The sequence below is a fragment of the Burkholderia sp. IDO3 genome (assembly GCF_003366075.1).
Lineage (GTDB): Bacteria > Pseudomonadota > Gammaproteobacteria > Burkholderiales > Burkholderiaceae > Burkholderia > Burkholderia anthina.
Window position 1 is genome coordinate 1,135,994 of sequence record NZ_CP028963.1, and the last position, 55,040, is coordinate 1,191,033.

The window sequence follows — 55,040 nt, forward strand, 5'->3', positions numbered from 1 at the left end:
CAGTAGCCGACCCGCACGTTGGCGGCCTGGCCGATCGCGAGCGGCACCATGAACGCCACCGACGCGACGTTCAGCGCGATCTGGTGCGCGGCAAGCGAGGTCGCGCCGAGCACGCCGATGGTCAGGCCCGTCGCGAGAAAGAGCGTCGATTCGACCCCGTACGTGATCGCCACCGGCCAGCCGATGCCGATCAGCTCGCCCATCACCGGCAGCTTCGGGCGCGCGGCGGTCACGAAATGGCGGAACCGCTGGCGGCCGTGCAGCAGCCAGATCAGCGCGAGCGCCGTGAGCCAGATCGTGATCGTCGTCGCGACCGCCGAACCGAGGAAGCCCAGCCGCGGCAACCCGAAGGCGCCGTGGATCAGTCCGTAGTTCAGCACGCCGTTGATGCCGACGCCGCCGATCGACACCCACAGCAGCCGCCGCGCGGCGCCGATCGCGGGCAGGAACGCGCGCATCAGCCCGACGCCGATGAGGCTGCCGAGCGCCGCGAAACGCAGGATGCCGGTGTACTCGCCGACGTGATGCGCGAGCAGCGGCGGCTCGTGGAACATCAGCAGGATCGGTTCGGACAGCGACAGCGCGACGATCGCCGGAATCGCGAGCAGCACGGACAGTACGAAGCCGGTCCAGTAGATGTGCGGCACCCGGTGTTCGGCCTGCGCGCCGCGCGCATGCGCGACGCTCACGCTCACCGACGACAGCACGCCCTGCAGCACGGTCACGATGACAAAGAAGAAGTTTGCGCCGAGGCCGCCGGCCGCGAGCGAATCGGGGCCGAGCGAGCCGAGCAGCACCGTGTCGGTGACGCTCATCGCCATCTGCGAGAGTTGCGCGATCGCAAGCGGGGCGGCGAGGCGCGCGGTATCGGCGGCATGACTGGACAGGGACGGCGGCGCGGCGGCCGTCCGCGTAAGACCGGAATGCGACATGGAATGGGCGCTCGCGCAGGTGCGGGCCCGCGCTGCCTGTATTTATTTTGAGAGACGGCTAGCTTACGGCTTTATTGAAACCGTGTCGAACGCGCGCCGATGGCCATGTCGAGGTCAGGGGGAACCGCTATGCGTCGTGGACCGCGATCCGCGTGTCGCCGAACAGCACGACCTGACCCGCGCGGATCTTGCAGGTCTTGCGCAGCTCGACCGCGCCGTCGACTTTCACCGCGCCGGACGCGACGAACATCTTCGCGGTGCCGCCGCTGTCCGCGAGGCCGGTGATCTTGAGGAGGTTGTGCAGCTCGACGTATTCGCCGGTCAGCGTGAAATCCAGGTTGGGCATGACGAAAGGGGTGCGCAATGCGCGGGAGGAGTCGCCTCGCATCATACGGCACCGGGGGCCGGCACGCGAGCGCGGACGGCCGCGGCCCGCAGTTGTTAAGGACTGTGAGCCATTCGTCAGCAAATGAAACGGTGGGTAACAGTCTGAGAGATTCGAGAACCGGCCGTGCGGCCCGCGGGTCTTTCGTCGTACCTGCTGCATGTTGCGGCAGGGGACGCGACGGATCGCATCGATGCGATCCGCGCCAACAACTTCTTGAGGAGGATTGTCATGTCCAAGATTCGTACGATGCTGATCGGTGCCGCGCTGACGGCGTTCGCCACTTCGGCCGCATTCGCGCAGACGGGCGTCGCGACCCAGGGCAGCGCGGGAGCCGGCGTGCAGGCACAGGCGCCGGCCGCGGGTGTCGGGGCAGGCGTGCAAGGCGGTGCCGGCGCGAACGCATCGGGCAATGCGTCGGGCGGCGCGACCGACGCGCTCGGCACGGCAGCCGACGGCGCGAAGGATACGGCTGCGTCGTCGGTTCACTCGGCCAAGAAGCACGCGAAGCATGCGGCGAAGTCGGCCAAGCACCATGCCGGTACGGCCAAGTCGAAGGTGGGTGACGCAGCGGCCGAAGGCGGTGCGGCGGCAGACGTGCAGGGCGGTGCATCGGCCCAGGGCGCCACGCAGTAAGCGGTGCCCCGTCGCCGCGCGATGCTCGCCCCGGACGGCGCATCGCGACGGCGGTGATCCGGCGGCCCGGTTCGCATTGCGCGGCCCGGGCCGTTTTTCATGCGCCGGCGCGGGCCGTTATGGCCGGCGCTGGTCCGGCCCCGGGCCGGGCGCACGCCGCGCGGCGGCGGCCGGCGCAAACACGCTGCGCAACCATCCGGCAAGCCGCGCGAAGACGTCATATGGCTCGTCGACGAAGATCTCGGGCTTCAGGAGCCGCATGTACTCCATGATCTGCTGCGCTTCCTGTTTCTGGAACGAGCCGTGCGAGAGGCCGAGCCGCAGCAGCCCGCGCAGTTCGCCGAGCTTGTCGCGCGCCGCGCTGCCGACGCTCATCTCGCACGCGAGCTTCGCCTCGTAGATGCGCTGCCGCAGCGACTCCGCGAGCCGCCACGCGGGCGTCTGCATCATCTCCTCGAGTGTCTGGATGTCGTGCACCGCGCTCTTGATCTGTGCGGCGAGCGGGTCGACGAGCGATGCGTCGCTCTGCGCCTCGGCGACGATCGCCTTGGCCCAGTCGCGGCAGGCCTTCGCGAGCTCGTCCGGCGTCCATTCGGAGCGCGACGCGAAACCGAAGCCGAATTCGCCGGCCTGCCGCATCAGGATCGCGACGACGTCCGGGAACTCCTTGTCGAGGGTGCGCTTTGCCCACGCGTACTGGCCGCCCTCGAGCATCCGCTGTACCGCGTGCTCGGTCAGCGGCACCATGTTGTCGAGCAGCTTGGCGCGCAGGAAATCCTCGAACGACGGCGTCGCGAACTGCGGGTCGAGCTTCAGCGATACGCGCACGAACGCATCGTAGTCCTTGCGCAGTGACGCAAGGGTGTCGTCCTTGATGGAAAGGGTGATCTGGCCCATGAATCGTCTCGATGGCGGCCCGCGCGGGCAGGTCGCCGGCATCACGCACCAGGACGGGCGCAGCGTCGACGGACCGGTTCGCGCCGAGGCCGATGGCGGGTCTTCATTCCCTATATCGGCGCGCCGCACGCAAACTTGAGCGCGACCGGCGAAGCGCGCTTACGCCGGCAGCCAGTGCGGCATCACGATCCCTTGCCAGAAGAAGAACACCGCGAGCCCGACCGCGATCGTCAGGAGCGGCCGGCGCGTCGTTGCCGATACGAGCACGGCGGCGAGCGCGCCGACGAGCTGCGGATTGCGCCAGGTCAGTTCGGCCGTGCCGCCGTGCGGCGAGACGACCATCGGCACGATGATCGCGGTCAGCACGGTGACGGGCACGAAGCCGAGCGCGGTCCGCACGAGCGGCGGAAAGGTCAGCCGCTCGCCGAACAGGAACAGCGTCGTCCGGATCGCATAGGTGATGACGGCCATCCCGAGGATCAGCAACGCGTAGCTCACGATGCGGCCTCCGTGCGCGAACCGGTGCGCGAGCGTGCGTGCAGCAGCGTGAGCGCGACGCCGACCGCGACGCCGGCGGCCACGGCGCCGAGCAGCCCGAGCTTGTACGGCCAGCCCTGCCAGAAGTACGCGAGCGTGCCGGCCGTCGCGGCGGCCGCGAAATAGCGCAGCGTGCCGAGTTGCGGGACGACGATCGCGATGAAGGTCGCCGCCATCGCGAAATCGAGCCCGAGCGACTGGAGGCCCGGGAACGCGGCGCCGAAGCCGATGCCCGCGAGCGTCCAGACCTGCCAGTTCAGGTACATCGCGAGGCCCGAGCCGAAGAAGTAGTACGGGCCGATCGCACCGGGCGGGAAGTGCCGGTAGTGCGCATAGGCGACCGCGAACACCTCGTCGGTCATCAGCGCGCCGAGCGTTGCGCGCCAGCGCAGCGGCAGGTGCGCGACGTACGGCGCGAGCGTCGCGCTGTACAGCAGGTGACGCAGGTTCACGATCAGCGTCGTCGCGAGCACGACGACGAAGCTCGCGCTGCCGGCGATCAGGCCGAGCGCGATGAATTGCGCGGAGCCGGCGAACACGACGAGCGACATCAGCGCGCCGTGCCAGGCGGCGAGCGGGCCGCCGCCGACGAGCGTGCCGAAGATCACGCCGAACGGTGCCGCGCCGACCATCATCGGGATCGTGTCGCGTGCGCCGTCGAGCCATTCGTTCAGCGGACGGCGGGGTGGGGGCGAGGGTACGGGGTTCAAGGGGCGCTTCTCCATGAGTCGGAGGATAGCGGGCCGGCGCCGTGACGGCTTGTATGTTCTTGCGCCCGCCGATGTCGGCGGTGCGATGTGCTGGCACGGTTTCCCGTGCCGGCGAAGCGCGAAAGCGTGCGTCAGCGGGCCTGCCAGCGCCCGGGCGGCACGCCGAACATCCGTTTGAAGTGTCGCGTGAAGTGGCTCTGGTCGACGAAGCCGCTTGCCGCTGCGACATCGGTGACGGGCACGCCCGCGCGCAACGGCGCAAGCGCGCGCTGCAGCCGCAACTGGTTGCGCCACGCATGCGGCGGCATCCCGGTCGTACGGGTGAACAGACGCGCTGCGTGGAACGACGACAGGCCGGCTGCCTGCGCGACATCGTCGAGCGTCACCGTGCACGTGAGATCGGCCGCGAGCCGTTCGCGCATCGCGTCGACGCGCGGCTCGTCTGCCGCGAGCACCGCCGGTTGCAGCCGCGCGTCGGCGTGGCGCGCGATCAGGGTCGACAGCGCGTCGAGCATCGCGGTTTCGGCGGCGAGCGGGTCGTACGCGCGCGGCGCGCCGGGAGCGGGACCGGCGGCGGCCGCCGGCCCGTGCGCGCCGGATGGCGGCATGGGTTCGCTGCCGGCTTCCATCATCCGGTGCGCGAGCGCGAGGCGCGCCGCGAGATCGGGGTCGCGGATCACGCCGGACGGGAACCACGGCGCATCTTGCGGGCGACCCGCGATCGCGCTCGCGAGTGCGCGGATATAGTCGACCGGCACGTAGCTGACGCGATAGCACCAGCCCTCGTCGGTCGCGCGCGAGCCCGTGTGCACTTCGCCGGGATTGATCACCGGCACGGTGCCCGTTTCGGCGACATGGCCGCTGCCGCGACAGGTGTAGCGCTCCGCGCCCTCGAGGATCACAGGAATCGTGTACGCGTCGTGCCAGTGCGGCGCGAACGTATGATCGCGATAGGTGGCCGTGAGCAGATCCGCATCCGGCAGCAGCGGCGTGCGCCAGTAGCGTGCGGAATCCGGAAGGCGGGTGGCGGACATGGTCGGGCGCGGGAACGGTCGAATCGACAGTGTATCGCTCGCGCGACCGGCAGGCGCGGGCTTACTTGACCGGGATCGTTGTGCCGGCCGGCATCGGCACCGCGGTGACGGCATTCTTCGGGCTGCCGCTGACGATGCGGTCGCTGTAGGTCAGGTAGACGAGCGTGTTGCGCTTCTTGTCGACCACGCGTACGACGTGCAGCGTCTTGAAGATGAACGACATGCGCTCGCTGAACACGTCGGTCTGCTGCTTGAGCGGCTCCTTGAAGCTGAGCGGGCCGACCTGCCGGCAGGCGATCGACGCTTCGCTCGGATCTTCCGCGACGCCGAGCGTGCCCTTGATGCCGCCGGTGCGCGCGCGCGACACGTAGCAGGTCACGCCGCTCACGAGCGGATCGTCGTACGCTTCGACGACCACGCGATCGGAGCCCGTCACGCGGAAATGAGTGTTGACGCTGCCGACTTCCTCCGCGTGCGCGAGCGGGGCGGCGGCAAGGGCGAAAAAGAGAAGGGCGAACGGCGTGGCGGAAAGGAGGCGGTGCTTCATCGACGGAACCGGATGCGAATGCGGGACAGAGACTCTAGCATGCGCGGCGGTGGCCGACGGGCGCCGAAAAGACAAAAGGCCCGTCGAATGACGGGCCTTTCATTGTCTGGCTCCCCGACCTGGGCTCGAACCAGGGACCTACGGATTAACAGTCCGGCGCTCTACCGACTGAGCTATCGGGGAATAAATCGGTATATCTGCGTGTTGGGTTCCCAACAAAGGGTTTCCAACAAAAAACCCGTCCACTTTCAACGGGCTTTGTGTTTTTGGCTCCCCGACCTGGGCTCGAACCAGGGACCTACGGATTAACAGTCCGGCGCTCTACCGACTGAGCTATCGGGGAACAAACAACAACAGCAGAGAAACGAGATTGTATGGAGTGTTCGCTAACCTGTCAATACTTTTGGGCCGCGGCGCACAAAAAAATTCGACGCCGCTGCGCGATCAGCGCTCGAGCAGGTGCAGCTTCTCTTGCACGTCCTTCCACTCGTCCGCGTCGGCCGGCGCCGGCTTGGTCTTCGTGATCGACGGCCAGCCCTTCGCCAGCTCGGCGTTCAGCTCGGTGAACTGCTGCTGGTCGCCCGGAACGTCTTCTTCGGCATAGATCGCATTGGTCGGGCACTCGGCGACGCACACGGCGCAGTCGATGCACTCGTCCGGATCGATGGCGAGAAAGTTGGGACCTTCACGGAAGCAATCCACCGGGCACACATCCACGCAATCCGTGTATTTGCACTTGATGCAGCCTTCGGTCACAACGTGAGTCATTAAAACGCTCCTGCTTGGCGGTATATATGGGGTGGCGTTTGCGCCAAAAGCGGCATTGTAACTGAAGCGCAAAACCCGCATGACGTGGTCGGCTTTCCGGCTTATATCGTTTCGTGATTAGTTTATGGCGTCGGGCGGCGGCAGAAGGCGCCCGACCGACGGCGGCGGGCGGGGAGGGGTTTCACGATGGTCCGGCACGCATTCGGGTAACATGGCCGACAGACCGGGCGGCGCGCGGTGCGCCGGGGCCCGGTCACGATATCGGCGGTACCGCAATCATGATCATCACTTCGCTGCTCGACACGGATCTCTACAAGTTCACGATGATGCAGGTCGTCCTGCATCACTTTCCTGCCGCAAACGTCGAATACCGGTTTCGGTGCCGCACGCCCGGCGTCGATCTCGTGCCGTATATCGACGAGATCCGCGACGAGGTGCGCGGCCTCTGTTCGCTGCGCTTCACCGACGACGAGCTCGACTACCTGCGGCGCATGCGCTTCATCAAGAGCGACTTCGTCGACTTCCTGGCGCTGTTCCACCTGAACGAGAAGTACATCTCGATCACGCCTTCGCCGAAGGGCAACGGCGAGATCGACATCGAGATCGTGGGGCCGTGGCTGCACACGATCCTGTTCGAGATCCCGGTGCTGGCGATCGTCAACGAAGTCTATTTCCGCAACACGCAGCGCGAGCCCGACTATCGCGAAGGCCGCGAGCGGCTGCGCGAGAAGGTCAAGCTGCTCGGCGCGAAGCCGGAGTTCGCCGACTGCAAGATCGCCGACTACGGCACGCGCCGGCGCTTCTCGAAGGTGTGGCACGAGGAGGTCGCGCTGACGCTGCGCGACGGGCTCGGGCCGCAATTCGCGGGCACGAGCAACGTGTTCTACGCGATGAAGCACGACCTGACGCCGCTCGGCACGATGGCGCACGAATACCTGCAGGCATGCCAGGCGCTCGGCCCGCGGCTGCGCGATTCGCAGACCTACGGTTTCGAGATGTGGGCGAAGGAATATCGCGGCGACCTCGGGATCGCCCTGTCGGACGTCTACGGGATGGACGCGTTCCTGAACGACTTCGACATGTACTTCTGCAAGCTGTTCGACGGCGCGCGTCACGATTCGGGCGATCCGTTCGACTGGGGCGAGCGCATGCTGCGTCACTACGAAGCGAACCGCTGCGACCCGCGCACCAAGGTGCTCGTGTTCTCGGACGCGCTCGACATCCCGAAGGTCATGCAGCTGTACGAACGGTTCCGCAGCCGCTGCAAGCTCGCGTTCGGCGTCGGCACCAACCTCACGAACGATCTCGGCTACGTGCCGCTGCAGATCGTGATCAAGATGGTTCGCTGCAACGGGCAGCCGGTCGCCAAGCTGTCGGATTCGCCGGGCAAGAGCATGTGCGACGACAAGGCGTATCTCGCCTACCTGCGCCAGGTGTTCGGTATCGCGCAACCGGCCGACGACGACGCGTCGAAGTAGGCGTCGGCCGAACGGGCAGGTGCGTCGCGGCGAGGGCCGCCGGTATAATCCGACGGTATCGCACGCCAACGTCACGAGGACCGTTCATGGACACTTCCGCTGCCCGTCGCCAGATCCTCGCGCGCATTCGCGCGGCGCAGGGACGCACGGGCGAACCCGATGCAACGGAGCGCGAAGGCGTCGCCGACTATCTCGCCCGTCATCCCGAGGGGCCGCGTCCGCCGATGCCGGCCGACCTCGTTGCCGCGTTCGTCGACGAAGCGGCGCGTTTGTCGACGACAGTCGACGAAGTCGCGACGCTCGCCGACGCGCCCGCCGCCGCCGCCCGCTATCTTTCCGCTCACGGCCTGCCGATGCAGGCCGTCGCATGGCGCACGCTGTCCGATCTCGACTGGGCCGGCGCCGGCCTGTCGGTCGAGTGCCGCAAGCCGCGCGACGGCGATCTCGTCGGCCTGACGGGCTGCTTCTGCGCGACCGCCGAAACGGGGTCGCTGGTGCTGCTTTCCGGCCCCGACACCTACGCATCGGCCGGTCTCCTGCCGGAAACGCACATCGCGATCGTGCCGGCGTCGCGGATCGTCGCCGGTCATGAAGACGCATTCGCGCTGATTCGCGCGGAGCGGGGCGAATTGCCGCGCGCGGTCAATTTCGTATCGGGCCCGTCGCGCACCGGCGACATCGAGCAGACCATCGTGCTGGGCGCACACGGCCCGTACCGCGTTCACGCGATCGTCGTGCGGGGCGCATGACGCGTCCGCTGCATCCACTGCCATTCATACAAGGAAGTTCTGCATGAAACGACATGCCGCCTGGGCGGGCATGGCGTCGGGAGCCGCGCTTGGCGCCGTTCCCGCGCTCGCATCGGCCGCCACGCTCGACGGTGCCGCGCTGTCCGCGCTCTGGGGCATCCCGTTCGCCGGGATCCTGCTGTCCATCGCGGTGTTCCCGCTCGTCGCTCCGGTGTTCTGGCATCACCACTTCGGCAAGATCGCCGCCGCGTGGGCCGTCGCGTTCCTGGCGCCGTTTGCGTTCGCGTTCGGCGCGGGCACCGCGTTCGGTACGTTGGTGCATGCGCTGCTCGAGGAGTACATCCCGTTCATCGTGCTGCTGACCGCGCTTTACACGGTGGCCGGCGGCATCTGCGTGAACGGCAACCTGCACGGCACGCCGAAGCTGAACACGGCGATCCTCGCGCTCGGCACGCTGCTCGCGAGCGTGATGGGCACGACGGGCGCCGCCATGCTGCTGATCCGGCCGCTGCTGCGCGCGAACGACAACCGCAAGCACGTCGTGCATGTCGTGATCTTCTTCATCTTCCTCGTCGCGAACGCGGGCGGCTCGCTGTCGCCGCTCGGTGATCCGCCGCTGTTCCTCGGTTTCCTGAACGGCGTGAGCTTCTTCTGGACGACCACGCATCTTGCGCTGCCGATGCTGTTCATCTGTGCGGTGCTGCTGACGCTGTTCTTCGTGCTCGACACGTATTTCTACCGCAAGGGCGGCGAGGAGCGGCCGGCCGCGCTCGATCCGACGCCCGACGGCGCCGCGCTGTCGATCGACGGCAAGATCAACTTCGCGCTGCTCGCGGCCGTGATCGGCCTCGTGCTGATGAGCGGTATCTGGAAGCCGGGCGTCACGTTCGACGTGTGGGGCACGCACGTCGCGCTGCAGAATCTCGTGCGCGACGTCGCGCTCGTCGTCGTGGCGCTCGCGTCGCTCGCGCTGACGCCGCGTTCGGCGCGCGAGGGCAACGCGTTCAACTGGGCGCCGATCGAAGAGGTCGCGAAGCTGTTCGCGGGGATCTTCGTGACGATCGCGCCCGTGATCGTGATCCTGCGCGCGGGTGCGGACGGCGCGTTCGCGCAGATCGTCCATCTCGTCACGGGCCCCGACGGCAAGCCGATCGACGCGATGTACTTCTGGGCGACCGGCCTGCTGTCGTCGTTCCTCGACAACGCACCGACCTACCTCGTGTTCTTCAACCTCGCGGGCGGCGACGCGCAGTCGCTGATGACGACCGGCGCGACGACGCTCGCCGCGATTTCCGCGGGGGCCGTATTCATGGGCGCGAACAGCTACATCGGCAATGCGCCGAACTTCATGGTGAAGGCGATCGCGGAATCGCGCGGCGTGAAGATGCCGAGCTTCTTTGCGTATCTCGGCTGGTCGCTGGTCGTCCTGGTGCCGGTGTTCCTGCTGACGTCGTGGATCTTTTTCACGGCGTAGGCTGACGATTTTCAACCAAGCGCGGGCGGTCCCGGCGGCACACGGCGTGCCGCGTTCCGGCTGCGGCATGTGGAGATGACGATGCAGAAGATCCTGGTCGCACGTCCGATTTTTCCGGACGTGATCGAGCGGCTCAAGCAGTATTTCGAAGTCGACTGGAACAACGGCGACGCGCTCGCCCCCGATGCGCTCGCCGCGCGTCTTGCCGACAAGGACGGCGCGCTGACGGCCGGCGACCCGGTCGGCGCGGCCGTGCTCGCGGCGGCGCCGCGCTTGCGCGTCGTGTCGAACATGGCAGTCGGCTACAACAACTTCGACATGGCCGCGTTCAACGCGGCGAATGTGCTCGGCACCAACACGCCCGACGTGCTGAACGAGTCGACCGCGGATTTCGGCTGGGCGCTGATGATGGCCGCTGCACGGCGAATCGCCGAATCCGAGCACTGGCTGCGGGCCGGGCACTGGCAGAAGTGGGCGTACGACGGCTTCCTCGGCAGCGACATTTACGGGTCGACGCTGGGTGTCATCGGGATGGGGCGTATCGGCCAGGCGCTCGCGCGCCGTGCGCGCGGTTTCGGGATGCAGGTGATCTATCACAACCGCTCGCGGGTCGCGCCCGAAATCGAGACCGAACTGAATGCCGAATACGTGTCGAAGGATGCGTTGCTGTCGCGTGCCGATCACGTCGTGCTGGTGCTGCCGTATACGAAGGAGAACCATCACACGATCGGCGCGGCCGAACTCGCGAAGATGAAGCCCACCGCGACGCTGACCAACATCGCGCGCGGCGGCATCGTCGACGACGCGGCGCTGGCCGTTGCGCTGCGCAACGGGACGATCGCCGCAGCAGGCCTGGACGTGTATGAAGGCGAGCCGAGCGTGCATCCGGCGCTGCTCGAGGTGCCGAACGTCGTGCTGACGCCGCACATCGCGAGCGCGACGGAAAAAACGCGCCGCGCGATGGCGAACCTCGCCGCCGACAACCTGATTGCCGCACTGGGCGAAGGGCCGCGAGCGGGTCAGCCGCCGAATCCGATCAACCCGGATGTGATGGGGAAGCCGCGCGCATGACGACGACGTTGTTGCTGGCGGCGGTCGTCGTGCTGGCCGTCGCGCTGACGGTGGCGGTCGTCGTGATCGTGCGCGGCGGTGGAAGTCACGACGATGCAGCCGTGCTCGGCGACCAGATCGAGGACGCCGCGCACGCGCAGGCGCGCGCGGTCGAGCGGCTCGAACGCGAGTTGCGCGGCGAGATCGTCGAGAGCGCGCGCGGCTCGCGTACCGAGCTGGCTGGCAATTTTTCGCAGCTTCAGCAGACGCTCGCGACGCAGCTGACGAGCATCGCGACCGTGCAGAACAACCAGATCGAGGGGTTCGCGCAGCAGCTCGGCAAGCTCGTCGCCGGCAACGCGCAGCAGTTCGACGCGATGCGTGAAAGCGTGCAGCGCCAGGCGCAGCAGGCGCGCGAAGAGCAGACGGTCGCGCTGCGGCTGTTCGGCGACACGCTGAACCGGCAGCTCACGCAGCTGACCGAAGCAAACGACCGCCGGATCGGCGAAGTGCGCGCGACGCTCGAACAGCGGCTGAAGGAAATCGAGACGAACAACGCGGCGAAGCTCGAGGAGATGCGCCGCACCGTCGACGAGAAGCTGCATGCGACGCTCGAACAGCGGCTCGGCGAATCGTTCAAGCTCGTGTCGGACCGGCTCGAGCAGGTGCACCGCGGGCTCGGCGAGATGCAGACGCTGGCGGCCGGTGTCGGCGACCTGAAGAAAGTGCTGACCAACGTGAAGACGCGCGGCACGTGGGGCGAGGTGCAGCTCGAGGCGCTGCTCGAACAGATGCTCACGCCGGATCAGTACGCGAAGAACGTCGCGACGGTGCCCAAGAGCAGCGAGCGCGTCGAGTTCGCGATCCGGCTGCCGGGGCGCGAGGGCGGCACGCGCGACGCGCCGCCGGTGTGGCTGCCGATCGATGCGAAATTCCCGCGTGAGGATTACGAGCGGCTGATCGATGCGCAGGAGCGTGCCGATTCGGCGGCGGTCGAGGAAGCGGCCCGCGCGCTCGAAGCGCGCGTGCGGATGGAGGCGCGCACGATCGCCGAAAAGTACGTCGCGCCGCCGCATACGACCGATTTCGCGTTGCTGTTCCTGCCGACCGAGGGGCTCTATGCGGAGATCCTGCGTCGCCCGGGGCTGACGGACCTGCTGCAGCGCGACTATCGCGTGACGGTGGCCGGGCCGACGACGCTGACCGCGCTGCTGAACAGCCTGCAGATGGGGTTCCGCACGCTCGCGATCGAGCAGCGCTCGAGCGAAGTGTGGCAGGTGCTCGGCGCGGTGAAGACCGAGTTCGGCAAGTTCGGCGACGTGCTCGCGCGCACGAAGGCGCAGCTCGAAACGGTCACGCGCTCGATCGAGGCGGCCGAGCAGCGTACCCGCGTGATGAACCGCAAGCTGAAGCAGGTCGAGGCGTTGCCGGGCGACACGGCGGCCGGGCTGCTCGGGGCGGAAGGCGCGGACGGCGCCGATGCGGACGATGCATGACGTGTCTGGCCGCAGCCGGCTGGAACGAAAACGGGCGCTGAGGCGCCCGTTTCTTTTTGCAGCGGCGCCCGGCATGGCCGGGCCGCGCTCAGCTACCGGCGAGCGTGTCCAGCGCGTCGCCCGTCACGCGCACGATGCGCCATTCCGGCAGCACGGTCGCGCCCATTTTCTCGTAGAAGTCGATCGCCGGCTGGTTCCAGTCGAGCACCGACCACTCGAAGCGACCGCAGCGACGCTCGACGGCCAGCGCCGCGAGGTGCCGCAGCATCGCGGTGCCGAGACCCGTGCCGCGCTGCGACGGCTGCACGTACAGATCCTCGAGATAGAGGCCGCGACGGCCGAGGAACGTCGAATAGTTGTGGAAGAACAGCGCATACGCGACGATCGCGCCGTCGCGCTCCGCCACCAGCGCTTCGGCAGCGGGCCGTTCGCCGAACAGCGCGTCGGCGAGATCGGCGTCGGTCGCGACGAACAGGTGCGCGAGTTTCTCGAAGTCGGCCAGCTCGCGCATCAGCGCGAGGATCGCGCCAACGTCACGGGCGTCGGCCGCCCGGATCAGCGGCGCGCCGCTCATGCTTCCTCCGGCGGATCGGACAGCACGATCTCGATGCCGCCGAAGCGCGATGCGACCCAGTTGTACGCGTGGCATGCGATCCACAGCAGCACGAAGCCGAGGATCGCGTTCAGCAGCAGTGCGCTCAGGATCGTGCTCAGCTCGACCATCCCGTAGCGGATGTACGCGACCAGAATGCCCAGCAGCACGATCGGCACGCTGAACGTCAGATAGACGAGGATCAGCGCCTTTGCGGTCTGCCCCGCGGCGATCGACGAGATTTGTTTTTTCATGTGCGGATTGCCCCCGTAGAGATATACCGATTGGAATTCAGATCAGGCCGTCGAGCGGCAGGATGTCGACCGGGGCGCCCGCGTCGACTGCCGCGGTATCGTGGCCCAGGACGATGAAACAGTTGGCGGCCGCGAGGCCGCTCAGCGACGCGGAGCTCTGCGAACCGGCCGGCGCGACGTGCCACTGGCCGTTGGCGCTGCGCGTCGCGATGGCCCGCAGGTACTCGGTGCGGCCAGGGCGCTTTTTCAGTGCCTGCGTGCTGAGTGCCGTGTACATCGCCGGTGCCGCCGCGTGCGCACCGGCCAGCGTCAGCAGCGCGGGGCGCACGATGGCGTAGAACGTCACGGCGGATGCGACCGGATTGCCGGGCAGCCCGAAGAACAGCACGTGGCCGGCGCCGTCGGCCGCGCGCGAGAGCGTGCCGCACGCGAGCGGCCGGCCGGGCCGCAGTGCGAGGCTCGCGAACGTGACGTCGCCGAGGCGCGCCATCACGTCGCGCGTGAAGTCGGCTTCGCCGACCGACATGCCGCCCGACGTGATTACCGCGTCGGCCTGTGCGGCGACCGCGTCGCTTAACGCGCGTTCGAGCGCGGCTGGATCGTCGCGGACGATCCCGAGATCGACGGCATCGATGTGCAGCCGTTCGAGCATCGCGACCAGCATCCCGCGATTGCTGTCGTACAGCGTGCCGCGGCCGAGCGGCTCGCCGGGTTCGCGCAGTTCGTCGCCGGTCGAGAACACGGCGACGCGCACGCGGCGGCGCACCGTGACTTCGGTCAGACCGAACGATGCCAGCAGGCCGAGATCGGACGGACGCAGGATGCGGCCGGCGGCGAGCGCGCACGCGCCGCGCGCGAGGTCCTCACCGGCCTTGCGGCAGTTTGCGCCGCGCGCGGCGTCGTGCGCGGCGAAGCGGACGACGTCACCGTCGACCCGAACGCGTTCCTGCGGAATGACCGTGTCGCATCCGGCCGGCATCGGCGCGCCGGTCATGATGCGGATGCACGCCCCGGCCGCCACGGCGCCGTCGAACGGATGGCCGGCGAACGCGGTGCCGGCGATCGTCAGCGTGACGTCGCCGGGCGACGCGGACGCGCTTGCGCTGCCGGCGAACGCATAGCCGTCCATCGCCGAGTTGTCGTATGCGGGAATGTCGAACGGCGCATTCACGTCGGCCGCGAGCACGCGGTCGAGCGCATCGTGCAGCGATACCGTGTCGCAAGCATCGACCGGCACCGCGAAACGGCACGCGAGCGCCTGCGCGTCGGCGAGCGACAGCGGGGCATCGGAATCGGGTGCGGTTCGGGAAACGGGCGGGGGTTGCTTGATCATCAGTCGGACTGCGCCGCAAGGCGTATCGGGTTCGTGGCCGGTGGCGCGAAGAGGGCGCCTGAGCGCGCAGGCGCATGCGGCGGGCGGGAACGATGCCGGCGCCGTCAGCGGCGGGCGAGCGCGGCGAGTTCCTGCCAGGAGTTGGCATTGTAAAACGCACGCTCGTCGCGAAACTCGACTTCGACCGTCTTGTGGCGTGCGTACCACGCACGCACCTTGCGCTCGCCGGCGGCGAGCCCGGCAGCGAGATCGTCGGCGAGCGACGTGCGCAGCAGCGCGAAGGTCGGTTGCGGCGAGCGCGTTTGCTGCGCGTCGACGGTTACCGCCATCGCGATGTCGGCGCGTTGCGCGTCGAGCGCCGCACGCAATTGCGCGACGAGGTCGGTCGGCAAATACGGCGTGTCGCAGGGCGAGCACGCGACGAGCGGCGTGCGTGCCGCCCGCATGCCGGCAAGCAGGCCCGCGAGCGGGCCGGGGAAATCGGGTGTTGCGTCCGGCACGATGCGCGCGTCGAACGGTGCGCCGAGCTCGGCGTAGCGATCGGCATTGCGATTGGCGCTGATCAGCGTCTCGTCGACCTGCGGCGACAGCCGGCGCAGCACGTGCAGCGCGAGCGGCGTACCGTCGAGCAACTGCAGGCCCTTGTCGGCGCCGCCCATGCGCGTCGCGCGCCCGCCTGCGAGCAGCAGGCCGGTGATGGCGGGCGAGTCGGAAGCGGGCATCGTCGGGAAAATCGGGGACGGGCGGCGCGGTCAGCCGCCGATGTAGGACATTTCGACACGCTTGCCGTCGCCGTAGGGGGCGACGTCGCCGGCCGCGCTGCCGCGCAACTGCGAATAGCGGTCGGTGCGGGCCTGCCAGATCCGGGCAATCGCGGTCGCGATCTCGGCGTCGCTGGCGCCGCCGCGCACCAGCGCGCGCAGATCGTGGCCTCCCGACGCGAACAGGCACAGGTACAGCTTGCCTTCGGTCGACAGCCGCGCGCGCGTGCAGTCGCCGCAGAATGCCTGCGTGACGCTCGAGATCACGCCGATTTCGCCGCCGCCGTCCGCATAGCCCCAGCGCTGTGCGGTTTCGGCCGCCGTGTGCGGCTCGAGCGGCACCAGCGGGAACCGTTCGGCGATCCGCGCGATGACGTCCGCGGACGGCAGCACTTCGGTCATGTTCCAGCCGTTCGATGTGCCGACATCCATGTATTCGATGAAGCGCAGGATCACGCCCGTGCCGCGGAAGCGCTCGGCCATCGGCAGGATCTCGCCGTCGTTGGTGCCGCGCTTCACGACCATGTTGACCTTTACCGGCGCGAGGCCCGCGGCCTGCGCGGCGAAGATGCCGTCGAGGACGTCGGCGCTCGCGAAGTCGGCGTCGTTCATGCGTTTGAACAGCGTGTCGTCGAGCGCGTCGAGGCTGACCGTCACGCGCGTGAGCCCGGCGTCCTTCAGCGCGCGCGCCTTGCGGGCGAGCAGCGAGCCGTTGGTCGTCAGCGTCAGGTCGAGCGGGCGACCGTCGTGGGTCGTCAGGCGCGCGAGGCGCTCGATCAGGAATTCGAGGTTCTTGCGCAGCAGCGGCTCGCCGCCCGTGATGCGGATTTTTTCGACGCCGTGTGCGACGAAGAGCCGCGCCACGCGCTCGATCTCTTCGTGCGTGAGCAGCGCGCTGTGCGGCAGGAACGGGTAGTCCTTGTCGAACACGTCGCGCGGCATGCAGTACACGCAGCGGAAGTTGCAGCGATCCGTCACCGAAATGCGCAGATCGCGCAACGGCCTGGCGAACGTGTCGGCCAGGGCGCCGTCAGGGGTGTGCGGGACGCCGGAGATATCCGGCATCCCGCTGACGTCGGCGAGAGGAATGATGCGTCGGGACATGTTGAAAGAAGTGCGAGCCAGACCTCTATTTTAGCCGCAAGCGGCTGGCCGGGCCGGTGGGCGGAAACCCGCAGCGCGGAAATGAAAAAGCCCGCCGGAGGCGGGCTCGGAGGCGGGCTTTTTCTGGTCGGGCGCTGCGCCGCTTAGCGGTGCGACGTTTCAACCTGCTGCATCGGGGTCGAGTCGGCCGGCGGCAGCGTCTTGCGTTCGCGCGGCACGCGGGCGGCACGCGGCAGATGCGAGGCGGCTTCCTGCGCAGCGCGGAACTTGTCGGCGTCCGTGTTCACCCACACGAGGCCGGCCTGTTCCAGCACGACATCGAGGCTCGCCGAAGCGGGCGCTGCGGCGGCTTGCGCGGGGGTCGGAGCCGGTTCCGGTGCGGGAACCGCTTCGACCGGTGCGGCTTCGACATGAACCGGTTCGACATGCGCCGGCTCGACAACTGCCGGAGCGACAGTTACCGGTTCGACAGCTGCCGGGGCGACTTCGGCTGCAACGACCGGTGCCGGTGCGGGCTGCTCGACGGGCGCGGACTGCGGCGCTTCGACGGCAGCCGGTGCGGCCGGCACTTCGAACGCGTCGGTCGGCGAAACCGCGACCGGAGCCGGGCCGGCTTCCTCAGCGGCGGCCGGCGCGACCGGTGCCGGTTCGGCGGCCTGGGCGACCACGGCGGGCTCGACCGGAGCGACCGGCGTCGCCTCGACGCGAATCGGTGCCGGTTGCGGCTCGACCGCGGCCGGTGCTGCCGGTTCGGCATGCTGCTCGACTGCTGCTTCGGCAACGACGGCGCCTGCCGCGGCAACGGCGGCCACGGCGACCGGTGCGGCCGTATGGGCCGGCTCGATCGAGGGCGACGCTTCCGTCGTCACGGCTTGCTCGGCGGTTTCACCGTGCATGCCCTGGTCGACGACTGCGCCTTCGTCCTCGCGCTCGCGGCGACCGCCACGGCGGCCGCGGCGGCGGCGGCGACGTTCCTCGCCGTCACGTGCGCCGGCTTCCGCATCGGCAGCCACATCGGCGCCCGGCAGGGCGGTTGCGGCTGCTTCGTCGGCTTCCGACTCCGGGTGGTTCTCGCCACGGGTGACGGTTTCGAGCGTGGCCGCATGCTGCGTCGGCTTGCGGCGTTCGCCGCGTTCGCGACGCTCGCCACGGCCGGCTGCGTCGGCGGCTTCCGGCTGCTCGGCGCGTTCGCGCGGCTCACGGTTCTCGCGCGGTTCACGCGGTTCGCGGTTTTCACGCGGCTCGCGCGGTTCGCGGCCTTCACGCGGGCCACGGCCCTCGCGAGCTTCGCGGTTTTCACGCGGTTCACGGCCTTCGCGCGGTTCACGCGGCTCGCGGACTTCCTTGCCTTCGCGTTCCTGGCGTTGCGGCTGGCCGCGGCCTGCCGCAGCCTGGTCGCGACCACCCTGAGCCTGCTGGGCGCCGCCGCGACGGTTGCGATTGCGATCGCCGCCGCGCTGGTCCGACTTCTCGGTCCGCTCGCGGGCCGGGCGGGCAGCCTGTTCCTTCACCGGTGCCGGTGCAACCGGCGCGGGTGCCGGAGCCGGCGACATGCCGAACAAACCCTTCAGCCAGCCGATGAAGCCGCCGCTTGCCACGGCGACCGGTGCCGGTGCCGCAACCGGCTCGGCCGGGCGCTGGGGTGCCGGGCTCGGCGCCGGACGCTCGGGCGTGATGCCCTTGACCGCCGCTTCCTGCTTCGGCTTCACGTCGGCTGTGCGCTTGCTGTAGCCGGTTTCCGACTCCAGCTCGCGGGCGGCTTCCTCGGCCATCTTCCAGGACGCGCGCGGATCGTCGAGGCGTGCATCGTCATGGCGCAGGCGCTCGAGCTTGTAGTGCGGCGTATCGAGGTGCTTGTTCGGGATCAGCACGATGCCGACCTTGAAGCGCGACTCGATCTTGTTGATTTCCTGACGTTTTTCGTTGAGCAGGAAGGCGGTCACCTCGACCGGCACCTGGCAGTGGATCGCCGCGGTGTTTTCCTTCATCGCTTCTTCCTGAATGATCCGCAGGACCTGCAGCGCGGACGATTCAGTGTCGCGGATGTGGCCGGTGCCGTTACAGCGCGGGCACGTCACGTGGCTGCCTTCCGACAGGGCCGGGCGCAGACGCTGGCGCGACAGTTCCATCAGGCCGAAGCGCGAGATCTTGCCCATCTGCACGCGGGCGCGGTCATGCTTGAGCGCGTCCTTCAGGCGTTGCTCGACTTCGCGCTGGCTCTTGGCCGACTCCATGTCGATGAAGTCGATCACGATCAGGCCGCCGAGGTCGCGCAGGCGCAGCTGGCGGGCCACTTCGTCCGCCGCTTCGAGGTTCGTGCGGGTTGCCGTTTCCTCGATGTCGGCGCCCTTGGTGGCGCGCGCCGAGTTCACGTCGATCGCGACGAGCGCTTCGGTGTGGTCGATCACGATCGCGCCGCCCGACGGCAGCGGTACCGTGCGCGAGTACGCGGTTTCGATCTGGTGCTCGATCTGGAAGCGCGAGAAGAGCGGCACGTCGTCGTGGTAGCGCTTCACCTTCGACACGTTGTCCGGCATCACGATGTCCATGAACGCACGGGCCTGATCGTGGATCTCAGTCGTGTCGATCAGGATTTCGCCGATATCGGGCTGGAAATAGTCCCGGATCGCGCGGATCACGAGGCTCGATTCCAGATAGATCAGCATCGGCTGGCCGGAATTGCCGCTTTGCGACGCCGCTTCGATCGCGCGCCACAGTTGCAGCAGGTAGTTCAGGTCCCACTGCAGTTCCTCGGCGCTGCGGCCGATGCCCGCGGTACGGGCGATCATGCTCATGCCGTCGGGAATCTGCAGCTGCGCCATGGTTTCGCGCAGTTCCTGGCGTTCGTCGCCTTCGATCCGGCGCGACACGCCGCCGCCGCGCGGGTTGTTCGGCATCAGCACCAGATAACGGCCGGCGAGCGAGATGAACGTCGTCAGGGCGGCGCCCTTGTTGCCGCGTTCTTCCTTCTCGACCTGGACGATCAGCTCCTGGCCTTCGCGCAGGGCATCCTGAATGCGCGCGGAGCGCATGTCGATGCCTTCCTTGAAGTACTGGCGGGCGACTTCCTTGAACGGCAGGAAGCCGTGGCGGTCTTCGCCGTAGTTGACGAAGCACGCTTCGAGCGACGGCTCGATACGGGTGATGACACCTTTGTAGATATTGCCTTTGCGCTGTTCGCGCCCGGCGGTCTCGATGTCGATGTCGATGAGCTTTTGCCCATCGACGATGGCGACGCGCAGCTCCTCCTGCTGCGTCGCATTGAACAGCATGCGTTTCATGAACGACTCCAGGCGACTCTGCTGCCGGCGCCTCGCGGTTGTCAGCCGCGAGGGCGGAAACGGCGGCAGGCCGCACCTTGTTGTGTTGTCACAAGCACGCTGGAGCGGGAAGGATGGCGGGGAGAATTGCCTGAAGAGGCGCTTGGGCCCGAAAGACGGGGCCGGCGGCCATAGGGCACCTGCGAACACGGCTTCAAAGCACGGCGTCCACACACCGCACGCTGCAAAAGCGCGCTAAGCCTGATACCGGCATTGCCACGGGGCGCGCGCAATGCGTCGCGCGCGCCGACGGGCGGCAGATGCTGCGGCTTGGGCCGCAGCGGGGAGTATCGAATCCAGCCCGACTTTCCCGCCTGGGGTGTACTTCCCTGGTTTGACGTCGCCAAGCCCCGCACGCTTCGCGGGGCCAAATCGGGCGCAACGCCGTAATTTTCGCAACCGGCAGCCTGCGGACGCACTTCGCGCCGTCGGGCTACCGATCAAATTCTTTTCAACCAACTTTCCGTTACCGCGGCGCGGTGCCGACCGAATCCGCCTGTGGGCGCGATCCTTGCCGACGGGCTGCGCCGTGCGTGCAACTTGCTGCATCTCTTTGATTAGGGGTGAGCAGCAGACCCCCGGCGCAAGTAAAATAACGGTTTCCGCTTGCGCCTTGCCCGACTCGGTCGGGGCCGGCCTGTCAGGCCACCCTCAACGTCCGGCTGGGCAAAATTATATTCAGTATGAATGAGTTAGGCAAAATATCCCAGAATTCAGTCGCAAGCGGCCAGGTATCGATGATCCAGATCGACGAAAACTCGGCCGGTCAGCGGATCGATAACTTCCTGTTGCGCGTCTGTAAAGGCGTGCCCAAAAGCCATATTTACCGAATCCTGCGCAGCGGGGAAGTTCGGGTAAACAAGGGTCGGGTCGATGCGCAGTATCGTCTCGCGTTCGGCGACATCGTCCGCGTGCCCCCGGTGCGGGTGGCGGCAGCCGACCTCGCGCGCGCCGACACGCCGATCGTGCCGCCCGCGCAGTTCGACGTGCTGTACGAGGACGACGCGATGCTCGTCATCAACAAGCCGGCCGGTGTCGCGGTGCATGGCGGCAGCGGCGTCGCGTTCGGCGTGATCGAGCAGATGCGCCAGGCGCGCCCGCGCGCGAAATTCCTCGAACTCGTGCACCGGCTCGACCGCGAGACGTCCGGGGTTCTGATGCTCGCGAAGAAGCGCACCGCGCTCGTCGCCCTGCATGAACAGATCCGCGAAAACCGGATGGACAAGCGCTACTTCGCGTGCGGGCACGGCGAATGGCAGCCCGATTGGGGCCGCCGCCGCGCGGTGAAGGTGCCGCTGTTCAAGTATTCGACCCCGGAAGGAGAGCGGCGCGTGCGCGTGCAGGACGACGGTCTGCCGTCGCACACCGTATTCAATCTGCTCGATCGCTGGCTGGATTACGTGCTGGTCGAGGCGGAACTCAAAACGGGTCGGACCCATCAGATTCGTGTGCACCTCGCGCATCTCGGCCTGCCGATCGCCGGCGACGCCAAGTATGGCGATTTCGCACTGAACAAGGCGCTGGCGCGCGCGAATGCGCAGCCGTCGCTGAAACGGATGTTCCTGCATGCGCATCGGCTGCGGCTGGCCCATCCGCTGACCGGCGAGGCGCTGCAGTTCGACGCGCCGCTGCCGGACGAATGCCGGCGCTTCCTCGATCAACTCAGCGCTCTGCGCGATACCGCCTGAATCGCATGTCCCGACAGCAATTTGATCTGATCGTCTTCGACTGGGACGGCACGCTGATGGATTCGACTGCGCACATCGCGCACAGCATCCAGGCGGCCTGCCGCGATCTCGGTTTGCCCACGCCGTCCGATGAGGCGTCCCGTTACGTGATCGGTCTCGGCCTGCGTGATGCGCTGCAGATTACCGCTCCGACCCTCGATCCGTCCGACTATCCGCGGCTGGCCGAGCGCTATCGCTATCACTATCTGCTGGACGACCAGCGCATCGAGCTGTTCGCCGGCGTGCGCGAACTGCTCGCCGAGTTGCGCGACACGGGCTACCTGCTCGCGGTCGCGACCGGCAAGGGCCGGGTCGGGCTGAACCGCGTGCTCGACCAGTCGAAGCTCACGAGCCTGTTCGATGCGACGCGCTGCGCGGACGAGACGTTCTCGAAGCCGCATCCGGCGATGCTGCACGAGTTGTCGCGCGAACTGGGGCAGGATCTGGCGCGCACGGTGATGATCGGCGACACGACGCACGATCTGCAGATGGCCGCGAGCGCGGGGGCAGCGGGCATCGGCGTTTCGTACGGCGCGCACACGGCCGACGCGCTGGCTGCGCTGACGCCGCGTTTCGTCGCGCCGGACGTCGTTGCGCTGACGGCATGGCTACGGGAGCACGCATGAGCGCGGCGCCCGACGCCGTGCGCGTGTGTGCATCCGACGCGCTGGCCGACGGCGGTGCCGGCGTGCGCGTCGATGCGACGCTGCGCGGCGAGCAGGCGGTCGTATTCTTCGTGCGCTACGACGGCCGTGCGTACGGCTACCTGAACCGCTGCGCGCACGTGCCGATGGAGCTCGACTGGGCGGAAGGGCAGTTCTTCGAGTCGTCCGGCCTTTATCTGATGTGTGCGACGCACGGTGCGATCTATGCGCCGGACACCGGCAAGTGCGTCGGCGGCCCGTGCCGCGGCGGCCGCCTGCGGCCGGTCGAGGTCGACGAGCGCGACACGCCCGACGGGCGTGCGGTATTCTGGGTGCCCGATGCGGACCTGCATCCCGCCGCGCCGGTTCCTCCCGCCACGACCGACTGACGACAACACTGCATGGCCGATCAACCGAATTCCCCTGATTCCTCGTCCCGTCCCGACAGCCGCGAACCGAACTGGGAGCGCGCCGCGCTCGAACGGATCGCGCTCGCAGCCGTGAAGGAACAGCGCGCGGCGCGGCGCTGGAAGATCTTCTTCCGTTTCGCGTTCCTCGGTGTATTCGTGCTGTTCGCGTTTGCGCTGCTCGATTTCTCGAGCGACTCGAAGTTTTCGTCGAGCGGGCGGCACACGGCGCTCGTGACGATCGACGGCGAGATCGCGGCCGGCACCAATGCGAACGCCGACGACATCAATACCGCGCTCGATGCGGCATTCGACGACGACGGCACGGCCGGCGTCGTGCTGCGGATCAACAGCCCGGGCGGCAGCCCGGTGCAGGCCGGCATGGTCTACGACGAGATCCGGCGGCTGCGCGCGAAGTATCCGGGCAAGCCGCTGTATGTCGTCGTGACCGACATGTGCGCATCGGGCGGCTATTACATTGCGTCGGCCGCCGACAAGATTTTCGTCGACAAGGCGAGCATCGTCGGCTCGATCGGCGTGCTGATGGACGGTTTCGGCTTCACGGGCCTGATGGGCAAGCTCGGCGTCGACCGGCGCCTGCATACGTCGGGCGAAAACAAGGGCTTCTACGATCCGTTCTCGCCCGAGACGCCGAAGATGGACACCCATGCGCAGGAATTGCTCGACCAGGTCCATGCGCAGTTCATCAAGGCCGTGAAGGATGGCCGCGGCAAGCGGCTGCATGAAACGCCCGACATGTTCTCGGGGCTGTTCTGGACCGGCGAGAAGAGCGTCGAACTCGGGCTTGCGGACGGCTACGGCACGACGGACACGGTCGCGCGCGACGTGCTGAAGGCGCCGGATCTCGTCGACTACACGGTGAAGGAAAGCCTGACGAACCGCGTCGCACGCAAGTTTGGCGCGGCGGTTGGCGGCGCTGCGATGAAGGCGCTCACTGCGGGCGGCACGTCGTTCAGCCTGCGCTGAGTGGCGGTACGGGCCGGTATGCCCCGTACCGCCGCCGGCTTTCCGCCTCAGTTTGCGAGCAGCAGGAAGATGGCGGGGCGCTTGTGCAGATTCGGTGCGGGCGCCTTTTTCCAGTCCGCCACCGAACGGCTGGCGATCGTCTCGGTTTCGAGGGTCAGATCGGCTGCGACACAGATCTGCGTCGACGGCGCGCACGTCGCGACCAGCGTGTCGAGCATCGCGTGGTTCCGGTACGGCGTCTCGATGAAGATCTGCGTCTGGCGAGCCTTGCGTGACAGTTGTTCCAGCTCGCGCAGGCGTTTCGCGCGCGCTGCAGCGTCGACCGGCAGGTAGCCGTTGAACGCGAAACTCTGGCCGTTCAGGCCCGATGCCATCAGTGCGAGCAGGATCGAACTCGGCCCGACGAGCGGCACGACCTTCACGCCGCGTTCGTGCGCGCGGCGCACCAGCAGCGCGCCGGGATCGGCCACGGCAGGGCAGCCGGCCTCGGACACGAGCCCCGCGTCCGCGCCGGCCAGTACGGGGGCGAGCAGCCGGTCGATCTCGCCGCCCGGCGTGTTGACGTTCAGCTCGCGGATCTCGATTTCCTGGATCGGCCGCGTCGTGCCGATCTTCTTCAGGAACGCGCGGGTCGTTTTCGCGTTTTCGCCGATGTAATAGCCGAGCGTGCCGGCGCGAGCCTGCACGGCCGCGGGCAGCACCGCGGCGAGCATCGATTCGTCGCCTTCGCCAAGGGTGTTCGGGACGAGATAGAGCGTGCCGGCGGTCATGCGCGGTCTCCATGGTTGGCGAACAACGGATAGCCCGCGGCGCGCAGCATTCGCGTGAGCGCGATCAGCGGCAGGCCGACGAGCGCGGTGGGATCGTCGGAGTCGATCGCGTCGAGCAACGCGATGCCGAGCCCTTCGGATTTTGCGCTGCCGGCGACGTCGTACGGCGTTTCCGCGTGGAGATACGCATCGAGTTCGGCTTCGGGCAGCGAGCGAAAGCGCACGTGCGTGACGACGTCCTCGGTTTGCGTCTCGCCGGTGCGGCTGTCGTACAGGCTGAGCGCGCTGTGGAACTCGACATCGCGGCCCTGCATCGACATCAGTTGCGCGAGCGCGCGCTCGTGCGTGCCGGGCTTGCCGATCTGCAGTCCGTCGAACGTCGCGACCTGGTCCGATCCGATCACGAGCACGCCGTCCGGCGCGTCGATCGTCGCGGCGACGGCGCGCGCCTTCGCTCCGGCGAGGCGCAGCGCGGTCGCGGCCGGCGTTTCGCCGGCGAGCGGGGTTTCGTCGAGATCGGGCGACACGACGTCGAACGGCACGCCGAGGCGCTCGAGGAGCGCGCGGCGATATCGGGAACTGGAGGCAAGAATCAGCCGCGGCGGGTGGCAAACGGTATCCGGCATGGTTGGTTGGGTCGGTGAGTCGTCAGGTATGGTGCGGCGTTGCGCGGACGCAAGCTTAAGTGATTGACCGCAAAAGGTAAAACAGGTATGCTTTCCCGCTTTTCGTCGGCAGGCTTTCGTTGTGGTGGCGCCTGCCGGGTCTTCGGAAGTAAAGTACGAACCGTGCGCGGCGGTATATCACCCAGATGAGCACCCAGGTGAGCGCGTACGCGAGCGGTGCCAAGCCGGATCCGCAAGTCAGCCTGTAGGCAGGAGCGCATATGAACACTTCTTCTGGCAAGCCTGCGGCATCGCTTGATCCGCACGCGGTCGACCTGTTCGAATTCGCCCGCAGCGGGCGGCAGGCAGCAGGCGCGGTGCGTCTTTCGCAACTGCCGCGCATGTTAAACGAAGTGCCGGCGGACGCGCCAGATCGCGACACGGTCTTCACGTGGCAGGCCGAGGGGTTCACCCAGAAGGAACTGCAGGACGACGGCGCCGATGGGCAGCAGCCGTATCTGCGCCTTGCGGTGCACGGCCATGCATGGCTCACGTGCCAGCGCTGCATGACTCCGTACGACCAGACGTTCGACGTCGACATGACGTACCGGGTCGTCGCGACCGAAGAAGAAGCTGAAGAATTTCCGCTCGACGACGATGAAGCCGATGTGATCGTGGGCTCTCGCCAGTTCGATCTCGTCGACTTGATCGAAGAGGAATTGCTGCTTTCGTTGCCGCTCGTGCCCAAGCACGAGGTTTGCCCGGCAGTTCACGAAAGCCTCGTGTCGGGTGCGAGCGGTCCTTTGGAAGATGCGGACGATGAGTCCGGGGAAGCCGGGGACGAAGGCAAACGGCCGAATCCGTTCGCAGCGCTGGAAGCGTTGAAGAAGGACGGGGACGGCAGCAAGAAACACTAAGCAGTTGTGGCGCGGGAAGGCGTAGGGCTTTGGGCCAGGGTAGTTAAGCGCCGGATCGGGCTGTGTTAGAATCCGGAAAATTATTTAGGAGTTAGTCATGGCAGTCCAGCAAAACAAGAAGTCGCCGTCGAAGCGCGGCATGCATCGTTCGCACGATTTCCTGACGGCGTCGCCGCTGGCAGTCGAGCCGAGCACGGGTGAAGTGCATCTGCGTCACCACGTCAGCCCGAACGGCTACTATCGCGGCAAGAAAGTCGTCAAGACGAAGAACGACTAAGCGTCAAGTCACGCGTTGCGCGCTACGATTCGCCGTTCGCGTGACAACTGGTTCGCTTGACACTTTCCTGGCTCAACAAAAAGGCGGCATTCAACTGCCGCTTTTTTGTGCCTGAAATTCGTCGCATTCCATGACCGTAAAGCTCACAATCGATTGCATGGGAGGCGACCACGGCCCGTCCGTGACCGTTCCCGCGGCAGTCAAGTTCGTCCGCGTGCATCCCGATGCGCACCTGATGCTCGTCGGCATCGAAAGCGCGATTCGCGCTCAGCTGAAAAAGCTGAAAGCCCTCGACGATCCCGCGCTGACCATCGTGCCCGCCACAGAAGTCGTGGCGATGGACGACCCTGTCGAAGTGGCGCTGCGCAAGAAGAAAGATTCTTCGATGCGCGTCGCGCTCAACCACGTCAAGGATGGCGCGGCCCAGGCCTGTATTTCCGCCGGCAACACCGGCGCGCTGATGGCCGTTTCCCGCTATGTGCTCAAGACGCTGCCCGGCATCGAGCGGCCCGCGATCGCGTTCGCTTTGCCGAACCCGACCGGCTACACGATGATGCTGGACCTCGGCGCGAACGTCGACTGCGAGCCGCAGCATCTGCTGCAGTTCGCGGAGATGGGGCATGCGCTCGTCGCCGCGCTCGAAGGCAAGGAGCGTCCGACGATCGGCCTCTTGAACATCGGCGAAGAGGTCATCAAGGGCAACGAGACGATCAAGCGCGCAGGCGAGCTGCTGCGCGCCAGCACGCTGAATTTCCGCGGCAACGTCGAAGGCAACGACATCTACAAGGGCACGGTCGACGTGATCGTCTGCGACGGCTTCGTCGGCAACGTCGCGCTGAAGACGTCCGAGGGGCTCGCGCAGATGCTGTCCGACATCATCCGCGAGGAGTTCGGCCGTTCGCTGATGTCGAAGTTCATGGCGCTGCTCGCGCTGCCGGTGCTGATGCGTTTCAAGAAGCGCGTCGACCATCGCCAGTACAACGGCGCGGCGCTCCTGGGGCTGAAGAGTCTCGTGATCAAAAGCCACGGTTCGGCCGATGCCTACGCGTTTGAGTGGGCGATCAAACGCGGGTATGATGCCGTCAAAAACGGCGTGCTGGAGCGCCTCACGCGCGCGATGGCGGATAATTCGGCGTCGCTCGGCGACGGCGAACACGACGCGGGCGGCGCGGGCCAGACGAGCCCGGCCGCAGGCCATCACGCCGAACCTTCCGCTGCGCAATCCTCTAAAGCATAAATGGCCCAATCGACTCTCTATTCCCGCGTGCTCGGCACGGGCAGCTACCTGCCGCCCGACCGCGTCACGAACCAGCAGTTCGCCGAACGTCTTGCGAAGGAAGGCATCGAGACGAGCGATGAATGGATCGTTGCGCGCACGGGCATCCATGCGCGCCATTTCGCCGCACCGGACGTCACGACGAGCGATCTCGCGCTCGAGGCGTCGCGTCGGGCGATCGAGGCGGCCGGCATCGATCCGCAGTCGATCGACCTGATCATCGTCGCGACTTCGACCCCCGATTTCGTGTTCCCCAGCACGGCCTGCCTGCTTCAGAACAAGCTCGGCATCAAGAGCGGCGGCGCGGCGTTCGACGTGCAGGCCGTGTGCTCGGGCTTCGCCTATGCGATGGCGACGGCCGACAGCTTCATCCGCAGTGGTCAGCACCGCACGGCGCTCATCGTCGGCGCGGAGACGTTCTCGCGCATTCTCGATTTCAAGGACCGCACGACCTGCGTGCTGTTCGGCGACGGTGCGGGCGCCGTGATCCTGTCCGCCTCGGAAGAGCCGGGCGTGCTCGGCAGCGCGCTGCATGCCGACGGCAGCTATTCGAACATCCTCTGCACGCCGGGCAACGTCAATCGCGGCGTGATCGACGGCAGCGCGTTCCTGTACATGGACGGGCAGGCCGTGTTCAAGCTCGCGGTCAACGTGCTCGAGAAGGTCGCGATCGAAGCGCTCGCCAAGGCGAATCTCGCACCCGAGCAGGTCGACTGGCTGATTCCGCACCAGGCCAACATCCGCATCATGACCAGCACCTGCCGCAAGCTCGGCCTGCCGCAGGAGCGCATGGTCGTGACGGTCGATCAGCACGGCAATACGTCGGCTGCATCGATCCCGCTGGCGCTCGATACGGCAGTGCGCGACGGCCGCATCCAGCGCGGTCAGCACGTGCTGATCGAAGGTGTCGGCGGCGGCTTCACCTGGGGTGCGTCGGTCTTCCGCTTCTGATCCGCAGCGCGCGTTTGCTGCGCGCGGATCCCGAACCGGCGCGCCGTTCGCGCGCGCCGTCCGAATCGATTCAATTGGGGACGATATGAAATTTGCATTCGTTTTTCCGGGGCAGGGCTCGCAGTCGGTCGGCATGCTCAACGCATTCGCCGATCTGGCCGTCGTGCGCGAGACGCTCCAGGAAGCATCCGATGCACTCAATCAGGATCTCGGCAAGCTGATCGCCGAAGGTCCGGCCGAAGAACTGAATCTGACGACCAACACGCAGCCCGTGATGCTGACGGCCGCGTACGCGTGCTATCGCGCGTGGCAGCAGGCAGGCGGCCCGGCGCCGTCGATCGTCGCGGGCCACAGCCTCGGCGAATACACGGCGCTTGTCACGGCTGGCGCGATCGCGTTCAAGGACGCGGTGCCGCTGGTGCGCTTCCGTGCGCAGGCGATGCAGACGGCCGTGCCGGTTGGCCAGGGCGGCATGGCCGCGATCCTCGGCCTCGACGACGACACGGTGCGCGCGGTGTGCGCCGAAGCCGCGGAAGCGGGCGTCGTCGAAGCGGTGAACTTCAACGCGCCGGCGCAAGTCGTGATCGCGGGTGCGAAGGCGGCCGTCGAGAAGGCGTGCGAGATCGCGAAGGCGAAGGGCGCGAAGCGCGCGCTGCCGCTGCCGGTTTCGGCACCGTTCCATTCGTCGTTGCTCAAGCCGGCGTCGGATCAACTGCGCGACTATCTCGCGAACGTCGACGTGAACGCGCCGCAGATTCCGGTCGTCAACAACATCGACGTCGCGGTGGTCAGCGATCCGGCCGCGATCAAGGACGCGCTGGTGCGCCAGGCGGCGGGCCCGGTGCGCTGGGTCGAGTGCGTGCGGCACATCGCGGGCACGGGCGTCACGCACGTGATCGAATGCGGCCCGGGCAAGGTGCTGGCAGGCCTGACCAAGCGCATCGACGGCAATCTGGTCGGCGCATCGCTGTTCGATCCGGCGTCGCTCGAAGAAGCGCTCAAGCTGGCGACCGCCTGACGCGGCGCCTTTCCTCAAGAGACGGATATTCGATTCATGGAAAAGACTCTCGATAAACAGGTCGCGATCGTGACCGGCGCATCGCGCGGCATCGGCCGGGCGATCGCGCTCGAACTGGCGCGCCTGGGCGCGACGGTGATCGGCACGGCGACGAGCGAATCGGGCGCTGCCGCGATTACCGCCGGGTTCGCGGAAGCGGGCGTGACGGGCCGCGGCGCGGTGCTGAACGTCAACGACGCGGCTGCAGCCGAGGCGCTGATCGACGCGACCGTGAAGGAATTCGGCGCGCTCCACGTACTCGTCAACAACGCCGGGATCACGCAGGACCAACTCGCGATGCGGATGAAGGACGAAGACTGGGACGCGGTGATCGACACCAACCTGAAGTCGGTGTTCCGCCTGTCGCGCGCGGTGCTGCGCCCGATGATGAAGGCGCGCGGCGGCCGCATCATCAACATCACGTCGGTGGTCGGCTCGGCCGGCAACCCGGGCCAGGCCAACTACGCGGCCGCGAAGGCCGGCGTCGCGGGCATGACCCGCGCGCTCGCGCGCGAAATCGGCAGCCGTGGCATCACGGTGAACTGCGTCGCGCCGGGCTTCATCGACACCGACATGACGAAGACGCTGCCGGAAGAACAGCAGGCCGCGCTCAAGACCCAGATTCCGCTCGGCCGCCTCGGCAGCCCGGAAGACATCGCCCATGCCGTCGCGTTCCTCGCATCGCCGCAAGCCGGTTACATCACCGGCACGACGCTGCACGTGAACGGCGGCATGTACATGTCGTAACGGTTTTCGTTTACCATCCGCGCCGTATCCCGTTTTTCAGGCGGACCGGCGCTTGATCGACCATCAAGCCAACGCGCGTTTTGGCGTCAGCAAACCTGATAAAATGCGCGCACTTGTAAATCTGAACTTTCCCTCGGAGGGGTAATGGATAACATCGAACAACGTGTCAAGAAGATCGTCGCCGAGCAACTGGGCGTCGCGGAAGCCGAAATCAAGAACGAAGCTTCGTTCGTGAACGACCTCGGCGCAGACTCGCTCGACACCGTTGAACTGGTGATGGCTCTGGAAGACGAGTTCGGCATGGAAATCCCGGACGAAGAAGCAGAGAAGATCACGACGGTTCAGCAAGCGATCGACTACGCTCGCGCAAACGTCAAGGCGTAAGCGCGCTTCGCGCTCGTCTGCCACGTCGTCGCGATCTTCGCGTTTGACGCGCCATCCTGCCGGCAACCGCGCCGGACGGACTAACAGCCACAGGGCTCGCAGGGCTGGTTCCTGCGGCCACTGTGGCTTTTGTTTTTGTCATCCAATGGAAAAGAGGTTACCGTGAGCCGCCGTCGTGTTGTCGTTACAGGCCTGGGGCTGATTTCGCCTGTTGGCAATAATGTTGCCGACGGCTGGGCCAATCTCGTCGCCGGCAAGCCCGGCATCGCCACCGTCACGAAGTTCGATCCGTCGAACCTCGCCGTGCATTTCGCGGGCGAGGTGAAGGGTTTCAGCGCCGAGGAGTACATCCCGGCGAAGGAAGCCCGCAACATGGATACGTTCATCCATTACGGCATCGCAGCCGGCGTCCAGGCAATCCGGGACAGCGGGCTGGAAGTGACCGAAGCCAATGCGGAACGTATCGGTGTGCTGGTCGGCTCCGGCATCGGCGGCTTGCCGATGATCGAAGACACGCACCAGACCTACATCGATCGCGGTGCGCGTCGGATTTCGCCGTTCTTCGTGCCAGGCTCGATCATCAATATGATCTCGGGCCACCTGAGCATCATGTTTGGCCTGAAAGGCCCGAACCTCGGGGCTGTAACAGCCTGCACGACCGGCCTGCACAGCATCGGTCTCGCTGCACGGCTGATTCAGGCCGGCGACGCCGACGTGATGGTCGCGGGCGGTGCCGAATCGACGGTGTCGCCGCTCGGCATCGGCGGGTTCGCGGCAGCGCGTGCGTTGTCGACCCGCAATGACGATCCGGCGACGGCATCGCGTCCGTGGGACAAGGAGCGCGATGGCTTCGTGCTGGGCGAAGGCTCGGGCGTGATGGTGCTGGAAGAGTACGAAGCGGCGAAGGCGCGCGGCGCGAAGATCTATGCGGAAGTCTCGGGCTTCGGCATGACGGGCGATGCGTACCACATGACCGCGCCGAACATGGACGGCCCGCGCCGCTGCATGGTTGCGGCGCTGCGCGACGCCGGCGTGAACGCGGACGAGGTCCAGTACCTGAACGCGCACGGCACGTCGACGCCGCTCGGCGACAAGAACGAGTCCGACGCGGTGAAGGCGGCCTTCGGCGAGCACGCGTACAAGCTCGTCGTGAACTCGACGAAGTCGATGACGGGTCACCTGCTGGGTGGCGCGGGCGGCCTCGAGTCGGTGTTCACGGTGCTGGCGCTGCACAACAACGTGTCGCCGCCGACCATCAACATCTTCAACCAGGACCCCGAGTGCGATCTCGATTACTGCGCGAACACCGCGCGTGACATGAAGATCGACGTGGCCGTGAAGAACAACTTCGGCTTCGGCGGTACCAACGGCACGCTGGTGTTCAAGCGCGTCTGAAGCAGAATCGCTTGACGAGTCCATTCGATGCGCCGGCCGGGCGTCCGCAGCGTTTTGCGCTGCGGGCCTCGGCCGTGTCGTATGTCGTGCTGGCCGCGTTCGTCGCGGTGGCCGCCGCGTCCGCGTACCTGTTCTGGGCGCCGCGGGCGGGCGCTGCCGCAGGCGCATGCGTGTCCGCGGCGACGGCCGCGCTGCTTGCCGTGTGTGCTGCGCGGGCCTGCGCCCGTCGGCTGCCGGCCGAGCTGCGGATCGATGCATTCGGGGAGATTGCGGCCTTTGGCCGCAGTGGGCGGCTACTGGCGCGCGGTCGCGTGACGGGGCATGCACACTGGAGCAGCCTGCTGCTCGTGCTGTCGGTCGGGCAGGGTGCCCGGCGTGCACGGCCGTTGCTGATTCCTGCCGATGCGCTCGACGCCGCGTCGTTCAGCGCGTTGTCCGTGCTGGCGCGAACCGCGGGCACGGCGGGGCGGGCATGACGGCGGCGCAGTTACCGACCGTAACCAGCGCCCGACGCCGGAACGCTACAATAACGCTCCGCGTTGCATCCCTAGTTAATGGATTTGTCAGGTGAGTGAAAAAGAAATCGATCAGGCTCTGGTCGAGCGCGTACAGAAAGGCGACAAGGCGGCGTTCGAACTCCTGGTCTCCAAATACCACCGCAAGATCATCCGGCTGATCTCGCGCCTCGTGCGGGATCCCGCCGAGGTCGAGGATGTGGCCCAGGACGCGTTCATCAAGGCGTATCGTGCGCTGCCGCAATTTCGCGGCGAGTCGGCGTTTTACACGTGGTTGTACCGGATTGCCGTCAATACGGCGAAGAACTACCTTGCGACGCAAGGCCGTCGGGCGCCGACGTCGACCGAGGCCGATGCAGAGGAAGCGGAAACTTTCTCCGACGCAGACCAACTAAGGGATATCAACACGCCTGAGTCGATGTTGATGAGCAAGCAGATTGCGGAGACGGTCAACGCTGCAATGGCCCTCCTGCCCGAAGAACTGCGCCAGGCGATTACGCTGCGCGAGATCGAGGGCCTGAGCTACGAAGAGATCGCGGAAATGATGGGCTGTCCGATCGGGACGGTCCGGTCGCGCATCTTCCGGGCACGCGAGGCAATCGCTGCGAAATTGCGTCCGCTGCTCGATACGCCCGAAGGCAAGCGCTGGTAAGCGCGATGGGCGCATCGACGCGGGTCGGGGTCTAGTTACGGATAGAGTCGTGGCATCACGACGGGGTGTGTGCAAGATGGGGAGCATCATGGGGTCGGTCAATACACAGTCGCAGGCGTGCTCGCGCGGCGAGCGCCTTTCCGCTCTGGTCGACGGAGAACTGTTCGACGGCCCGGATCACGGGCAGTTTCTGGCTGGGCTCGACCGCGCGGACCGCGCAGCGTGGGCCCATTACCACCTGATCGGCGATGCGCTGCGCTCGGACGAGCTCGCGCTGCCGCCCGCGCTGAGCGTCGCGTTCACCGCGCGCATGTCGGCCGCGCTCGAAAGCGAGCCGCACCTGCTCGCGCCGGCCGCCGCGCCGGTCGCCCGCAAGCTGCTGTCGCTGCGCCGGCGCGTCGTGCCCGCGTTCGCGGTGGCGGCCGCCGCAGCCACGCTGACGTGGATCGTCGTCCCGCAGATGCAGACGGCCGGTACGCCGGGCACCGTCCAGGTCGCATCGGCAGGCGCGCCGCAGCGCGGCGACCTGCAGCGCGTGACGGTCGCGCAGGCATCGGTCCAGCCGGGCTTGCAGGACGTCAACATCATCCGCGACGCCACGCTCGACCAATACCTCGAAGCGCACCAGCAATTCGCGCAGCAGCCCGTCGTCACGGGCTCGATGCCGCTGATCCGCGCTGCCGTGACCACCACGCCAGGCCAATAAACCCGATGCGGACATTGCAGTTGAATCAAGCCATCTCCGGATGGAAGCGGCTGCCGGCCCTCCTGCTTTGCGCAGCCGCCCTGTTGTCCGTTCAATCCCTTCCTGCCAGCGCCCAGCAACCGGACGATCCCGTCGCGACCCGCAAGGGTGCGGCGGACTGGCTCGACCGCATCCAGCAGGCGGCGCAGCAGCAGAACTACGAGGGGACGTTCGTCTACCAGCGCGGCGGATATGTGCAGTCGTCGCGCATCGCTCACGTTTCGTCCCGCGACGGCGAGTTCGAGCGCATCGAGACGCTCGACGGCAAGCCGCGCAAGGTCCTGCGGCATAACGACGAACTCTACACGTTCGTGCCGGAGCGCAAGCTGTGCGTGGTCGAGCGCCGCCAGACGCGCGACTCGTTCCCCGCGCTGCTCGGCGCGAGCGGCGAGCACGTGATGTCCGTCTACGACGCGAAACCGCTCGGCAAGGACCGCGTGGCAGGAATCGACGCGCAGGTCGTCGAACTCGTGCCGAAGGACGCGTACCGCTTCACGTACAAGCTGTGGGCCGATGCCCGCACCGGGCTGTTGCTGCGTTCGCAGACGCTCGACGCGAGCGATCACGTGCTCGAGCAGATCGCGTTCTCGCAAGTGCAGACGGGCGGCACGGCCGGCGACAAGTCGGCGATTGCCGCCGGAATCCGCAACCTGGGCGGCTGGACGGTCGTCCGTCCGCCGGTCGCGACGGTCGACATGGAAGCACAGGGCTGGCAGATCGCACCGAACGTCGCCGGCTTCCAGAAAATCCGTGAAGTGCGTCGGCCGATGGCCGCGCGCGATGCCGGCGATCCGCCGATTTCGGTGGATCAGGCCGTTTTCACCGATGGACTTGCAACGATCTCCGTCTTCATCGAGCCGGCCGAGAAGAATACGCGCAAGGAAGGCGCGGGCAGCACCGGTGCGACGCACGTTCTCGTGAAGCGCCGCGGCGACTACTGGATCACCGTGCTCGGCGAAGTGCCGCCGGCTACGTTGCAGCAGTTCGCGTCTGCCATAGAATACAAGGCTTCCAAGTAACGCTTCGGCTTCCGACATGACGAAACTCACGCTGCGCAACTGGCTCGCGGCGGCGGCGCTGTGCGCCTGCCTGCCGCTCGTCCCGCATCCCGCGGTTGCGGCTACGGCTCCCGCCGCCAGCCTCCCGGACTTCGCCGACCTGGTCGAAAAGGTCGGGCCGGCCGTCGTGAACATCCGGACCACCGCGAACGTGCCGATAGCAGGCCCGCGCGGCGCGCTTCCGCCTGGCTTCGACAACGGCGACATGTCGGAATTCTTCCGGCGCTTCTTCGGCATTCCGTTGCCGCAGGCGCCCGGTAACGGCAACGGCAGCGGTAATGGCAGCGGCAACCCGAAAGATGCGCCCGCGCCCGACAATCCGCCCGATGCCGAGCAGAACCGCGGCGTCGGCTCCGGTTTCATCGTGTCGGCAGACGGCTACGTGATGACCAATGCGCACGTCGTCGACGATGCGGACACGATCTACGTGACGCTGACCGACAAGCGCGAATTCAAGGCGAAGCTGATCGGCGTCGACGACCGCACGGACATCGCCGTCGTGAAGATCCAGGCGTCGAACCTGCCGATCGTCGCGATCGGCGATTCGAACAAGGTGCGCGTCGGCGAGTGGGTCGTCGCGATCGGTTCGCCGTTCGGCCTCGACAACACCGTGACGGCCGGCATCGTCAGCTCGAAGAGCCGCAACACCGGCGACTACCTGCCGTTCATCCAGACCGACGTCGCCGTGAACCCCGGCAACTCGGGCGGCCCGCTGATCAACATGCAGGGCGAAGTGATCGGCATCAACTCGCAGATCTACAGCCGTACCGGCGGTTTCATGGGCATTTCGTTCGCGATCCCGATCGACGAGGCGATGCGCGTGGCCGACCAGCTGAAGGCGACGGGCAAGGTCACGCGCGGCCGGATCGCGGTGGCGATCGGCGAGGTGACGAAGGACGTGGCCGATTCGATCGGGCTGCCGAAGGCCGAAGGCGCGCTCGTCAGCAGCGTCGAGCCGGGCGGTCCGGCCGACAAGGCGGGCATCCAGCCGGGCGACATCATCCTGAAGTTCAACGGCCGGCCGGTCGATACGGCGTCGGATCTGCCGCGCATGGTCGGCGACACGAAGCCGGGCACCAAGGCGACCGTCAGCGTGTGGCGCAAGGGGCAGGCGCGCGATCTGCCGATCACGATCGCGGAGACGCCGGCGGAGACGACGGCGAAGGCCGAGCAGCGCAAGAACACGCCGCAGAAGCCGCGCCAGGCCAACTCGCTCGGCTTGACGGTCAGCGACATTTCGGCGGATCAGATGAAGTCGCTGAAGCTGAAGGGCGGCGTGCAGATCGACGGCGTCGACGGCCCGGCAGCCCGTGCCGGCCTGCAACGCGGCGACATCGTGCTGCGTGTCGGCGACACCGACATCACCAGTGCGAAGCAGTTCGCCGAAGTGACCGCGCAGCTCGATTCGCAGAAGGCGGTCGCGGTGCTCGTGCGACGCGGCGACAACACGCAGTTCGTGCCGGTGCGGCCGCGTCCGACGCAGAAGTAACGCGCCGATGTTCACGCTCTACGGCCGTGGCTGGTGCCACCTGTGCGACGACATGCGCGACGCGCTGGCGCCGGTCGCGGCCGAATTCGGTGTCGCGGTCGACTATGTCGACATCGACGCCGATCCGGCACTCGTTGCCCGCTACGACGAGGACGTGCCCGTGCTGCTGCTCGACGGCGCGGAAGTGTGCCGGCATCGCTTCGACGAGGGGAGGGTGCGCGATGCGCTCGCGGCCCGGCGCTGAAGCTGGCTCGATCGCCCGGTGCGGCACCGCTTCGCGCGGCACGTTTTCGCTTTGGGGGCGGCAGCATCGGCCTCTCACCGGGAAGCCGTTACCGGGCGCGCGTCGCCCGGCGTTCCGAATTACCGCCCGGCAAAGGCCTTTTCGGCTAAAATAAGCCGTTTTTTCACCGACTTACAAGGCGTGCTCCGCAGTCGTCGAGCGCGCCTTTTTCGCTTGATCGGCACTGAATGGATCATATTCGCAATTTCTCGATCATCGCGCACATCGACCATGGCAAGTCGACACTCGCGGATCGCATCATCCAGGTATGCGGCGGCCTCGCCGACCGTGAAATGGAAGCGCAGGTGCTCGACTCGATGGACATCGAGCGCGAGCGCGGCATCACGATCAAGGCGCAGACGGCTGCCCTGTCGTATCGCGCCCGCGACGGCAAGGTCTACAACCTCAACCTGATCGATACGCCGGGGCACGTCGACTTCTCGTACGAGGTCAGCCGTTCGCTGTCCGCGTGCGAGGGCGCGCTGCTCGTGGTCGACGCGAGCCAGGGCGTCGAGGCGCAGACGGTCGCGAACTGCTACACGGCGATCGAGCTCGGCGTCGAAGTCGTGCCCGTGCTGAACAAGATCGACCTGCCGGCCGCGAACCCCGAGAACGCGATCGAGGAGATCGAGGACGTGATCGGCATCGACGCGACCGACGCGACGCGCTGCAGCGCGAAGACGGGGCTCGGCGTCGAGGACGTGCTCGAATCGCTGATCGCGAAGGTGCCGCCGCCGAAGGGCGATCCGGCCGCGCCGCTGCAGGCGCTGATCATCGACTCGTGGTTCGACAACTATGTCGGCGTCGTGATGCTCGTGCGCATCGTCAACGGCACGCTGCGTCCGAAGGAAAAGATCAAGATGATGGCGACCGGCGCGCAGTATCCGGTCGAGCACATCGGCGTGTTCACGCCGAAGTCGCGCAATCTCGAATCGCTGTCGGCCGGGCAGGTGGGCTTCATCATCGCCGGCATCAAGGAGCTGACGGCCGCGAAGGTCGGCGATACCGTCACGCACGCGACCAAGGCCGCCACCGAGCCGTTGCCGGGCTTCAAGGAAGTGAAGCCGCAGGTGTTCGCGGGCCTCTATCCGGTCGAGGCGAACCAGTACGACGCGCTGCGCGAGTCGCTCGAGAAGCTGAAGCTCAACGACGCGTCGCTGCAGTACGAGCCGGAAGTGTCGCAGGCGCTCGGCTTCGGTTTCCGCTGCGGCTTCCTCGGGCTGCTGCACATGGAAATCGTGCAGGAGCGGCTCGAGCGCGAGTTCGACATGGACCTCATCACGACCGCGCCGACGGTCGTCTATGAGGTGGTGCAGAGCGACGGCTCGACGATCATGGTCGAGAACCCGGCGAAGATGCCGGAGCCCGGCCGCATTGCCGAGGTTCGCGAGCCGATCGTCACCGTGAACCTGTACATGCCGCAGGACTACGTCGGCTCCGTGATCACGCTGTGCGAGCAGAAGCGCGGCTCGCAGATCAACATGCAGTACCACGGCCGCCAGGTGCAGCTCACGTACGAAATCCCGATGGCCGAGATCGTGCTCGACTTCTTCGATCGTCTGAAGTCGGTGTCGCGCGGCTATGCGTCGATGGACTACGAGTTCAAGGAATACCGTTCGTCGGACGTCGTGAAGGTCGACATGCTGATCAACGGCGACAAGGTCGATGCGCTGTCGATCATCGTGCACCGCTCGCAGTCGCAGTATCGCGGCCGCGAAGTGGCCGCGAAGATGCGCGAGATCATCCCGCGCCAGATGTACGACGTGGCGATCCAGGCCGCGATCGGCGCGCACATCGTTGCGCGCGAGAACATCAAGGCGCTGCGCAAGAACGTGCTCGCGAAGTGCTACGGCGGCGACATCACGCGAAAGAAGAAACTGCTCGAGAAGCAGAAAGAAGGTAAGAAACGCATGAAGCAGGTGGGTTCGGTCGAGATCCCGCAGGAAGCGTTCCTCGCGATCTTGCGCGTCGAAGACAAATAACAGGACTGATCCTTTTATGAATTTTGCGCTGATTCTTTTTGTGCTCGTCGTGGTGACGGGCGTAGCGTGGGTGCTGGACAAACTGGTGTTCCTGCCGCGGCGCCGCAAGGCGGCCGACGTGGCGATCGAGGAATTCGATCGCCAGCAGTCGCGCATCGACAAGCGTTTCGCGGATGAAAACGCGGTGCAGACGCGTTCGAAGCTGCGCGACGAGAAGCTGCGCCAGCCGTGGTGGCTCGAGTACACGGCCAGCTTCTTCCCGGTGATCCTCGCGGTGTTCGTCGTGCGTTCGTTCGTCGTCGAGCCGTTCAAGATTCCGTCGGGCTCGATGGTGCCGACGCTGCTCGTCGGCGACTTCATCCTCGTGAACAAGTTCGAATACGGTCTGCGTCTGCCGATCACGAACACGAAGATCACGCAGGGCAGCCCGCTGTCGCGCGGCGACGTCGTCGTGTTCCGTTATCCGAAGGACGAATCGGTCGACTACATCAAGCGCGTGATCGGCCTGCCGGGCGACACGGTTGCTTACCAGGACAAGCAACTGACGATCAACGGCCAGCCGGTGCCCGAAACGCCGCTGCCCGATTTCTTCGACGACGAGCGCCAGAATTACGCGAAGCAGTTCGAGGAAACGATCGGCACGAGGAAGAACGCGATCCTGAACAATCCCGCCGTGCCGCCGTTCGTGATGGGCGCCTACGATTATCCGTATCGGGACAACTGCACGTACAACAGCCGCGGCGTGATCTGCAAGGTGCCGCCGGGTCACTACTTCATGATGGGCGACAACCGCGACAACAGCGCGGACAGCCGCTACTGGGGTTTCGTGCCGGACAACAACATCGTCGGTCGCGCGTTCTTCATCTGGATGAACTTCAGCGATCTGAAGCGCATCGGTTCCTTCAACTGATCGCGTTTCTCGACTCACACGCAATACGCGATGCACGGGCCGCGTCGCGTATTGCCGAACTACTTTAAGAACCGGCGGTAACACCGCCTCGTCACGCCTTTTCGCGTCCGGCCGCGCCGTTTCGGCCCGACCGGCGCCCGCGTTATACTCCTGCCATGCCCCCATCCCAGTTGGAAAGCCGGCTGCGCTACGAATTTCGCAATGCGGAATTATTGCGCCAGGCTTTGACCCATCGCAGTCACAGTGCCACGCACAACGAACGGCTCGAGTTTCTCGGCGATTCCGTTCTGAATTGCGCGGTGGCCGCCCTTTTGTTCCAGCGTTTCAGCAAGCTGGACGAAGGTGACTTGTCGCGCGTGCGCGCCAATCTCGTCAAGCAGCAGTCGCTGTATGAAATTGCTCAGGCCCTGAATATCTCGGAAGGGTTGCGGCTGGGCGAGGGCGAACTGCGCAGCGGCGGCTTCCGCCGCCCGTCGATCCTCGCGGACGCATTCGAAGCCATCATCGGGGCCGTATTCCTCGATGGCGGCTTCGAAGCCGCCCAGGGGGTCATCAAGCGCCTCTACGTGCCGATTCTCGACCACATCGATCCGCGTACGCTCGGCAAGGACGCGAAGACGCTGCTGCAGGAGTATCTGCAGGGGCACAAGATCGCGCTGCCGACCTATACGGTCGTCGCTACGCATGGTGCGGCGCACAATCAGCAGTTCGAGGTCGAATGCACGGTGCCGAAGCTCGACGTGAAGGTGTCGGGGTCCGGCGCGAGCCGGCGTGCGGCCGAGCAGGCTGCCGCGAAGAAGGCGCTCGACGAGGTGATGGCGGCCGCGCCGATGCTGGCGTCGAAGCCGAAGCGTTCGAAGAACGCGCGTGGCTCCAAGCATGTCGAGCCCGAAATCGTGCCGGGCGTGAAGGGCGTGCAGGAAGCGCTCGACCTGCGTTCGCCGGAGCGCAAGGAACGCGCGGCCGCGCGCGATGCGAAGGCGGCGGCCGAGCCCGGCGCGGAATCGGCCCAGGCGCCGATGGCGGCGATTCGCGCATCCCACGTGGAAGCGGCTTCGGACAAGGCCGAACGGTCGGCGAAGCCGGCGGCTGACAAACCTGCCGACAAGCCGTCGGACAAGGCGGCCGATCCGGCGTCGCCGTCCGCTGAAAAGCCGGCCGGTTCCGACCCAGCTTCGCGTCCGACGTTGCGCGCCCGCGATTCCGCGCCGCCCGACACCGATACGCCGCCGGGCGGCGCAAGTCTTGCTGCCGCGCAGGCGCGCGTGGCCGATGCCGACCACTGAATTGCCCATCGATCGTGCCGCGCGCCGCGCGGCCGGTTCCGAACCTGTCTCCCAAACGATATGAACACTCCCGCTCCTACCGGTTTCCGTTGCGGCATGATCGCGATCGTGGGCCGCCCGAACGTCGGCAAGTCGACGTTGATGAACGCACTCGTCGGCCAGAAGATCAGCATCACGTCGCGCAAGGCGCAGACGACCCGCCACCGCATCACCGGCATCAACACGTTCGACGACGCGCAGTTCGTGTTCGTCGACACGCCGGGCTTCCAGACCCGTCACAGCACCGCGCTGAACCGCTCGCTGAACCGTGCGGTCACGTCGACGCTCACGTCGGTCGACCTGATCCTGTTCGTGATCGAGGCCGGCCGCTTCGGGCCCGACGACCAGAAGGTGCTAGACCTGATCCCGCCCGGCATGCCGACGCTGCTGATCACGAACAAGATCGACCGCGTGACCGACAAGGCGTCGCTGTTCCCGTTCATGCAGAAGATGAGCGCGCTGCGCGAATTCGCCGAGCTCGTGCCGCTGTCCGCGCAGAAGCCGGAGGACATCAAGCGCCTGCTGGAAACGATCAAGCCGTATTTGCCGGAAGGCGAGCCGATCTACGGCGAGGACGAACTGACCGACCGCAGTTCGCGTTTCCTCGCGGCCGAAATCCTGCGCGAGAAGGTGTTCCGCTGGACCGGCGACGAATTGCCGTACACGAGCACCGTCCTGATCGACAAGTTCGAGGAGGAGGGGCGCCTGAAGCGCATCTTCGCGACGATCCTTGTCGAACGCGATTCGCACAAGGCGATGGTGATCGGCAAGAAGGGCGAGAAGCTCAAGCAGATCAGTACCGAAGCGCGGATGGACATGGAAAAGCTGTTCGACGGCCCCGTGTATCTCGAGACCTTCGTGAAGGTGAAGAGCGGCTGGGCCGACAACGAGGCGGGGCTGCGTGCCTATGGGTACGAATGACGCGCTGACGTCGACCGAAGACGCGGTGACGGACGGCGCGAACGACGCGCCGCTGCCGGCACCGCCCGAACCGCCGCGTCGCAAGGCGCGGCGTGCGACGTCTCGCACGTCCGATTTCCGCGTTGCCGAGCAGCCGGCGTTCGTGCTGCACAGCTATCCGTACCGGGAAACGAGCCTGATCATCGACGTGCTCACGCGCGATCACGGCCGGCTCGCACTCGTCGCGAAGGGCGCGAAGCGCCCGCACTCCGCGCTGCGCGGCGTGTTGCAGACGTTCCAGCCGCTCTTGCTGTCGTGGTCGGGCAAATCCGAAGTCCGCACGCTGACGGGCGCCGAATGGGTGGGCGGCATGCTGCCGCTCGGCGGCGACGGGCTGCTGTGCGGCTTCTACGCGAACGAACTGCTCGTGAAATTCTGCGCGCGCGAGGATCCTCAGCCGCCGCTCTTCAATCACTACGTGTTGACGCTCACGCGCCTCGCGCACGGCGAACCCGCGGTGCAGGTGCTGCGTTCGTTCGAACGCGTGCTGCTGCGCGAGACCGGCTATGCGATGGCGCTGAACCGCACGGTCGCGCGCCGCGCGGTCGAGCCCGATGGCCGGTACGTATTCGATCCCGAGCGCGGCGTGCGCAATGCGGGCGACGACGTGCCGTCGCATTGGCCGGTGATTGCAGGACAGACGTTGCTCGACATGGAGCAGGACGATTACCATCGAGCCCAGACGGTCGCGCAAAGCAAGACGCTGATGCGCTTCCTGCTGAACACCTATCTCGGCGGTACGCCGCTCGCCACGCGTCAGATCCTGATCGACCTGCAAAATCTATGAGCTTCTTCCTGACAACGCCCACCGCCATCGACCTCGGCGTGAATATCGACCACGTCGCGACGCTGCGCAACGCGCGCGGCACGACCTATCCCGATCCGATTCGCGCGGCACTGGCCGCCGAAGAGGCCGGCGCGGATGCGATCACGCTGCACCTGCGCGAGGATCGCCGCCACATCGTCGATGCGGACGTGCGCAAGCTGCGCCCGCTGCTGAAGACGCGGATGAACCTCGAGTGCGCGGTGACGGCCGAGATGCTCGACATCGCATGCGAAGTGCGTCCGCACGACGCGTGCCTCGTGCCCGAGAAGCGCGAAGAGCTGACGACCGAAGGCGGTCTCGACGTCGCCGGCCGCTTCGAGGCCGTGCGCGCGGCATGCAAGCAGCTCGCCGACGCCGGCGTGCGCGTGTCGCTGTTCATCGACCCGGACGAGACGCAGATCCGCGCGGCGCACGAAGCCGGCGCACCGGTCGTCGAACTGCATACGGGCCGCTACGCCGATGCGCACGACGAAGCCGAGCAGCAGCGCGAGTACGAGCGCATCGTCGCGGGCGTGCAGGCTGGCGCGCAACTGGGCCTGAAGGTCAACGCCGGTCACGGTCTGCACTACACGAACGTGCAGCAGATCGCCGCGATCGACGGCATCGTCGAGCTGAACATCGGCCACGCGCTGGTCGCGCATGCGATTTTCGCGGGCTGGGACAACGCGGTGCGCGAGATGAAGGCGATCATGGTCGCGGCACGTGTCGCCGCACTGCACGGCGGCGCGCGCTGACGATGACACCAGTGCGCACGCGCGTCGCTCGTCATCCTGCACCGTCGATGCAACGCGGCGGGTGTTGACATGGCGATCTACGGCATCGGCACCGACATCGTCCAGGTGAGCCGCATCGCGGCCGTGCTCGAACGCACGGGCGGCCGGTTTGCCGAGAAGGTGCTCGGCCCTGACGAACTACGTGTATTCCATGCGCGCCGCGCGCGTTCCGAGGCGCGCGGCATCGCGTTTCTCGCGACGCGCTTTTCCGCGAAGGAAGCGTTCTCGAAGGCGATCGGCCTCGGCATGCACTGGCCGATGACGTGGCGCGCGCTGCAGACCCTCAATCAACGCAGCGGCGAGCCGTACGTCGTCGCGTCGGGCGAACTGGCCGACTGGCTTGCCGCGCGCGGCATCACGGCACGCGTGACGGTCAGCGACGAACGCGACTATGCGGTGTCGTTCGTGGTCGCCGAGACGGACGCCGCCCCGCCTGCACCTGTTTCCCGAACCACTCCCTGACGGACTTTCCGATTCGATGAAAACGACTCCCGGCCCGGTCATGCTCGACGTCGTCGGCACGGCCCTGTCGCGCGACGATGCGCGGCGCCTTGCGCATCCGAACACCGGCGGCGTGATCCTGTTCGCGCGGCATTTCCAGAACCGCACGCAGTTGACCGCGTTGACCGATTCGATCCGCGCGGTGCGCGAGGACATCCTGATCGCCGTCGATCACGAAGGCGGCCGCGTGCAGCGGTTCCGTACCGACGGCTTCACGGTCTTGCCCGCGATGCGCCGCCTCGGCGAACTGTGGGATCGCGACGTGCTGCTCGCGATGAAGGTCGCGACCGCGGTCGGCTACATCCTGGCCGCCGAGTTGCGCGCATGCGGAATCGACATGAGCTTCACGCCGGTGCTCGATCTCGACTACGGGCACTCGAAGGTGATCGGCGATCGCGCGTTCCACCGCGACCCGCGCGTCGTCACGCTGCTCGCGAAGAGCCTGAACCACGGGCTGTCGCTTGCCGGCATGGCGAACTGCGGCAAGCATTTTCCGGGGCACGGTTTCGCGGAGGCCGATTCGCACGTTGCGTTGCCGACCGACGACCGTTCGCTCGACGCCATTCTCAAGCAGGATGTCGCGCCATACGACTGGCTCGGCCTGTCGCTGTCCGCGGTGATTCCGGCACACGTGATCTACACGCAAGTCGACAAGCGGCCGGCGGGCTTCTCGCGCGTATGGCTGCAGGACATCCTGCGCGGCCGGCTGGGCTTCACCGGCGCGATCTTCAGCGACGACCTGTCGATGGAAGCGGCGCGCGAAGGCGGCACGCTCACGGAGGCGGCGGACGCGGCGCTCGCCGCCGGCTGCGACATGGTGCTCGTGTGCAACCAGCCGGACGCGGCCGAAGTCGTGCTGAACGGACTGAAGGCACATGCGTCGGCCGAGTCGGTGCGGCGCATCAAGCGGATGCGGGGGCGCGGCAAGGCGCTCAAATGGGACAAGCTGATCGTGCAGCCCGACTATCTGCAGGCGCAGGCGCTGTTGAGCAGCGTGCCGGCGTAAGCGGGAAGGGCGGCGAGACGCCGCGCCGTTCCGGTTGATGGAAACAAAAAGCCGCGCGAATGCGCGGCTTTTTTGTCGGGGCTGACCCTTGGGGCGATCCGCTTTTACGCAACTAACCGTCAGATCCGACCAGCGCCCGCGACAACTGCGGCCTGGTCAGTTGACCTTCATTCGCTGCAACTTGTTGTACAGCGTCTTGGGGCTGATGCCGAGCAGAGTCGCCGCCCGGTGTCGCGTGCCGCCGACCGCGTCGAGCGTGGCGCGGATCAGCAGATCCTCGACGTCGGACAGCGGGGTGCCGACCTTGATCTGCACGCTGCTGCCGTTCAGCGCAGCACCGGCCGTGAAGCTGGCCTCGCCCGCACGCAGCGTTTCGATGAAGTCGCCCGAGGCGTCGTACGCGAAGCGCACGCGCTCCTGCAGTTCGCGCACGTTGCCCGGCCATTCGTAGGACAGGCATTCGCGCACGAAGCCCGGCGCCGCGCGCTTGTCGGTCGTGCTGCGGCCCGTGGCACGCGCTTCGCGGTTCAGTTCGTCGATCTGCGCATCGGCGATCGCGAGCGCATCGCCGTCGCGCTCGCGCAGCGGCGGCATCGTGATCGACGCGGCATCGAGACGCAGCCACAGATCCTCGCGCAGCGTGCCGTTCGCGACCGCTTCGCGCGCGGGGCGGCGCGTCGTCGCGATCAGCCGGAAGTCGCTGGCGATCGAACTCGTGCCGCCGATCCGCATGAAATTCTGCGAGTCGAGCGCGTGCAGCAACGCTTCCTGCAGCACGAGCGGCAGCGCAGTGATCTCGTCGAGGAACAGCGTGCCGCCGCCGGCCTGTTCGAACAGGCCCGATTCGCGCCGCTCGGCGCCGTCGAATGCGCCGCGCTCATGGCCGAACAGCACGCTGTCTAGCGATGCGCCCTGACGGCCGGCTTGCGCGATCGTGCGGCAGTCGAACGACACGAACGGCCCCTTGCGGCGGCGGCTCAGGTCGTGCAGCGTGCGCGCGGCCAGCTTCTTGCCGGTACCGGCTTCGCCCGCGAACAGCACGGCCGTTTCGGTACGCGCGTTGTGTTCGATCATGTCGTACACGTGCTGCATCGGTTCGCTGCGGCCGACGAGGGCGCCGAAGCGGCCGAGGTGGCGCAGCGACGCGCGCAGCGTCTGCACTTCATCGATCAGTTCGTAGGGCCGCGGAATCCGGGCGAGCAGGCTGCGCAGGCGCGGAATGTTGATCGGCTTCAGCAGGTAGTCCCAGATGCCGTGACGCAGGCCTTCGATCGCGCTCTCGACAGTCGCGTTGCCCGTCAGCACGATCACCGGCAGCGAGCCGTTCGGCTGTTGCTGCGGCAGGTGCTGGAGCAGGTCGAATCCGCTGCCGTCCGGCAGGTTCAGGTCGACGAGGACGACATCGGGAATCGAGCGGCCGAGCGCCGTGCGCGCTTCGGCGAGCGACGTGGCCGTGTCGACCGAGAAGCCGTCTGCGGCGAGCAGCGCGGTGAGGCCGGACAGACTGTTGGGATCGTCTTCGACAATCAGGGCGTGTGGCATGGTGAACGCGAGTCGAGTCAAGAGAGGCGGGCTGTCGGCATCGGGCCGGCCGCAGCCGCATGTCAGATTAAAAACTGATTTTATGCCCCGCCGAACGCGTAACGAGCATTATTTCTCCGGCGCTATAAAACAGTTACCGATGATACAAATTGAATATCTTTACCGGTGGCTTTTGTGCTGCTTATGGCGGCAGCGCGCGGCCGCTGTTGATGCCGGACAAACAAAAAGCGCCCCGAAGGGCGCTTTGTTCGATGCGGAAATCGCAGACCGGTTACGCGCGGCTGCGGTATTCGTTCGTACGCGTATCGATTTCGATCTTGTCGCCGGTGTTGCAGAACAGCGGCACTTGCAGTTCGAAGCCCGTTGCGAGCTTTGCGTTCTTCAGCACCTTGCCCGACGACGTGTCACCCTTGACGGCCGGTTCCGTGTAGGTGATTTCGCGAACCAGGATCGTCGGCAGTTCGACCGAGATCGCCTTCTCGTTGTAGAACACGACTTCGCAAGCCATGCCGTCTTCGAGGTAGTTCAGCGCTTCGCCCATCATTTCCGCTTCGACTTCGTACTGGTTGTAGTCGGCGTCCATGAACACGTACATCGGGTCGGCGAAGTACGAGTACGTCACTTCCTTGCGGTCGAGCACGACGACGTCGAACTTGTCGTCGGCCTTGTAGACCGATTCCTGGCCTGCGTTCGTCAGCAGGTTCTTCATCTTCATCTTGACGACGGCGGCGTTACGGCCCGACTTGTTGTATTCGGCCTTGGCGATGACCCATGCGTCGCTGCCGATCTGCACGACGTTGCCTACGCGGAGTTCCTGTGCGGTCTTCATAAAAAACTGTCCTGATCCAATCAAATAAATAGGTGCCTGAGCGTTGCGCAACGGCTGACGGCGCAAGCGGGGGTGCGTTCCGGTGGGCGCCAGGAGCCCAAACGCGAGCGCTTGCGTGGTCAGCCGTCGGATAACCGCTTATTTTAACTGAGATTTTGCGTATTCCGCCAGCTTTCCGGCGAGATCGCCGACGCTCGCCAACTCGTCGGCCCAGCGGGCCGCATTCGCGTCGAGCACGGTGCGATGTTGCAGCAAATCGGCCCAATCGGGCGTGCCGGCGCCGTTCCATGCATGCCAGAAGCGTTCCAGCGCCGCGCGCGGCGCGTCGGCGAGGCCCGCCGACACATGCGCGAGTGCTGCGTCGAGTTTCGGCAGATGCGCATCGTCCGCCTGCGGGTAGATGTGCCATACGAACGGCTTGCGCGCCCATTGCGCGCGAACGAACGAGTCCTCGCCGCGCACGAAATTCACGTCGGCCGCCCATAGCAGCGGATCGTAGTCGGCCTGCGGGACGAACGCGAGCCCGTACGCCGTCAGGTTGCCGCTGCTCGCACGTGCGCCGGCGCCGAACGATTCGACCCCGAAGAAGCGCGCGAGCGCGGGCGAGATGCGGCCGGCCGGCACGAGCGCGACCACGGGCGACGGGCCGTCGCGCCACTGCGCGAGCAGCGCGTCGACGGCCGGATTCTCGTACGCGAACAGGCTGACGACCGTCGTGCCGGGCGCGGGCGGCGCACTGCCGGTCGTGTGCTGCCACCACGCGGCGCGCGCCGCGGCATTGGCTTCGAAGGCCGTGCGGCGCGCATCGAGGTCGCGTTCCTTCAGCACGCCGCCGGTGCCAGCCGACAGTCCCGGAAAGAAGAACGTCTTCAGCAGCGGATAACGTGGGTGCGGCGACGGGCGCAGATGGAAATCGGCGACCCAGTCCTCGGCGCTCAGGTATTCGAGGTTGATCCACACCGGGCGGCGCGCGCGGCGCGCCATCGCCGCGAGATACGCGCCGGGCAGCTCGCACGCGAACGCCTCGATCACGACGTCGGCGATGTCCAGCGCGTCGCCGGCTTCCGCATGCCAGTGTTCGACGACGATGCCGTCGAGCGTCTGGCGCCCGGCATCGGGATCGACCCCCGGCAGCAGGCGCGCGAACGTGTCCAGGTCGTCGATGAAGAGGCGAACCTGCCAGCCGTGCTCGTGCACGAGCTGGCGGGCGAGACGCCAGCACACGCCGATGTCGCCGAAGTTGTCGATCACGGTGCAGAAGAGGTCGCACGCGATCGGTTCGTCGGGCGCGAGCGGCGAAGGAGAGGCGGGGGCGGTGCGGGGCATCGAAGCGGGCCGGTGAATGCTCTAAACTGGCGATTCTAATGGACCCGCTCCGCGCCACAAGGTGCCCGGATCACGCATGACATTCCCAGAAGCCGCCGATATCCCGTTCGAACCGAAGAAGATCCTCGCGCAGTTGCCGCACATGCCGGGCGTCTACCGCTACTACGACACGGCGGGCGCCGTACTCTACGTCGGCAAGGCACGCGACCTGAAGAAGCGCGTATCGAGCTATTTCACCAAGACGCAGTTGTCGCCGCGCATCGCGATGATGGTCACGCGCATCGCGCGCATCGAGACGACCGTCACGCGCTCGGAGGCCGAGGCGCTGCTGCTCGAGAACAACCTGATCAAGGCGCTCGCGCCACGCTACAACATCCTGTTTCGCGACGACAAATCGTATCCGTACCTGAAGCTCACCGCGCACCGTTTTCCGCGCATGGCGTACTACCGCGGCTCGGTCGACAAGCAGAACCAGTATTTCGGGCCGTTCCCGAGCGCGTGGGCCGTGCGCGAGAGCATCCAGATCCTGCAGCGCGTGTTCCAGCTGCGTACCTGCGAGGATTCGGTGTTCAACAACCGTACGCGGCCGTGCCTGTTGCACCAGATCGGGCGTTGCACGGCGCCGTGCGTCGGTGCGATCTCGGCGGACGATTACGCGATCGACGTGTCGAACGCCGCGCGCTTCCTGCTCGGCCGGCAATCGGAAGTGATGAAGGAGCTCGAGCAGAAGATGCACGCGTTCGCGGGCGAACTGAAGTTCGAGCAGGCGGCGGCCGTGCGCAACCAGATGAGTTCGCTCGCGACGGTGCTGCACCAGCAGGCGATCGAGGTCGGCAGCGACAGCGACGTCGACATCCTGGCGGTCGTCGCGCTGGGCGGACGCGTGTGCGTGAACCTCGCGATGGTGCGCGGCGGGCGGCATCTCGGCGACAAGGCTTATTTCCCGACGCATGTCGAAAGTGCGCTGACGCTTGCCGAAGGCGGCCTCGGTGACGACACCGACGCGCTGGACGCGGCTGGCGCGCAGCCGGATCTGCCGGCGGAAGACGCGACCGTAGACGCAGCAGCAGGCGATACAGTGGAAGAAGCGGCCGGCACGCGCGGCGCGGCGCCGTCGGTGGAGGCCGAGGTGCTCGATGCGTTCATCGCGCAGCACTATCTCGGCAATCGCGTGCCGCCCGTGCTGGTCGTCAGCCATGCGCCCGCGAGCCGCGACCTGCTCGAGCTGCTGTCCGAGCAGGCCGGCCACAAGGTGTCGATGGTGCGGCAGCCGCAGGGGCAGCGGCGCGCGTGGCTGTCGATGGCCGAACAGAATGCGCGGCTCGCGCTCGCGCGGCTGCTGTCCGAGCAGGGTTCGCAGCAGGCGCGTACGCGAGCGCTCGCGGAGACGCTCAGCTTCGAATGCGACGATCTCGCGATGCTGCGGATCGAGTGTTTCGACATCAGTCATACGATGGGCGAGGCGACGCAGGCGTCGTGCGTCGTCTACCATCATCACAAGATGCAGTCGGGCGAGTACCGTCGCTACAACATCGCCGGCATCACGCCGGGCGACGATTACGCGGCGATGCGGCAGGTGCTCACGCGCCGCTACGAGAAGATGGTCGAGCAGGCCGCGCAGGCGGCGGCTGCCGACGACGCGGCCGGCATCGACGGTGAATCGACGCGCCAGGCCGAGGCATCGAGCCTGCTGCCGAACATCGTGTTGATCGACGGCGGGAAGGGCCAGGTCGAGATTGCCCGCCAGGTGTTCACGGAGCTCGGGCTCGACACGTCGATGCTGGTTGGCGTCGCGAAAGGCGAGGGGCGCAAGGTCGGCCTCGAGACGCTCGTGTTCGCGGACGGCCGTACGTCGCTGGAACTCGGCAAGGAAAGCGCCGCACTGATGCTCGTCGCGCAGATCCGCGACGAGGCGCACCGTTTCGCGATCACCGGGATGCGCGCGAAGCGGGCGAAGGCGCGCCAGACTTCGCGGCTCGAGGAACTCGAAGGGGTCGGCGCGAAACGCCGGCAGCGGTTGCTCGCGCGGTTCGGCGGGCTGCGCGGTGTCGTTGCGGCCAGCGTCGAGGAATTGGCGAGCGTCGACGGCATCTCGCATGCGCTGGCCGAGCAGATCTACAAGCAGCTTCACTGACAGGCCGTGCGGCCGGTCGCCCCCGCGCGCGTTTTGGCGTTCTTGTGGCAGGCCGGTCGACACGGCACAATTGCAAATCCTTTACTGACCCGCATGCCATGCCGTTCAATTTCCCGATTTTCCTGACGTGGGTACGGATCGTGCTGATCCCGCTCGTCGTCGGCGTGTTCTATCTGCCGGACACGGTGATGGGCGGCGCGCACCGCAATATCGCGGCGGCGGCGATCTTCATTCTCGCTGCGCTGACCGACTGGTTCGACGGGTATCTCGCCCGCAAGTGGAACCAGACGTCGTCGTTCGGTGCATTCCTCGATCCGGTCGCGGACAAGCTGATGGTGACGGCGGCGCTGCTGATCCTCGTGCAGATTTCGCGGGTCGACGCGGCGATTGCGTTGGTAATCGTCGGCCGCGAGATCGCCATCTCGGCGTTGCGCGAGTGGATGGCACAGATCGGCGCGTCGAAGAGCGTCGCGGTGAACCAGCTCGGCAAGTTCAAGACCGCATGCCAGATGATCGCGATCCCGATGCTGCTTTACTACGGCCCGTTGCCGCTCGGCATCGCGACGATCGACACGCGCGTGTGGGGCGAGTGGCTGATGTATCTCGCGGCTGTGCTGACGATCTGGTCGATGCTGTACTACATGAAGCTCGCATGGCCGCAGATTCGCGAGCGCGGCGGCGCGTGACGAGGGCGCGCATACGTTCGATCGCGCAGGTTTCTGGAAAAAGGGCTGGAAAAGCCCTTGACATACGAATGTGCCTTCGACATAATCTCGCTTCTCCGCTGCACGACGAAGTAAGTGTGTGACGGGGAAGCAGTAGCGCAGCAATACGCGGGAGTAGCTCAGTTGGTAGAGCGCAACCTTGCCAAGGTTGAGGTCGCGAGTTCGAGACTCGTCTCCCGCTCCAGATTTTTCTGGCAGCGTGTTGTACGGCGAAGCGCTGCAGATGCAGGACACATGCGGGAGTAGCTCAGTTGGTAGAGCGCAACCTTGCCAAGGTTGAGGTCGCGAGTTCGAGACTCGTCTCCCGCTCCAGATTTTCTGGCGGCGTGTTGTACGGCAAGACGCTGCATGTGCAGGACAATGCGGGAGTAGCTCAGTTGGTAGAGCGCAACCTTGCCAAGGTTGAGGTCGCGAGTTCGAGACTCGTCTCCCGCTCCAAGTCATGGGGAAGCCAAGCTTCCCTTTTTATTTGATGGACTGATGGTCCTCGAATAAAAAATCTGTCAGTTGTCTTCATGGCATCCGGACAGTCCGCTTTTGGCGCGATAGCAAAGCGGTTATGCAGCGGCCTGCAAAGCCGTTTAGGCCGGTTCGACTCCGGCTCGCGCCTCCAGCATGAAAAGAAAAGCCCCGCTTCGGCGGGGCTTTTCTTTTTTCTGTACATTTCCAAAGATGGAAATAGATCGCCAAGAGTGGTAAAAAGTCGCCTCTAACCAACCAAGAACCGACGCCAACCACCCGTCAATCGGCTAGTTGGCAATCGAGGCGAGTTGACCAGGTATGTCGAACAAACGACGGCGCCTCTCCGGCGCGCGGGAATACACCATCAAGCGAACGAAGCTTTTGCCAAGGCTACTTTCGCTTACGTTCGATACCGAGGAAGAGGGCGATGCGTACGTCGCCCGCCTCGAGCAGCTGCTCGACGCCGGCATCGTGCCGGAAGAGGTCGTGCAGCAGCACGACTCACTCGCGACCACTGGTGACGCAATCCGGGCCTATTTGCGCCGCGTCTCCGTCCCCGCCTCCGACGTCCATGTTGATGCACTGCTCGGCCGCGAGGCCACAAAGGCGAAGGCGCTGTCTACGCTCGACTACAGGTGGGTTGAGCATGTGCTGAGACATCATTCGTGAATCGGGACCAGCTTCACGGTCATGCTCTGTACTTCCACGTATGGCTCGATATGTTGAAAGGTCAGCTTCGCTAGCTCAACGTTCGGGTAGCGCTGATGCAGCAATGTCATCACCGGTTCCCATTCGGGGAAATCCGTGCGCACAAAGTAAACACGCTTGAGTATCTCGCCCATGATCGGCATGGGGCCGGCACGGGGCGTGAGAAACCGGACTTCGTGTTCGTGCGACCAGTCGCTGTGCTTAATCGACACAGCGCGGCATGTGTTCAACATTTGAAAGCGAAACCTGAAGAATTCGGATCGAGTTTCTTCGAGTATGCGGTCCATCGACCAATTCGGATGCAACTCAGCTTCCTCACGGATCAAGGTATCAAAGATATCTGCACGGTTGTGCACACGTGCCGCCGATGAATAAAGCACGCCGACAGGCGCAATCTGGTACCGCCCTAACACTGTGTTTGGCCATTCCAACTCGAAGCAGAATCCCTTCGAGTTGTCGCAGTAGTAGGCCCACATGGGTTGGTTGTCTGGCCTGCTCGCCGTCGAATAGATACCGACTCGCTGGGTAGCTTCGAAGAAATTGGTATTATCACGGGCATTCTTCACTTCGAACGATGCAAGCTCTCCCTTCGGCACTGTGTATCCGCCTGCACAACCGCATTGCTCAGCCACACTTCTGATTGACCGATCCATGCGCTCGATATAGTCGGCCACATTCGAATGATCGAACTTAGCTTCAAGACAGTCATTGAGCTCGGATGGTTTTGCAAAATAAGCTGAACCATCAGATAAGCAGCGTAGAGCTGCGGGCCCCGAGCGGTACTTGAAGCTGATCCTTCTAAGCGGAGCGGCCTGCTTATCGTCTTGAGCCTTGTTCGGTCCCACGTCGGTTCCCTTCCTTGTCCGTTGTGCTCAACTTGTCTGACATCTGCATAGATCGTCAGGGACGGACCTATGCGGCGTAGGCCTTGGCGTAGATTTTCCGATGTGCCCCTATCAGATCCGGCTCAAATACTGCTGCATCATCAGGCAGTGCAAGTTGCTTTGCAACCAAACGGTGGAATCGGGTGCCCAGAAGCACGAAAGCCCGCTGCGAGCGGGCTTTTGTACGCGCTACAAATTTGCTACAGCAGGGGGTAGGAGCCTTACTGGATAAGCCTCGCGCTTATCATTCCATCCTCTGAACTACCGGGTGGATTGTCGGCCCCTAAGATGCCCAGGTGCTGTCGCTATTCGCACGGTTCGAGACGTTGGTAGGAAATCACCAATGACGGCTCCCTGGCGGGCAGAGTCGCCCAGAAACTCTTTTGTTGCGTGTTTGCTAAAATTCTTGAGGTTAGCTCGCGTACGATTGTTGGTTAAAAAAATCGTCGTCCGCTGCGGGGTGGTCCCTATAACTATATGCAAGAGGAGTCTATGGCAACTGGTCAAACGAACGTTCTTTCCGGAGTTAAAATTCCCATTGGACAGGGAGTATTCGCTGAAATCAGCGTCGAATCGGGTCGTCCACTCTTTATTCTAGGGCGTAACGGGACAGGGAAATCTGCGCTGATGCACCGCATTTCCGGACAGCTTGGGAACAACGTGGTCTATATGCCCGGTTCTCGCCCTAGCTACTTCGAGAGCGAGAGCCTGTCTCTGACACCCGCATCACGTCGCCAACTTCAAGAGAACATGCGAGGTTGGGATTTGTCGCCCGATACCAGGTGGCGTTTATATTCTGCAACCTCAAGGAATGAGAAGGCAATTCACGATCTGCAAGCTGCGGAAACTCAGTATAAAATTGACGCTGCGAACGAGATAAAGCGCGATGGATCGAATTCTGCAGCCGTCACTCGACTTCAGTCCAGTAACTCGCCGCTCGACCGGGTAAACGCGATTTTGGCGCAAGCAAATTTGCCAGTCAGTATGCTAATTGAGGGAGGCGAGCTTCGGGCCAAGCAGTCAGGATCTATCTATAGTTTCGCCCGGATGTCTGATGGGGAACGAGCTGCGCTTGTATTTGCAGCCGAAGTAGTCGCTGCTCCCAATGGTGCGATTTTTGTTATCGATGAACCTGAGCTGCACCTTCATCCTTCGATTGTTGTTCCTCTTCTTGAAGCGCTGATTTCCGAGCGACCCGAGTGTG

General features: G+C 66.0%; 57 protein-coding genes and 6 tRNA genes (2 of these 63 running past the window's edge). 41 read left to right on the top strand and 22 right to left on the bottom strand.

From position 1 onward, the window contains the following. Both norM and DCN14_RS19825 read right to left on the bottom strand, forming a co-directional pair. Positions 1-932, bottom strand: the 5' portion of a protein-coding gene (gene norM, locus DCN14_RS19820; RefSeq protein ID WP_096507556.1) for a multidrug efflux MATE transporter NorM. The gene continues 457 nt to the left of window position 1, outside the view; only the first 932 of its 1,389 coding nucleotides appear in the window; its start codon is at positions 930-932; the stop codon falls past the left edge of the window. 127 nt (positions 933-1,059) lie between these two features. Next, positions 1,060-1,278 carry an RNA-binding S4 domain-containing protein gene (locus DCN14_RS19825; protein WP_014897685.1) on the bottom strand — a complete coding sequence of 73 codons (219 nt, stop codon included), beginning with the start codon at positions 1,276-1,278 and terminating at the stop codon, positions 1,060-1,062. A gap of 270 nt (positions 1,279-1,548) precedes the next feature. Here DCN14_RS19825 and DCN14_RS19830 point away from each other — a divergent pair, with 270 nt between their 5' ends. After that, positions 1,549-1,953: a hypothetical protein gene (locus DCN14_RS19830; RefSeq protein WP_096507555.1), complete on the top strand. Its 405-nt coding sequence runs from the start codon at positions 1,549-1,551 to the stop codon at positions 1,951-1,953. Between the two features lie 117 nt (positions 1,954-2,070). On the opposite strand, the gene DCN14_RS19835 is transcribed toward DCN14_RS19830, so the two are convergent. Further along, on the bottom strand, positions 2,071-2,850 hold the full coding sequence (locus tag DCN14_RS19835) for a DUF4088 family protein (RefSeq protein WP_096507554.1): 780 nt from the start codon (positions 2,848-2,850) through the stop codon (positions 2,071-2,073). On the opposite strand from DCN14_RS19835, the gene DCN14_RS38060 reads away from it, so the two are divergent. Beyond that, positions 2,849-2,989, top strand: coding sequence for a hypothetical protein (locus tag DCN14_RS38060; RefSeq protein ID WP_162826227.1), 141 nt, complete (start codon positions 2,849-2,851; stop codon positions 2,987-2,989). The two genes, DCN14_RS19835 and DCN14_RS38060, sit on opposite strands and share 2 nt — an antisense overlap. 20 nt (positions 2,990-3,009) lie before the next feature. Here DCN14_RS38060 and DCN14_RS19840 read toward each other — a convergent pair whose 3' ends face one another. From DCN14_RS19840 to fdxA, 7 genes are all read right to left on the bottom strand, one after another. After that, positions 3,010-3,348, bottom strand: a complete 339-nt coding sequence (locus DCN14_RS19840) for an AzlD domain-containing protein (RefSeq protein ID WP_096507553.1) — start codon at positions 3,346-3,348, stop codon at positions 3,010-3,012. Beyond that, entirely contained in the window at positions 3,345-4,112 is a 768-nt protein-coding gene (locus tag DCN14_RS19845; RefSeq protein ID WP_096507552.1) for an AzlC family ABC transporter permease, read from the bottom strand. The genes DCN14_RS19840 and DCN14_RS19845 overlap by 4 nt, the downstream gene beginning before the upstream one ends. A 116-nt stretch (positions 4,113-4,228) precedes the next feature. Beyond that, positions 4,229-5,131, bottom strand: coding sequence for an AraC family transcriptional regulator (locus DCN14_RS19850; RefSeq protein WP_096507551.1), 903 nt, complete (start codon positions 5,129-5,131; stop codon positions 4,229-4,231). Between the two features lie 61 nt (positions 5,132-5,192). Then, positions 5,193-5,678, bottom strand: coding sequence for a CreA family protein (locus DCN14_RS19855; protein WP_096507550.1), 486 nt, complete (start codon positions 5,676-5,678; stop codon positions 5,193-5,195). A gap of 107 nt (positions 5,679-5,785) precedes the next feature. Further along, positions 5,786-5,861: transfer RNA gene (locus DCN14_RS19860), tRNA-Asn, on the bottom strand. Between the two features lie 84 nt (positions 5,862-5,945). Continuing rightward, a tRNA-Asn gene (locus DCN14_RS19865) sits at positions 5,946-6,021 on the bottom strand. Positions 6,022-6,122: 101 nt separating this feature from the next. Beyond that, a complete protein-coding gene (gene fdxA / locus DCN14_RS19870) occupies positions 6,123-6,446 on the bottom strand; it encodes a ferredoxin FdxA (RefSeq protein ID WP_059235411.1) in 324 nt (107 codons plus the stop codon). Between the two features lie 278 nt (positions 6,447-6,724). Here fdxA and pncB point away from each other — a divergent pair, with 278 nt between their 5' ends. The 5 genes from pncB to rmuC all read left to right on the top strand — a co-directional run bounded on the left by pncB (position 6,725) and on the right by rmuC (position 12,693). Next, positions 6,725-7,924, top strand: a complete 1,200-nt coding sequence (pncB, locus tag DCN14_RS19880) for a nicotinate phosphoribosyltransferase (RefSeq protein ID WP_096507549.1) — start codon at positions 6,725-6,727, stop codon at positions 7,922-7,924. 86 nt (positions 7,925-8,010) lie between these two features. Continuing rightward, entirely contained in the window at positions 8,011-8,673 is a 663-nt protein-coding gene (locus DCN14_RS19885) for a lactate utilization protein C (protein ID WP_096507548.1), read from the top strand. A gap of 43 nt (positions 8,674-8,716) precedes the next feature. After that, positions 8,717-10,147 carry a sodium:proton antiporter gene (locus DCN14_RS19890; protein WP_096507547.1) on the top strand — a complete coding sequence of 477 codons (1,431 nt, stop codon included), beginning with the start codon at positions 8,717-8,719 and terminating at the stop codon, positions 10,145-10,147. Positions 10,148-10,228: 81 nt separating this feature from the next. After that, a complete protein-coding gene (locus tag DCN14_RS19895; protein WP_096507589.1) occupies positions 10,229-11,218 on the top strand; it encodes a D-glycerate dehydrogenase in 990 nt (329 codons plus the stop codon). Next, a complete protein-coding gene (gene rmuC / locus DCN14_RS19900) occupies positions 11,215-12,693 on the top strand; it encodes a DNA recombination protein RmuC (RefSeq protein WP_096507546.1) in 1,479 nt (492 codons plus the stop codon). The genes DCN14_RS19895 and rmuC overlap by 4 nt, the downstream gene beginning before the upstream one ends. 88 nt (positions 12,694-12,781) lie before the next feature. Here rmuC and DCN14_RS19905 read toward each other — a convergent pair whose 3' ends face one another. From DCN14_RS19905 to DCN14_RS19930, 6 genes are all read right to left on the bottom strand, one after another. Further along, complete coding sequence (locus DCN14_RS19905) at positions 12,782-13,267, bottom strand: GNAT family N-acetyltransferase (RefSeq protein ID WP_096507545.1); 486 nt, start codon at positions 13,265-13,267, stop codon at positions 12,782-12,784. Continuing rightward, positions 13,264-13,539, bottom strand: coding sequence for a hypothetical protein (locus DCN14_RS19910; RefSeq protein ID WP_006476519.1), 276 nt, complete (start codon positions 13,537-13,539; stop codon positions 13,264-13,266). Before DCN14_RS19910 ends, DCN14_RS19905 begins: the two co-directional genes overlap by 4 nt. 37 nt (positions 13,540-13,576) lie before the next feature. After that, entirely contained in the window at positions 13,577-14,872 is a 1,296-nt protein-coding gene (gene glp / locus DCN14_RS19915; protein ID WP_096507544.1) for a gephyrin-like molybdotransferase Glp, read from the bottom strand. 104 nt (positions 14,873-14,976) lie between these two features. Then, positions 14,977-15,594 carry a molybdenum cofactor guanylyltransferase MobA gene (gene mobA / locus DCN14_RS19920; RefSeq protein WP_096507543.1) on the bottom strand — a complete coding sequence of 206 codons (618 nt, stop codon included), beginning with the start codon at positions 15,592-15,594 and terminating at the stop codon, positions 14,977-14,979. 30 nt (positions 15,595-15,624) lie between these two features. Continuing rightward, positions 15,625-16,737, bottom strand: coding sequence for a GTP 3',8-cyclase MoaA (gene moaA, locus DCN14_RS19925; RefSeq protein WP_096507542.1), 1,113 nt, complete (start codon positions 16,735-16,737; stop codon positions 15,625-15,627). A 143-nt stretch (positions 16,738-16,880) separates the two neighbouring features. Continuing rightward, positions 16,881-20,018 (bottom strand): Rne/Rng family ribonuclease, encoded by a 3,138-nt coding sequence (locus DCN14_RS19930; RefSeq protein WP_096507541.1) that lies wholly within the window; start codon positions 20,016-20,018, stop codon positions 16,881-16,883. A gap of 722 nt (positions 20,019-20,740) precedes the next feature. Here DCN14_RS19930 and DCN14_RS19940 point away from each other — a divergent pair. From DCN14_RS19940 to DCN14_RS19955, 4 genes are read left to right on the top strand one after another with little or no spacing between them, the layout of a single operon-like run. After that, positions 20,741-21,745 carry an RluA family pseudouridine synthase gene (locus DCN14_RS19940; protein WP_096507540.1) on the top strand — a complete coding sequence of 335 codons (1,005 nt, stop codon included), beginning with the start codon at positions 20,741-20,743 and terminating at the stop codon, positions 21,743-21,745. 5 nt (positions 21,746-21,750) lie between these two features. Beyond that, the gene (locus DCN14_RS19945) at positions 21,751-22,410 is read left to right on the top strand and encodes an HAD-IA family hydrolase (RefSeq protein WP_096507539.1); all 660 of its coding nucleotides are present in this window, start codon (positions 21,751-21,753) and stop codon (positions 22,408-22,410) included. After that, on the top strand, positions 22,407-22,817 hold the full coding sequence (locus tag DCN14_RS19950; protein WP_096507538.1) for a Rieske 2Fe-2S domain-containing protein: 411 nt from the start codon (positions 22,407-22,409) through the stop codon (positions 22,815-22,817). The genes DCN14_RS19945 and DCN14_RS19950 overlap by 4 nt, the downstream gene beginning before the upstream one ends. Positions 22,818-22,829: 12 nt before the next feature. Continuing rightward, on the top strand, positions 22,830-23,822 hold the full coding sequence (locus DCN14_RS19955; RefSeq protein WP_096507537.1) for a S49 family peptidase: 993 nt from the start codon (positions 22,830-22,832) through the stop codon (positions 23,820-23,822). A gap of 47 nt (positions 23,823-23,869) precedes the next feature. Here DCN14_RS19955 and DCN14_RS19960 read toward each other — a convergent pair whose 3' ends face one another. Further along, a complete protein-coding gene (locus DCN14_RS19960; RefSeq protein WP_096507536.1) occupies positions 23,870-24,592 on the bottom strand; it encodes an SAM-dependent methyltransferase in 723 nt (240 codons plus the stop codon). Next, positions 24,589-25,218, bottom strand: coding sequence for a Maf-like protein (locus tag DCN14_RS19965; RefSeq protein WP_096507535.1), 630 nt, complete (start codon positions 25,216-25,218; stop codon positions 24,589-24,591). The genes DCN14_RS19960 and DCN14_RS19965 overlap by 4 nt, the downstream gene beginning before the upstream one ends. 260 nt (positions 25,219-25,478) lie before the next feature. Here DCN14_RS19965 and DCN14_RS19970 point away from each other — a divergent pair, with 260 nt between their 5' ends. The 22 genes from DCN14_RS19970 to nagZ all read left to right on the top strand — a co-directional run bounded on the left by DCN14_RS19970 (position 25,479) and on the right by nagZ (position 45,226). After that, positions 25,479-26,114 carry a DUF177 domain-containing protein gene (locus DCN14_RS19970; RefSeq protein WP_096507534.1) on the top strand — a complete coding sequence of 212 codons (636 nt, stop codon included), beginning with the start codon at positions 25,479-25,481 and terminating at the stop codon, positions 26,112-26,114. A 97-nt stretch (positions 26,115-26,211) separates the two neighbouring features. Then, positions 26,212-26,391 carry a 50S ribosomal protein L32 gene (gene rpmF, locus DCN14_RS19975; RefSeq protein WP_047900174.1) on the top strand — a complete coding sequence of 60 codons (180 nt, stop codon included), beginning with the start codon at positions 26,212-26,214 and terminating at the stop codon, positions 26,389-26,391. A 130-nt stretch (positions 26,392-26,521) separates the two neighbouring features. Then, the gene (gene plsX / locus DCN14_RS19980) at positions 26,522-27,628 is read left to right on the top strand and encodes a phosphate acyltransferase PlsX (RefSeq protein ID WP_096507533.1); all 1,107 of its coding nucleotides are present in this window, start codon (positions 26,522-26,524) and stop codon (positions 27,626-27,628) included. Beyond that, on the top strand, positions 27,629-28,618 hold the full coding sequence (locus tag DCN14_RS19985) for a beta-ketoacyl-ACP synthase III (protein WP_096507532.1): 990 nt from the start codon (positions 27,629-27,631) through the stop codon (positions 28,616-28,618). Between the two features lie 85 nt (positions 28,619-28,703). After that, positions 28,704-29,636, top strand: coding sequence for an ACP S-malonyltransferase (gene fabD, locus DCN14_RS19990; protein WP_096507531.1), 933 nt, complete (start codon positions 28,704-28,706; stop codon positions 29,634-29,636). A gap of 36 nt (positions 29,637-29,672) precedes the next feature. Then, the gene (gene fabG / locus DCN14_RS19995; protein ID WP_006752487.1) at positions 29,673-30,422 is read left to right on the top strand and encodes a 3-oxoacyl-ACP reductase FabG; all 750 of its coding nucleotides are present in this window, start codon (positions 29,673-29,675) and stop codon (positions 30,420-30,422) included. A 144-nt stretch (positions 30,423-30,566) separates the two neighbouring features. Continuing rightward, positions 30,567-30,806, top strand: a complete 240-nt coding sequence (acpP, locus tag DCN14_RS20000) for an acyl carrier protein (protein ID WP_004197638.1) — start codon at positions 30,567-30,569, stop codon at positions 30,804-30,806. 162 nt (positions 30,807-30,968) lie between these two features. Continuing rightward, positions 30,969-32,201 carry a beta-ketoacyl-ACP synthase II gene (fabF, locus tag DCN14_RS20005; RefSeq protein WP_096507530.1) on the top strand — a complete coding sequence of 411 codons (1,233 nt, stop codon included), beginning with the start codon at positions 30,969-30,971 and terminating at the stop codon, positions 32,199-32,201. An 11-nt stretch (positions 32,202-32,212) separates the two neighbouring features. Further along, positions 32,213-32,677: a protein YgfX gene (locus DCN14_RS20010; protein ID WP_096507529.1), complete on the top strand. Its 465-nt coding sequence runs from the start codon at positions 32,213-32,215 to the stop codon at positions 32,675-32,677. Between the two features lie 91 nt (positions 32,678-32,768). Beyond that, positions 32,769-33,368 carry an RNA polymerase sigma factor RpoE gene (gene rpoE / locus DCN14_RS20015; protein WP_006490873.1) on the top strand — a complete coding sequence of 200 codons (600 nt, stop codon included), beginning with the start codon at positions 32,769-32,771 and terminating at the stop codon, positions 33,366-33,368. 88 nt (positions 33,369-33,456) lie between these two features. Continuing rightward, the gene (locus DCN14_RS20020) at positions 33,457-34,074 is read left to right on the top strand and encodes a sigma-E factor negative regulatory protein (RefSeq protein WP_096507588.1); all 618 of its coding nucleotides are present in this window, start codon (positions 33,457-33,459) and stop codon (positions 34,072-34,074) included. Between the two features lie 5 nt (positions 34,075-34,079). After that, positions 34,080-35,132, top strand: a complete 1,053-nt coding sequence (locus DCN14_RS20025; protein WP_096507528.1) for a MucB/RseB C-terminal domain-containing protein — start codon at positions 34,080-34,082, stop codon at positions 35,130-35,132. 16 nt (positions 35,133-35,148) lie between these two features. Continuing rightward, entirely contained in the window at positions 35,149-36,660 is a 1,512-nt protein-coding gene (locus tag DCN14_RS20030; RefSeq protein WP_096507527.1) for a DegQ family serine endoprotease, read from the top strand. Between the two features lie 7 nt (positions 36,661-36,667). Continuing rightward, complete coding sequence (locus DCN14_RS20035) at positions 36,668-36,904, top strand: glutaredoxin family protein (RefSeq protein ID WP_096507526.1); 237 nt, start codon at positions 36,668-36,670, stop codon at positions 36,902-36,904. 227 nt (positions 36,905-37,131) lie between these two features. Continuing rightward, positions 37,132-38,925, top strand: coding sequence for a translation elongation factor 4 (gene lepA / locus DCN14_RS20040; RefSeq protein ID WP_096507525.1), 1,794 nt, complete (start codon positions 37,132-37,134; stop codon positions 38,923-38,925). Positions 38,926-38,941: 16 nt separating this feature from the next. Next, the gene (gene lepB, locus DCN14_RS20045) at positions 38,942-39,835 is read left to right on the top strand and encodes a signal peptidase I (RefSeq protein ID WP_096507524.1); all 894 of its coding nucleotides are present in this window, start codon (positions 38,942-38,944) and stop codon (positions 39,833-39,835) included. 155 nt (positions 39,836-39,990) lie between these two features. Next, positions 39,991-41,121 (top strand): ribonuclease III, encoded by a 1,131-nt coding sequence (rnc, locus tag DCN14_RS20050; protein ID WP_096507523.1) that lies wholly within the window; start codon positions 39,991-39,993, stop codon positions 41,119-41,121. A 60-nt stretch (positions 41,122-41,181) separates the two neighbouring features. Continuing rightward, positions 41,182-42,081: a GTPase Era gene (gene era, locus DCN14_RS20055; RefSeq protein WP_096507522.1), complete on the top strand. Its 900-nt coding sequence runs from the start codon at positions 41,182-41,184 to the stop codon at positions 42,079-42,081. Beyond that, positions 42,068-42,907 (top strand): DNA repair protein RecO, encoded by an 840-nt coding sequence (gene recO, locus DCN14_RS20060; RefSeq protein WP_096507521.1) that lies wholly within the window; start codon positions 42,068-42,070, stop codon positions 42,905-42,907. Before era ends, recO begins: the two co-directional genes overlap by 14 nt. Next, positions 42,904-43,680, top strand: coding sequence for a pyridoxine 5'-phosphate synthase (pdxJ, locus tag DCN14_RS20065; RefSeq protein WP_096507520.1), 777 nt, complete (start codon positions 42,904-42,906; stop codon positions 43,678-43,680). The genes recO and pdxJ overlap by 4 nt, the downstream gene beginning before the upstream one ends. A 69-nt stretch (positions 43,681-43,749) precedes the next feature. Next, on the top strand, positions 43,750-44,181 hold the full coding sequence (gene acpS / locus DCN14_RS20070; protein WP_096507519.1) for a holo-ACP synthase: 432 nt from the start codon (positions 43,750-43,752) through the stop codon (positions 44,179-44,181). Positions 44,182-44,197: 16 nt separating this feature from the next. Next, complete coding sequence (gene nagZ / locus DCN14_RS20075) at positions 44,198-45,226, top strand: beta-N-acetylhexosaminidase (protein ID WP_096507518.1); 1,029 nt, start codon at positions 44,198-44,200, stop codon at positions 45,224-45,226. Positions 45,227-45,382: 156 nt separating this feature from the next. Here the strand turns inward: nagZ and DCN14_RS20080 are convergent, their stop codons facing one another. From DCN14_RS20080 to earP, 3 genes are all read right to left on the bottom strand, one after another. Beyond that, positions 45,383-46,768 carry a sigma-54 dependent transcriptional regulator gene (locus DCN14_RS20080; RefSeq protein WP_096507517.1) on the bottom strand — a complete coding sequence of 462 codons (1,386 nt, stop codon included), beginning with the start codon at positions 46,766-46,768 and terminating at the stop codon, positions 45,383-45,385. Between the two features lie 271 nt (positions 46,769-47,039). Beyond that, the gene (gene efp / locus DCN14_RS20085; protein ID WP_096507516.1) at positions 47,040-47,597 is read right to left on the bottom strand and encodes an elongation factor P; all 558 of its coding nucleotides are present in this window, start codon (positions 47,595-47,597) and stop codon (positions 47,040-47,042) included. 138 nt (positions 47,598-47,735) lie between these two features. Further along, positions 47,736-48,923: an elongation factor P maturation arginine rhamnosyltransferase EarP gene (gene earP, locus DCN14_RS20090; protein WP_096507515.1), complete on the bottom strand. Its 1,188-nt coding sequence runs from the start codon at positions 48,921-48,923 to the stop codon at positions 47,736-47,738. 76 nt (positions 48,924-48,999) lie between these two features. Here earP and uvrC point away from each other — a divergent pair, with 76 nt between their 5' ends. The 7 genes from uvrC to DCN14_RS20125 all read left to right on the top strand — a co-directional run bounded on the left by uvrC (position 49,000) and on the right by DCN14_RS20125 (position 52,913). Continuing rightward, the gene (gene uvrC, locus DCN14_RS20095; RefSeq protein WP_096507514.1) at positions 49,000-51,057 is read left to right on the top strand and encodes an excinuclease ABC subunit UvrC; all 2,058 of its coding nucleotides are present in this window, start codon (positions 49,000-49,002) and stop codon (positions 51,055-51,057) included. Positions 51,058-51,155: 98 nt separating this feature from the next. After that, positions 51,156-51,743: a CDP-diacylglycerol--glycerol-3-phosphate 3-phosphatidyltransferase gene (pgsA, locus tag DCN14_RS20100; RefSeq protein WP_096507513.1), complete on the top strand. Its 588-nt coding sequence runs from the start codon at positions 51,156-51,158 to the stop codon at positions 51,741-51,743. 147 nt (positions 51,744-51,890) lie between these two features. Then, a tRNA-Gly gene (locus DCN14_RS20105) sits at positions 51,891-51,966 on the top strand. 52 nt (positions 51,967-52,018) lie between these two features. Then, positions 52,019-52,094: transfer RNA gene (locus tag DCN14_RS20110), tRNA-Gly, on the top strand. A 50-nt stretch (positions 52,095-52,144) separates the two neighbouring features. After that, positions 52,145-52,220: transfer RNA gene (locus DCN14_RS20115), tRNA-Gly, on the top strand. A 101-nt stretch (positions 52,221-52,321) separates the two neighbouring features. Beyond that, a tRNA-Cys gene (locus tag DCN14_RS20120) sits at positions 52,322-52,395 on the top strand. A gap of 167 nt (positions 52,396-52,562) precedes the next feature. Next, the gene (locus DCN14_RS20125; protein ID WP_240327407.1) at positions 52,563-52,913 is read left to right on the top strand and encodes a hypothetical protein; all 351 of its coding nucleotides are present in this window, start codon (positions 52,563-52,565) and stop codon (positions 52,911-52,913) included. Here the strand turns inward: DCN14_RS20125 and DCN14_RS20130 are convergent. Beyond that, positions 52,904-53,797, bottom strand: coding sequence for a DUF2971 domain-containing protein (locus DCN14_RS20130; RefSeq protein ID WP_143331712.1), 894 nt, complete (start codon positions 53,795-53,797; stop codon positions 52,904-52,906). The two genes, DCN14_RS20125 and DCN14_RS20130, sit on opposite strands and share 10 nt — an antisense overlap. Before the next feature lie 531 nt (positions 53,798-54,328). On the opposite strand from DCN14_RS20130, the gene DCN14_RS20135 reads away from it, so the two are divergent. After that, positions 54,329-55,040: the 5' end (the start) of an AAA family ATPase gene (locus tag DCN14_RS20135; RefSeq protein WP_143331711.1), read on the top strand. It continues 923 nt past the right edge of the window; 712 of the gene's 1,635 nt are visible here — the first part of the coding sequence; its start codon is at positions 54,329-54,331; its stop codon lies off the right edge, out of view.

Excerpts from the sequence above, each read along its gene's own strand:
- DCN14_RS19955 (WP_096507537.1), top strand. The coding sequence starts at position 22,830 with ATGGCCGATCAACCGAATTCCCCTGATTCCTCGTCCCGTCCCGACAGC.
- DCN14_RS20025 (WP_096507528.1), top strand. The coding sequence starts at position 34,080 with ATGCGGACATTGCAGTTGAATCAAGCCATCTCCGGATGGAAGCGGCTG.
- DCN14_RS19945 (WP_096507539.1), top strand. The coding sequence starts at position 21,751 with ATGTCCCGACAGCAATTTGATCTGATCGTCTTCGACTGGGACGGCACG.
- DCN14_RS19845 (WP_096507552.1), bottom strand. The coding sequence starts at position 4,112 with ATGGAGAAGCGCCCCTTGAACCCCGTACCCTCGCCCCCACCCCGCCGT.
- acpP (WP_004197638.1), top strand. The coding sequence starts at position 30,567 with ATGGATAACATCGAACAACGTGTCAAGAAGATCGTCGCCGAGCAACTG.
- rnc (WP_096507523.1), top strand. The coding sequence starts at position 39,991 with ATGCCCCCATCCCAGTTGGAAAGCCGGCTGCGCTACGAATTTCGCAAT.
- DCN14_RS19855 (WP_096507550.1), bottom strand. The coding sequence starts at position 5,678 with ATGAAGCACCGCCTCCTTTCCGCCACGCCGTTCGCCCTTCTCTTTTTC.
- DCN14_RS20035 (WP_096507526.1), top strand. The coding sequence starts at position 36,668 with ATGTTCACGCTCTACGGCCGTGGCTGGTGCCACCTGTGCGACGACATG.
- glp (WP_096507544.1), bottom strand. The coding sequence starts at position 14,872 with ATGATCAAGCAACCCCCGCCCGTTTCCCGAACCGCACCCGATTCCGAT.
- DCN14_RS19940 (WP_096507540.1), top strand. The coding sequence starts at position 20,741 with ATGAATGAGTTAGGCAAAATATCCCAGAATTCAGTCGCAAGCGGCCAG.
- DCN14_RS20030 (WP_096507527.1), top strand. The coding sequence starts at position 35,149 with ATGACGAAACTCACGCTGCGCAACTGGCTCGCGGCGGCGGCGCTGTGC.
- DCN14_RS19965 (WP_096507535.1), bottom strand. The coding sequence starts at position 25,218 with ATGCCGGATACCGTTTGCCACCCGCCGCGGCTGATTCTTGCCTCCAGT.
- uvrC (WP_096507514.1), top strand. The coding sequence starts at position 49,000 with ATGACATTCCCAGAAGCCGCCGATATCCCGTTCGAACCGAAGAAGATC.
- recO (WP_096507521.1), top strand. The coding sequence starts at position 42,068 with ATGGGTACGAATGACGCGCTGACGTCGACCGAAGACGCGGTGACGGAC.
- mobA (WP_096507543.1), bottom strand. The coding sequence starts at position 15,594 with ATGCCCGCTTCCGACTCGCCCGCCATCACCGGCCTGCTGCTCGCAGGC.
- DCN14_RS19890 (WP_096507547.1), top strand. The coding sequence starts at position 8,717 with ATGAAACGACATGCCGCCTGGGCGGGCATGGCGTCGGGAGCCGCGCTT.
- fabD (WP_096507531.1), top strand. The coding sequence starts at position 28,704 with ATGAAATTTGCATTCGTTTTTCCGGGGCAGGGCTCGCAGTCGGTCGGC.
- lepA (WP_096507525.1), top strand. The coding sequence starts at position 37,132 with ATGGATCATATTCGCAATTTCTCGATCATCGCGCACATCGACCATGGC.
- fdxA (WP_059235411.1), bottom strand. The coding sequence starts at position 6,446 with ATGACTCACGTTGTGACCGAAGGCTGCATCAAGTGCAAATACACGGAT.
- DCN14_RS19910 (WP_006476519.1), bottom strand. The coding sequence starts at position 13,539 with ATGAAAAAACAAATCTCGTCGATCGCCGCGGGGCAGACCGCAAAGGCG.
- DCN14_RS19830 (WP_096507555.1), top strand. The coding sequence starts at position 1,549 with ATGTCCAAGATTCGTACGATGCTGATCGGTGCCGCGCTGACGGCGTTC.
- acpS (WP_096507519.1), top strand. The coding sequence starts at position 43,750 with ATGGCGATCTACGGCATCGGCACCGACATCGTCCAGGTGAGCCGCATC.
- DCN14_RS38060 (WP_162826227.1), top strand. The coding sequence starts at position 2,849 with ATGAATCGTCTCGATGGCGGCCCGCGCGGGCAGGTCGCCGGCATCACG.
- DCN14_RS19905 (WP_096507545.1), bottom strand. The coding sequence starts at position 13,267 with ATGAGCGGCGCGCCGCTGATCCGGGCGGCCGACGCCCGTGACGTTGGC.
- era (WP_096507522.1), top strand. The coding sequence starts at position 41,182 with ATGAACACTCCCGCTCCTACCGGTTTCCGTTGCGGCATGATCGCGATC.
- DCN14_RS19960 (WP_096507536.1), bottom strand. The coding sequence starts at position 24,592 with ATGACCGCCGGCACGCTCTATCTCGTCCCGAACACCCTTGGCGAAGGC.
- moaA (WP_096507542.1), bottom strand. The coding sequence starts at position 16,737 with ATGTCCCGACGCATCATTCCTCTCGCCGACGTCAGCGGGATGCCGGAT.
- rmuC (WP_096507546.1), top strand. The coding sequence starts at position 11,215 with ATGACGACGACGTTGTTGCTGGCGGCGGTCGTCGTGCTGGCCGTCGCG.
- DCN14_RS20020 (WP_096507588.1), top strand. The coding sequence starts at position 33,457 with ATGGGGTCGGTCAATACACAGTCGCAGGCGTGCTCGCGCGGCGAGCGC.
- DCN14_RS19930 (WP_096507541.1), bottom strand. The coding sequence starts at position 20,018 with ATGAAACGCATGCTGTTCAATGCGACGCAGCAGGAGGAGCTGCGCGTC.
- DCN14_RS19950 (WP_096507538.1), top strand. The coding sequence starts at position 22,407 with ATGAGCGCGGCGCCCGACGCCGTGCGCGTGTGTGCATCCGACGCGCTG.
- fabG (WP_006752487.1), top strand. The coding sequence starts at position 29,673 with ATGGAAAAGACTCTCGATAAACAGGTCGCGATCGTGACCGGCGCATCG.
- efp (WP_096507516.1), bottom strand. The coding sequence starts at position 47,597 with ATGAAGACCGCACAGGAACTCCGCGTAGGCAACGTCGTGCAGATCGGC.
- DCN14_RS19895 (WP_096507589.1), top strand. The coding sequence starts at position 10,229 with ATGCAGAAGATCCTGGTCGCACGTCCGATTTTTCCGGACGTGATCGAG.
- DCN14_RS19825 (WP_014897685.1), bottom strand. The coding sequence starts at position 1,278 with ATGCCCAACCTGGATTTCACGCTGACCGGCGAATACGTCGAGCTGCAC.
- pncB (WP_096507549.1), top strand. The coding sequence starts at position 6,725 with ATGATCATCACTTCGCTGCTCGACACGGATCTCTACAAGTTCACGATG.
- DCN14_RS20125 (WP_240327407.1), top strand. The coding sequence starts at position 52,563 with ATGTCGAACAAACGACGGCGCCTCTCCGGCGCGCGGGAATACACCATC.
- DCN14_RS19985 (WP_096507532.1), top strand. The coding sequence starts at position 27,629 with ATGGCCCAATCGACTCTCTATTCCCGCGTGCTCGGCACGGGCAGCTAC.
- plsX (WP_096507533.1), top strand. The coding sequence starts at position 26,522 with ATGACCGTAAAGCTCACAATCGATTGCATGGGAGGCGACCACGGCCCG.
- pdxJ (WP_096507520.1), top strand. The coding sequence starts at position 42,904 with ATGAGCTTCTTCCTGACAACGCCCACCGCCATCGACCTCGGCGTGAAT.
- DCN14_RS19970 (WP_096507534.1), top strand. The coding sequence starts at position 25,479 with ATGAACACTTCTTCTGGCAAGCCTGCGGCATCGCTTGATCCGCACGCG.
- DCN14_RS19835 (WP_096507554.1), bottom strand. The coding sequence starts at position 2,850 with ATGGGCCAGATCACCCTTTCCATCAAGGACGACACCCTTGCGTCACTG.
- nagZ (WP_096507518.1), top strand. The coding sequence starts at position 44,198 with ATGAAAACGACTCCCGGCCCGGTCATGCTCGACGTCGTCGGCACGGCC.
- DCN14_RS20080 (WP_096507517.1), bottom strand. The coding sequence starts at position 46,768 with ATGCCACACGCCCTGATTGTCGAAGACGATCCCAACAGTCTGTCCGGC.
- DCN14_RS19850 (WP_096507551.1), bottom strand. The coding sequence starts at position 5,131 with ATGTCCGCCACCCGCCTTCCGGATTCCGCACGCTACTGGCGCACGCCG.
- lepB (WP_096507524.1), top strand. The coding sequence starts at position 38,942 with ATGAATTTTGCGCTGATTCTTTTTGTGCTCGTCGTGGTGACGGGCGTA.
- rpmF (WP_047900174.1), top strand. The coding sequence starts at position 26,212 with ATGGCAGTCCAGCAAAACAAGAAGTCGCCGTCGAAGCGCGGCATGCAT.
- DCN14_RS19885 (WP_096507548.1), top strand. The coding sequence starts at position 8,011 with ATGGACACTTCCGCTGCCCGTCGCCAGATCCTCGCGCGCATTCGCGCG.
- pgsA (WP_096507513.1), top strand. The coding sequence starts at position 51,156 with ATGCCGTTCAATTTCCCGATTTTCCTGACGTGGGTACGGATCGTGCTG.
- earP (WP_096507515.1), bottom strand. The coding sequence starts at position 48,923 with ATGCCCCGCACCGCCCCCGCCTCTCCTTCGCCGCTCGCGCCCGACGAA.